The organism is Chryseobacterium sp. BLS98 (assembly GCF_001045445.1).
Classification (GTDB): domain Bacteria; phylum Bacteroidota; class Bacteroidia; order Flavobacteriales; family Weeksellaceae; genus Chryseobacterium.
Window position 1 is genome coordinate 749,731 of record NZ_LFNF01000003.1, and the last position, 57,671, is coordinate 807,401.

58 protein-coding genes (1 of these 58 running past the window's edge) are annotated in these 57,671 nt (G+C 37.9%); 27 read left to right on the plus strand and 31 right to left on the minus strand.

Features of this window, described 5'->3' with window-relative positions; genetic code table 11:
- Positions 1-683 precede the first annotated feature (683 nt).
- Positions 684-1,505: a DUF4197 domain-containing protein gene (locus tag ACM40_RS14560; protein ID WP_048503471.1), complete on the minus strand. Its 822-nt coding sequence runs from the start codon at positions 1,503-1,505 to the stop codon at positions 684-686.
- A 102-nt stretch (positions 1,506-1,607) separates the two neighbouring features.
- Here ACM40_RS14560 and ACM40_RS14565 point away from each other — a divergent pair, with 102 nt between their 5' ends.
- The 9 genes from ACM40_RS14565 to ACM40_RS14605 all read left to right on the plus strand — a co-directional run bounded on the left by ACM40_RS14565 (position 1,608) and on the right by ACM40_RS14605 (position 16,397).
- Positions 1,608-3,875, plus strand: coding sequence for a family 20 glycosylhydrolase (locus ACM40_RS14565; RefSeq protein WP_048503472.1), 2,268 nt, complete (start codon positions 1,608-1,610; stop codon positions 3,873-3,875).
- 121 nt (positions 3,876-3,996) lie between these two features.
- Complete coding sequence (locus ACM40_RS14570; RefSeq protein ID WP_048503473.1) at positions 3,997-4,989, plus strand: isoaspartyl peptidase/L-asparaginase family protein; 993 nt, start codon at positions 3,997-3,999, stop codon at positions 4,987-4,989.
- 83 nt (positions 4,990-5,072) lie between these two features.
- Entirely contained in the window at positions 5,073-5,639 is a 567-nt protein-coding gene (locus tag ACM40_RS14575) for a hypothetical protein (RefSeq protein ID WP_048503474.1), read from the plus strand.
- Positions 5,640-5,661: 22 nt separating this feature from the next.
- Positions 5,662-6,324 carry a copper homeostasis protein CutC gene (locus tag ACM40_RS14580; protein ID WP_048503475.1) on the plus strand — a complete coding sequence of 221 codons (663 nt, stop codon included), beginning with the start codon at positions 5,662-5,664 and terminating at the stop codon, positions 6,322-6,324.
- A 149-nt stretch (positions 6,325-6,473) separates the two neighbouring features.
- Positions 6,474-8,951 carry a beta-mannosidase gene (locus ACM40_RS14585; protein ID WP_048503476.1) on the plus strand — a complete coding sequence of 826 codons (2,478 nt, stop codon included), beginning with the start codon at positions 6,474-6,476 and terminating at the stop codon, positions 8,949-8,951.
- Positions 8,952-9,098: 147 nt separating this feature from the next.
- Positions 9,099-10,007 (plus strand): AEC family transporter, encoded by a 909-nt coding sequence (locus tag ACM40_RS14590; RefSeq protein WP_048503477.1) that lies wholly within the window; start codon positions 9,099-9,101, stop codon positions 10,005-10,007.
- A 300-nt stretch (positions 10,008-10,307) separates the two neighbouring features.
- The gene (priA, locus tag ACM40_RS14595) at positions 10,308-12,755 is read left to right on the plus strand and encodes a primosomal protein N' (protein WP_048503478.1); all 2,448 of its coding nucleotides are present in this window, start codon (positions 10,308-10,310) and stop codon (positions 12,753-12,755) included.
- Positions 12,756-12,915: 160 nt separating this feature from the next.
- Positions 12,916-14,385: a D-alanyl-D-alanine carboxypeptidase/D-alanyl-D-alanine-endopeptidase gene (dacB, locus tag ACM40_RS14600; protein ID WP_048503479.1), complete on the plus strand. Its 1,470-nt coding sequence runs from the start codon at positions 12,916-12,918 to the stop codon at positions 14,383-14,385.
- 86 nt (positions 14,386-14,471) lie between these two features.
- Positions 14,472-16,397 carry a M1 family aminopeptidase gene (locus ACM40_RS14605; RefSeq protein WP_048503480.1) on the plus strand — a complete coding sequence of 642 codons (1,926 nt, stop codon included), beginning with the start codon at positions 14,472-14,474 and terminating at the stop codon, positions 16,395-16,397.
- A 152-nt stretch (positions 16,398-16,549) separates the two neighbouring features.
- Here ACM40_RS14605 and ACM40_RS14610 read toward each other — a convergent pair whose 3' ends face one another.
- A complete protein-coding gene (locus tag ACM40_RS14610; protein ID WP_048503481.1) occupies positions 16,550-17,428 on the minus strand; it encodes a cupin-like domain-containing protein in 879 nt (292 codons plus the stop codon).
- Positions 17,429-17,589: 161 nt separating this feature from the next.
- Here ACM40_RS14610 and kbl point away from each other — a divergent pair, with 161 nt between their 5' ends.
- The 4 genes from kbl to gldG all read left to right on the plus strand — a co-directional run bounded on the left by kbl (position 17,590) and on the right by gldG (position 22,008).
- A complete protein-coding gene (gene kbl / locus ACM40_RS14615; protein WP_048503482.1) occupies positions 17,590-18,786 on the plus strand; it encodes a glycine C-acetyltransferase in 1,197 nt (398 codons plus the stop codon).
- 186 nt (positions 18,787-18,972) lie between these two features.
- Positions 18,973-19,524 (plus strand): CopD family protein, encoded by a 552-nt coding sequence (locus ACM40_RS14620; protein ID WP_048503483.1) that lies wholly within the window; start codon positions 18,973-18,975, stop codon positions 19,522-19,524.
- A gap of 80 nt (positions 19,525-19,604) precedes the next feature.
- The gene (locus ACM40_RS14625; RefSeq protein WP_048503484.1) at positions 19,605-20,333 is read left to right on the plus strand and encodes an ABC transporter permease; all 729 of its coding nucleotides are present in this window, start codon (positions 19,605-19,607) and stop codon (positions 20,331-20,333) included.
- Between the two features lie 4 nt (positions 20,334-20,337).
- A complete protein-coding gene (gene gldG, locus ACM40_RS14630) occupies positions 20,338-22,008 on the plus strand; it encodes a gliding motility-associated ABC transporter substrate-binding protein GldG (RefSeq protein WP_048503485.1) in 1,671 nt (556 codons plus the stop codon).
- 116 nt (positions 22,009-22,124) lie between these two features.
- Here the strand turns inward: gldG and ACM40_RS14635 are convergent, their stop codons facing one another.
- The 7 genes from ACM40_RS14635 to ACM40_RS14665 all read right to left on the minus strand — a co-directional run bounded on the left by ACM40_RS14635 (position 22,125) and on the right by ACM40_RS14665 (position 27,309).
- Entirely contained in the window at positions 22,125-22,862 is a 738-nt protein-coding gene (locus tag ACM40_RS14635) for an SDR family NAD(P)-dependent oxidoreductase (RefSeq protein WP_048503486.1), read from the minus strand.
- Between the two features lie 124 nt (positions 22,863-22,986).
- Positions 22,987-23,562 carry a Crp/Fnr family transcriptional regulator gene (locus ACM40_RS14640; RefSeq protein ID WP_048503782.1) on the minus strand — a complete coding sequence of 192 codons (576 nt, stop codon included), beginning with the start codon at positions 23,560-23,562 and terminating at the stop codon, positions 22,987-22,989.
- Positions 23,563-23,643: 81 nt separating this feature from the next.
- Positions 23,644-24,561 carry a helix-turn-helix domain-containing protein gene (locus tag ACM40_RS14645; RefSeq protein ID WP_048503487.1) on the minus strand — a complete coding sequence of 306 codons (918 nt, stop codon included), beginning with the start codon at positions 24,559-24,561 and terminating at the stop codon, positions 23,644-23,646.
- A 156-nt stretch (positions 24,562-24,717) separates the two neighbouring features.
- Complete coding sequence (locus tag ACM40_RS14650) at positions 24,718-25,557, minus strand: SDR family NAD(P)-dependent oxidoreductase (protein ID WP_048503488.1); 840 nt, start codon at positions 25,555-25,557, stop codon at positions 24,718-24,720.
- Positions 25,558-25,719: 162 nt separating this feature from the next.
- The gene (locus ACM40_RS14655; RefSeq protein ID WP_048503489.1) at positions 25,720-26,376 is read right to left on the minus strand and encodes a hypothetical protein; all 657 of its coding nucleotides are present in this window, start codon (positions 26,374-26,376) and stop codon (positions 25,720-25,722) included.
- 122 nt (positions 26,377-26,498) lie between these two features.
- Positions 26,499-26,741: a hypothetical protein gene (locus ACM40_RS14660; RefSeq protein WP_048503490.1), complete on the minus strand. Its 243-nt coding sequence runs from the start codon at positions 26,739-26,741 to the stop codon at positions 26,499-26,501.
- Positions 26,742-26,880: 139 nt separating this feature from the next.
- On the minus strand, positions 26,881-27,309 hold the full coding sequence (locus ACM40_RS14665) for a DUF4268 domain-containing protein (protein ID WP_048503491.1): 429 nt from the start codon (positions 27,307-27,309) through the stop codon (positions 26,881-26,883).
- A gap of 128 nt (positions 27,310-27,437) precedes the next feature.
- Between ACM40_RS14665 and ACM40_RS14670 the strand changes: the two genes are divergently transcribed.
- The 3 genes from ACM40_RS14670 to ACM40_RS14680 all read left to right on the plus strand — a co-directional run bounded on the left by ACM40_RS14670 (position 27,438) and on the right by ACM40_RS14680 (position 29,266).
- Positions 27,438-27,845 (plus strand): RrF2 family transcriptional regulator, encoded by a 408-nt coding sequence (locus ACM40_RS14670; RefSeq protein ID WP_040996403.1) that lies wholly within the window; start codon positions 27,438-27,440, stop codon positions 27,843-27,845.
- Positions 27,846-27,999: 154 nt separating this feature from the next.
- Positions 28,000-28,887 (plus strand): sulfite exporter TauE/SafE family protein, encoded by an 888-nt coding sequence (locus ACM40_RS14675; RefSeq protein ID WP_048503783.1) that lies wholly within the window; start codon positions 28,000-28,002, stop codon positions 28,885-28,887.
- An 88-nt stretch (positions 28,888-28,975) separates the two neighbouring features.
- Entirely contained in the window at positions 28,976-29,266 is a 291-nt protein-coding gene (locus ACM40_RS14680) for a putative quinol monooxygenase (RefSeq protein WP_048503492.1), read from the plus strand.
- Positions 29,267-29,362: 96 nt separating this feature from the next.
- On the opposite strand, the gene ACM40_RS14685 is transcribed toward ACM40_RS14680, so the two are convergent.
- Together ACM40_RS14685 and ACM40_RS14690 are read right to left on the minus strand one after the other, a co-directional pair.
- Entirely contained in the window at positions 29,363-30,658 is a 1,296-nt protein-coding gene (locus ACM40_RS14685) for a T9SS type A sorting domain-containing protein (protein WP_048503493.1), read from the minus strand.
- 202 nt (positions 30,659-30,860) lie between these two features.
- Positions 30,861-31,679: a T9SS type A sorting domain-containing protein gene (locus ACM40_RS14690; protein ID WP_048503494.1), complete on the minus strand. Its 819-nt coding sequence runs from the start codon at positions 31,677-31,679 to the stop codon at positions 30,861-30,863.
- Positions 31,680-31,772: 93 nt separating this feature from the next.
- On the opposite strand from ACM40_RS14690, the gene ACM40_RS14695 reads away from it, so the two are divergent.
- The 9 genes from ACM40_RS14695 to def all read left to right on the plus strand — a co-directional run bounded on the left by ACM40_RS14695 (position 31,773) and on the right by def (position 41,540).
- The gene (locus ACM40_RS14695) at positions 31,773-33,878 is read left to right on the plus strand and encodes a TonB-dependent receptor plug domain-containing protein (RefSeq protein WP_048503495.1); all 2,106 of its coding nucleotides are present in this window, start codon (positions 31,773-31,775) and stop codon (positions 33,876-33,878) included.
- Between the two features lie 17 nt (positions 33,879-33,895).
- Positions 33,896-35,005 carry an HmuY family protein gene (locus ACM40_RS14700; RefSeq protein WP_048503496.1) on the plus strand — a complete coding sequence of 370 codons (1,110 nt, stop codon included), beginning with the start codon at positions 33,896-33,898 and terminating at the stop codon, positions 35,003-35,005.
- Positions 35,006-35,025: 20 nt separating this feature from the next.
- Positions 35,026-35,904, plus strand: coding sequence for a hemin ABC transporter substrate-binding protein (locus tag ACM40_RS14705; protein ID WP_048503497.1), 879 nt, complete (start codon positions 35,026-35,028; stop codon positions 35,902-35,904).
- Entirely contained in the window at positions 35,888-36,928 is a 1,041-nt protein-coding gene (locus ACM40_RS14710) for a FecCD family ABC transporter permease (protein ID WP_048503498.1), read from the plus strand. The genes ACM40_RS14705 and ACM40_RS14710 overlap by 17 nt, the downstream gene beginning before the upstream one ends.
- Positions 36,928-37,698: a heme ABC transporter ATP-binding protein gene (locus ACM40_RS14715; protein ID WP_048503499.1), complete on the plus strand. Its 771-nt coding sequence runs from the start codon at positions 36,928-36,930 to the stop codon at positions 37,696-37,698. Before ACM40_RS14710 ends, ACM40_RS14715 begins: the two co-directional genes overlap by 1 nt.
- A 2-nt stretch (positions 37,699-37,700) precedes the next feature.
- Positions 37,701-38,351 carry a class I SAM-dependent methyltransferase gene (locus tag ACM40_RS14720; protein WP_048503500.1) on the plus strand — a complete coding sequence of 217 codons (651 nt, stop codon included), beginning with the start codon at positions 37,701-37,703 and terminating at the stop codon, positions 38,349-38,351.
- Between the two features lie 4 nt (positions 38,352-38,355).
- Positions 38,356-39,384, plus strand: coding sequence for a hemin-degrading factor (locus ACM40_RS14725; RefSeq protein WP_048503501.1), 1,029 nt, complete (start codon positions 38,356-38,358; stop codon positions 39,382-39,384).
- Between the two features lie 381 nt (positions 39,385-39,765).
- Complete coding sequence (locus tag ACM40_RS14730; protein WP_048503502.1) at positions 39,766-40,638, plus strand: ChaN family lipoprotein; 873 nt, start codon at positions 39,766-39,768, stop codon at positions 40,636-40,638.
- A gap of 272 nt (positions 40,639-40,910) precedes the next feature.
- Positions 40,911-41,540: a peptide deformylase gene (gene def / locus ACM40_RS14735; RefSeq protein WP_048503503.1), complete on the plus strand. Its 630-nt coding sequence runs from the start codon at positions 40,911-40,913 to the stop codon at positions 41,538-41,540.
- A gap of 64 nt (positions 41,541-41,604) precedes the next feature.
- Here the strand turns inward: def and ACM40_RS14740 are convergent, their stop codons facing one another.
- A complete protein-coding gene (locus ACM40_RS14740) occupies positions 41,605-42,327 on the minus strand; it encodes an NERD domain-containing protein (RefSeq protein ID WP_048503504.1) in 723 nt (240 codons plus the stop codon).
- 38 nt (positions 42,328-42,365) lie between these two features.
- Between ACM40_RS14740 and ACM40_RS20290 the strand changes: the two genes are divergently transcribed.
- Positions 42,366-42,473 (plus strand): peptide deformylase, encoded by a 108-nt coding sequence (locus ACM40_RS20290; RefSeq protein WP_228376194.1) that lies wholly within the window; start codon positions 42,366-42,368, stop codon positions 42,471-42,473.
- A gap of 49 nt (positions 42,474-42,522) precedes the next feature.
- On the opposite strand, the gene ACM40_RS14745 is transcribed toward ACM40_RS20290, so the two are convergent.
- The 5 genes from ACM40_RS14745 to ACM40_RS14765 form a co-directional block, all read right to left on the minus strand.
- Positions 42,523-43,251, minus strand: coding sequence for a hypothetical protein (locus tag ACM40_RS14745; RefSeq protein WP_048503505.1), 729 nt, complete (start codon positions 43,249-43,251; stop codon positions 42,523-42,525).
- Between the two features lie 11 nt (positions 43,252-43,262).
- On the minus strand, positions 43,263-43,958 hold the full coding sequence (locus tag ACM40_RS14750) for a hypothetical protein (protein ID WP_131705371.1): 696 nt from the start codon (positions 43,956-43,958) through the stop codon (positions 43,263-43,265).
- 207 nt (positions 43,959-44,165) lie between these two features.
- A complete protein-coding gene (locus ACM40_RS14755; protein WP_048503507.1) occupies positions 44,166-44,588 on the minus strand; it encodes an organic hydroperoxide resistance protein in 423 nt (140 codons plus the stop codon).
- On the minus strand, positions 44,589-45,023 hold the full coding sequence (locus tag ACM40_RS14760; protein ID WP_048503508.1) for a MarR family winged helix-turn-helix transcriptional regulator: 435 nt from the start codon (positions 45,021-45,023) through the stop codon (positions 44,589-44,591).
- Between the two features lie 32 nt (positions 45,024-45,055).
- Positions 45,056-45,688: an NAD(P)H-dependent oxidoreductase gene (locus ACM40_RS14765; RefSeq protein ID WP_048503509.1), complete on the minus strand. Its 633-nt coding sequence runs from the start codon at positions 45,686-45,688 to the stop codon at positions 45,056-45,058.
- A gap of 212 nt (positions 45,689-45,900) precedes the next feature.
- On the opposite strand from ACM40_RS14765, the gene ACM40_RS14770 reads away from it, so the two are divergent.
- Positions 45,901-46,653 (plus strand): SDR family oxidoreductase, encoded by a 753-nt coding sequence (locus tag ACM40_RS14770; RefSeq protein WP_048503510.1) that lies wholly within the window; start codon positions 45,901-45,903, stop codon positions 46,651-46,653.
- 100 nt (positions 46,654-46,753) lie between these two features.
- Here ACM40_RS14770 and ACM40_RS14775 read toward each other — a convergent pair whose 3' ends face one another.
- From ACM40_RS14775 to ACM40_RS14840, 14 genes are all read right to left on the minus strand, one after another.
- Positions 46,754-47,029: a hypothetical protein gene (locus tag ACM40_RS14775; RefSeq protein ID WP_048503511.1), complete on the minus strand. Its 276-nt coding sequence runs from the start codon at positions 47,027-47,029 to the stop codon at positions 46,754-46,756.
- A gap of 107 nt (positions 47,030-47,136) precedes the next feature.
- On the minus strand, positions 47,137-48,090 hold the full coding sequence (locus tag ACM40_RS14780; protein WP_131705372.1) for a protein-glutamine glutaminase: 954 nt from the start codon (positions 48,088-48,090) through the stop codon (positions 47,137-47,139).
- A 300-nt stretch (positions 48,091-48,390) separates the two neighbouring features.
- Positions 48,391-49,440, minus strand: coding sequence for a serine hydrolase domain-containing protein (locus ACM40_RS14785; RefSeq protein ID WP_048503513.1), 1,050 nt, complete (start codon positions 49,438-49,440; stop codon positions 48,391-48,393).
- Between the two features lie 205 nt (positions 49,441-49,645).
- Complete coding sequence (locus ACM40_RS14790) at positions 49,646-50,248, minus strand: short chain dehydrogenase (RefSeq protein WP_048503514.1); 603 nt, start codon at positions 50,246-50,248, stop codon at positions 49,646-49,648.
- 59 nt (positions 50,249-50,307) lie between these two features.
- Positions 50,308-51,171 (minus strand): helix-turn-helix domain-containing protein, encoded by an 864-nt coding sequence (locus ACM40_RS14795; protein ID WP_048503515.1) that lies wholly within the window; start codon positions 51,169-51,171, stop codon positions 50,308-50,310.
- Positions 51,172-51,201: 30 nt separating this feature from the next.
- A complete protein-coding gene (lipB, locus tag ACM40_RS14800) occupies positions 51,202-51,936 on the minus strand; it encodes a lipoyl(octanoyl) transferase LipB (RefSeq protein ID WP_048503784.1) in 735 nt (244 codons plus the stop codon).
- A gap of 80 nt (positions 51,937-52,016) precedes the next feature.
- On the minus strand, positions 52,017-52,751 hold the full coding sequence (gene trpA, locus ACM40_RS14805; RefSeq protein WP_048503516.1) for a tryptophan synthase subunit alpha: 735 nt from the start codon (positions 52,749-52,751) through the stop codon (positions 52,017-52,019).
- Positions 52,752-52,865: 114 nt separating this feature from the next.
- Complete coding sequence (trpB, locus tag ACM40_RS14810; protein WP_048503517.1) at positions 52,866-54,044, minus strand: tryptophan synthase subunit beta; 1,179 nt, start codon at positions 54,042-54,044, stop codon at positions 52,866-52,868.
- Positions 54,045-54,055: 11 nt separating this feature from the next.
- A complete protein-coding gene (locus ACM40_RS14815; RefSeq protein WP_048503518.1) occupies positions 54,056-54,595 on the minus strand; it encodes a GNAT family N-acetyltransferase in 540 nt (179 codons plus the stop codon).
- On the minus strand, positions 54,579-55,103 hold the full coding sequence (locus ACM40_RS14820) for a hypothetical protein (RefSeq protein ID WP_048503519.1): 525 nt from the start codon (positions 55,101-55,103) through the stop codon (positions 54,579-54,581). The genes ACM40_RS14815 and ACM40_RS14820 overlap by 17 nt, the downstream gene beginning before the upstream one ends.
- A 25-nt stretch (positions 55,104-55,128) precedes the next feature.
- Positions 55,129-55,788 carry a phosphoribosylanthranilate isomerase gene (locus ACM40_RS14825; RefSeq protein ID WP_048503520.1) on the minus strand — a complete coding sequence of 220 codons (660 nt, stop codon included), beginning with the start codon at positions 55,786-55,788 and terminating at the stop codon, positions 55,129-55,131.
- Between the two features lie 18 nt (positions 55,789-55,806).
- Positions 55,807-56,586 (minus strand): indole-3-glycerol phosphate synthase TrpC, encoded by a 780-nt coding sequence (gene trpC / locus ACM40_RS14830; protein ID WP_048503521.1) that lies wholly within the window; start codon positions 56,584-56,586, stop codon positions 55,807-55,809.
- Between the two features lie 30 nt (positions 56,587-56,616).
- On the minus strand, positions 56,617-57,606 hold the full coding sequence (gene trpD / locus ACM40_RS14835) for an anthranilate phosphoribosyltransferase (protein ID WP_048503785.1): 990 nt from the start codon (positions 57,604-57,606) through the stop codon (positions 56,617-56,619).
- A 38-nt stretch (positions 57,607-57,644) separates the two neighbouring features.
- A protein-coding gene (locus ACM40_RS14840; RefSeq protein WP_048503522.1) for an anthranilate synthase component II crosses the window boundary here: on the minus strand, positions 57,645-57,671 show its final stretch. 570 nt of this gene lie beyond the right edge of the window; the window shows 27 of its 597 coding nt (coding positions 571-597); its start codon lies off the right edge, out of view; it ends in the stop codon at positions 57,645-57,647.

Consider the following 57,671-nt stretch of genomic DNA (forward strand, 5'->3'; position numbering starts at 1 on the left):
GATTTTTTTATCGCTTGAAATTTAGATAATCTCAAATATTTTCAAAAGTGTTTATAAAACACTATTTAACCGACATAGGAAAATGGAGCGTTAAAAAAATAAATGCTGTGAACGTTAAGAAAATTCTACTGTTTGAGTGCGGCACAAACATCGAGCCGAAGTAACAATATTGAATCCGCACGAGTTTTAGAATTTTTAGAGAACAGCATTTATTTTTAGCGGAAGTTTTCCTGTCTTGAATTTTTGTTTCTTTTGTTTCAAGACAAAAGAAAAGCTACTAAATTTTCCCTCGCAAAGTGAGCAGATAACACAGATTTTTTTATTGCTTGAAATTTAGATAATTGAAATGTTGTTAAAAGGCCAAAGTACTCTTAAAGCCGACATAGGAAAATGGAGCGTTAAAAAAATAAATGCTGTGAAGGTTAAGAAAATTCTACTGTCTGAGTGCGGCACAAACATCGAGCCGAAGCAACAATATTAAATCCGCACGAGTTTTAGAATTTTTAGAGAACAGCATTTATTTTTAGCGGAAGTTTCCCGGTCTTGAATTTTTGTTTCTTTTGTTTCAAGACAAAAGAAAAGCTACTAAATTTTCCATCCCAGATTAATAATACAATACAAAAGAAAAACTGCTTCAAAAATGAAACAGTTTATATATTTTAAAGCTTTTCAAAAAAATGAAATTATTTCCCATCCTGCGCCCCAAAAACCTTCTGCAAAATAGAAGTTGTTCTCATGGCCGGAGTATTTCTGATGCCACTTTCTTTGTCAGCCACCATTTTGAAAACACCATTAATAGTTTCAGTGGTAACATACTCGTTAAGATCCGTTGTTACAGATTGTCCTGTAAAAGTATTGTATTTTGAAATCAGATTTTTCCATACCGTATCTGCACCTACCTTACCCAATGAAGCCTTTACTTTTGGCTGGAAAGCTGTAAACAACTGACTTTGCGTTTTGGTCTGTAAATAGTTGGTTGCTGCGTTATCACTGCCTAACAAAATATTTTTGGCATCTGTGATCGTCATGGAGGTGATGGCTTTTGTGAAAATAGGGGCAGCTTCTGTTACCGCATCCTCAGCAGCTCTGTTTAATAATTTTACCCCTTCATCGGCAAGGCTACCCATTCCTAGGGAACGTAGTGTGGTGTCAATCTTTCTTAACTTTTCGGGCATTAAAATCTTTACGGCTTCATTCTTTAAAAATCCATCTGTTAAAGCCAGTTTCTTGACACCATCTGTTACTCCCATACTTAAAGCTTCTTTTAATCCTGATGAAATCTGTGTTGAAGTAAGGCTTCCAAGATTGATAGGAGAAGTGTTCGCTGAAGTAGTGGAGGTAGAGGTTGTAGTAGGGATAGTTGTTGTAGTGTTTTTTGTTTTTGTCGGAGTATTGAGATCGACACCGGTTTTGTCTTTAACGGCAGATTTGATAATATCTAAAAGTTGTGCCTGTGAAGAAATTGAAAATAATAATCCGGCTGCTAATAAAATGTTTTTTCTCATTGTATTTTTTTTGCAAATTTAGATGATTTATTATTTAATAAGTTAAATGCCCAAAGAGTTTTGGAAAATAATTATCTTAGCTAAAACCTTAATCATACTTAAATGCAACGTTTCCTTTTTATGTGTTCCGTTATTTTTTCCACCGTTTTTCATGCTCAGAAGAAGCCGGATTTAATTCCTTATCCCCAAAGTGTAACCATGCAGGAAGGAAAGTTCATTATTCCTGAAACACTGATACTGAATGATCAACTACCAAAAGATGAAACAGAGTATTTCAAAAAACGTTTGGGTTCCGGGATTAAATTTCGGAACAGCAGTAAAACAGAAGGAATTCATTTGATGTACATGCCGTTTCCGCAGCCAAAAATTCCAATTCATCCCGAAGAAGATAAAGAAAAATATACGATTGACATTTCTCCCAAAAAGATTTTCATTACTTCCAATACCAGGCAGGGGTATTTTCTTGCTCTTCAAACCCTGGCCCAGCTTTTTGAAGAACATAAGGAAGATAGAGAAATTCCTGCTTTAAGAATTGAAGATCAGCCTAAATTTGCATGGCGCGGAATGCACCTGGATGTCTGCCGTCATTTTTTTAATGTGGATGAGGTTAAACAGTATATTGATTATTTAGCTATGTATAAGCTGAATACCTTTCACTGGCACCTTACAGACGATCAGGGCTGGAGAATTGAAATTAAAAAATATCCGAAACTCACCCAGATCGGTTCAAAACGTAAGGAATCGATGATCGGGGCTTACGTTGACAATACTTTTGACGGAAAACCTTACGGACCTTATTTCTATACCCAGGAACAGATTAAGGACGTCATTAAATATGCGCAGCAAAGACACATCACTATTGTTCCGGAAATTGAAATGCCCGGTCATGCTTTAGCTGCTTTGTCAGCTTATCCTGAGCTGGCCTGTACAAAAGGGCCGTTTGAACCTGCTACAAAATGGGGCGTTTTCGATGATGTTTTCTGTCCGAAAGAAGAAACGTTCACTTTCCTTGAAAATGTTCTTGATGAGGTTATTGCATTGTTTCCATCACAATATATCCACATCGGTGGTGACGAATGCCCGAAAACGAGATGGAAAGAATGTGCCCATTGCCAGGAACTGATTAAAAAGAATAATCTGAAGGATGAGCATGGCTTGCAAAGCTATTTTATTCAGAGAATTGAAAAATATGTCAACAGCAAAGGAAGGAAGATCATCGGCTGGGACGAAATCCTTGAAGGTGGTCTAGCTCCCAATGCTGCTGTGATGAGCTGGACAGGCGTAAATGGAGGAATCGAAGCTGCGAAATCCTCTCACTTTGCGGTAATGACCCCGGGAGCTTATTGCTATTTCGATCACTATCAGGGTGATCCGCAATCAGAGCCGAATGCTTTTGGAGGTTTTACCCCTTTAGATAAAGTTTATTCTTACAATCCTATTCCTACAGAACTGAATGCGGATCAGGCAAAATATATCATGGGGGTACAGGCCAATTTGTGGACGGAATATATTACAGATTTTAAACAGGTGCAATACATGATATTCCCTAGGCTGATGGCACTTTCCGAAGTAGGATGGGGAACAGCAGATCCCAAAAACTATAAAGAATTTGAAGGAAGGGTGATCAGCCAGTTCAAAGTTCTGGATCAAATGAAAGTCAATTATGCAAAAAGCATTTACAACATTTCAGGTAAAGTAATTCCTGCCAATAACGGTGTTTCTTATGAACTGACTGTATCACAAGATCCAAAAGGAATCCGGTATACAACGGACGGGACAGAACCTTCTATAAATTCACAGGTTTATCATGGGCCCATTGCCATTTCAAAATCCGTAACCGTTAAATCTGCCTATTTTGAAGATGGGAAACTGAAAAGTGCTGTTTCTTCACAGGAATTCACCATTTCAAAAACAACAGGAAAAAAGATTACATTGGAACAGCAGCCAAGTGAAAATTATTCTTTTGGCGGAGCTTTTACCTTAGTGGACGGAATTATTGGAAACACAAGACAGTTAGGAAAAACATGGTTAGGATTCCAGGGAAAAGATGTGGTTGCAACCATTGATCTAGGAAAGAAAACAACATTTTCAGAAGTTTATTTTAATACCCTGGAAAATAAAGGAAGCTGGATTCATTTGGCTAAATCTGCACAGGTATTTGTTTCTGATGATGGTAAAAATTTCAAAATGATCAAAGAAATTGGGAAAGACGAAATCCAGAATTCAAAAGGAAAAATAAAACTGAATGTAGGAAACCAGAATTCAGCCTATGTCAAACTTAAAATAGAAAATGCAGGCATCATTCCTGCCGGAAATCCCGGAGCAGATTCAAAAGCGTGGTTGTTCGTTGATGAAATCGGCATCAATTAGAAATCAGTATAAGAAGTAAACCACCTTTCATAAAAAGTAAAAGACCACAGTTACACTCTGTGGTCTTTTTCCTTTTCTCCTAGCGGGAAAATTGCTAATTTGGAGCCAAATATATCTGAATATGCAAAGTAGACGAAATTTCATCAAAAAAACCGCTGCAGCTTCTCTGGCACTTGCTGTAAACCCAATGGATCTTATGGCGAAAGACCTGCCGGAAAACTATAAAATAACAGGTAAACCTATCGTTATTTCCACCTGGAATTTCGGTCTGAAAGCCAATGAAGAAGCCTGGACCATTTTAGGAAAAGGCGGAAAAGCTCTGGATGCAGTGGAAAAAGGAGTTCGTCTTGTAGAATTAGATCCCACTGAACGGAGCGTAGGCTATGGCGGACGTCCGGACAGAGACGGAAGAGTAACTCTGGATGCCTGTATTATGGACGAAAACTATAATATAGGTTCAGTTGCCTGCCTGGAAAATATTAAAAATCCTATCTCTGTAGCAAGAGCGGTTATGGAAAAAACACCTCACGTCATGCTGGTAGGAGACGGAGCATTGCAGTTTGCTCTTTCACAGGGATTTAAAAAAGAAAACCTTCTTACTCCCGATTCAGAAAAAGAATGGAAAGAATGGCTCAAAACCAGCGAGTATAAGCCGGTTGCCAATATTGAAAACCATGATACCATCGGAATGATCGCCCTTGATGCACAGGGGAACCTTTCCGGGGCATGTACCACCAGCGGGATGGCCTTTAAAATGCATGGCAGGGTAGGAGATTCACCGATCATCGGCGCAGGATTATTTGTAGACAATGAAGTCGGAGCAGCTACGGCTACCGGTCATGGCGAAGAAGTGATCCGTACAGTGGGAACCCATCTGGTGGTCGAACTGATGAGACAGGGCAGAAATCCTCAACAGGCCTGCAAAGAAGCGGTAGAAAGAATTGTGAAAATTGCTCAAAGAAGAAATAAAAACCTGAAAGATATCCAGGTTGGATTCATTGCCTTAAATAAAAAAGGAGAATATGGTTCTTACTGTATTCAGGACGGATTTAATTTTGCCGTGTACGATCAAAAAGGCAATCGTCTGGAAAAACCGGAATTTGCCTTAAAATAATTGTGCTTGTTAAATTCAATAGGAGCGGGCTTTAGCCCGCTTACAAAAAATAAAAAAATATCTGGCTTTAGCCAAAATTTAATATGAAAAGAATGATCATTGCATCTTTATTTCTGGTAACAGCATGCAAAGAAGAAAAGAAAGAAACTCAAATACAGGTACAGCATGAATCTTTCCCCAAAGAAATTAAGACATCAGAAAATAAGCCGAATGAAGCCGAAGAAGCCGAGAAATGGCTGAAAGAAAGTATTGAAAATTACTTTAAAGCAGATCTCAATATGGATCGGGAAATGCAGAAAATCACAACCAAAGACTATTACGATTATAAAACCGATGCGATGAATGTCGATATGGATGTTGACGGAAGTCTTACTTTAAAGGAATTTCAAGACAAATGGAAAAATAAATTTGATGTCAGGAAAGCAGGGGTAAACAGTGGGTTTTTAATAACCGGTCAGGATTGGGAAGAAATTAAGGTCTCAAAGTGTGAACAAGTGCTAAAATCTGTTCCTCTTTTAAAATCGGAGCCGGTTGTATTCATATTTGATGTAATTCTTTCCGACAAAAAGCTGAAAGCAGAATACCCGGTTGAAATAGAAGTGGTAAAAGAAAACAATTCTTTTCTGATTGCGAATGTATCTCAGGAATAATTCCAAAATATAAATAAGTAAAATGTCAAAAATAGAAATAGCGTGCTTTAACCCGGAATCAGCAATGATCGCCTTTGAAAAAGGAGCCGACAGAATAGAATTATGTGACGGATTAAGCGAAGGCGGAACAACCCCTGATTTTGAAACAGTAAAAGAACTCAGAGAAAAAATAAGCATCCCGATTTTTGTAATGATCAGGCCAAGAGGCGGAGATTTTACCTATTCGGAAGCTGAATTTGAACAAATGCAAAAAGACTTGCTGCAGCTGAAATCGCTGAAAGCAGACGGTTTTGTGTTTGGGATTCTTGATGAGAATAATCAGGTAAATGTAGAACATAACAAGATTTTGGTTGAGATGGCTTATCCTCTTCCCTGTACCTTTCACCGTGCTTTTGACAGGGCAGAAGGGCTTGAAGACTCCCTGGAAAAAGTCATTGACTGTAGTTTTAAAACAATCCTCACTTCAGGCCAGAAACCGAATGTTTCAGAAGGTAAGGAAAATCTTAAAAAACTGGTTGAGCTTTCCGGTGGAAGAATTGAAATCCTTGTCGGAGGTGGACTTCGTTCAACCAATATTAAAGAGATAAGAGAATTCACAAATGCCGGGTACTTTCACTCTTCAGCCATTACAGACGGTGGAACTTTTGCCAATCCGGATGAGGTTGCTGCTTTGAAGAATAGCTAAATTTCAGATCTGATATAAATGCTGTTTGTCATTCTGAACGGAACGGAGTGAAGTGAAAGAATCTCAATTATAATATAAGACTCCTTCATTCCTCGGAACGACAAATGCAGTTTAAAATCCAAATTATAATATATTTAATCGATCTTTTAATGAGTAAATCTATCCTTTTTGCTTTCCTTTTTATTCAGGGGTTTATGAATGCACAGCTTACGGAGCGAAGCCTGTCTTCGGAAAAATGGCAGTTCAGAAATACGCAGGAAAAGAAATGGCTTCCTGCAAAAATTCCAGGCACTGTACATCTTGATCTGATGGACAACAAGATGATTCCTGATCCTTTCAAAGATGAAAATGAAAAAAAAGTACAGTGGGTAGAAAACGAAGACTGGGAATATCAAACCAATTTTAAGATATCATCAAAAGAGCTGCAAAATGACCATGTAGACCTTATTTTTAACGGTCTTGACACTTTTTCAGAAATTTATCTGAATGGAAAGCTTCTGAAGAAAACCGACAATATGTTTAGGAAATGGGAAATTCCCGTGAAAGACTTTCTGAAAGAAGGAGATAACGATCTGAAGGTTAAATTTATATCAGCAGTAAAAGAAGGAAAAGAACGGGCGAAAAAAGTTCCGTTTACGATGCCGGAATCGCCGAGAAGCTTTGTAAGAAAAGCCCAGTATCAGTTTGGGTGGGACTGGGGTCCGAGGCTGGTGACCGCCGGAATATGGAAAGATATACAGTTGAAATGCTGGAATTTTGCTGAAATCCAAAACATTAAATATGACCAGCACTTTTCAGGGAATATTTTTAATTTAAAATTTGAAGTAGAAATTAATGCAGAGAATTCCGGAGACTATGTATTGAATATTAACAAGCAAACCAAAACAGTTCCCCTGAAAAAAGGGCTCAATAAAATAAGTATTCCATACAAAACAGATGGAATGAAAATGTGGCAGCCCAATGGCTGGGGAGAGGCTAATCTTTATGATTTTAAGATTGAACTTTTTAAAGATAAAAGATCTTTGGACAGTGAAAATATAAAAGTAGGTCTCAGAACTGTAGAGCTTGTTCAGGAAAAAGATGCGGCAGGAAAATCTTTCTATTTTAAAGTTAATGGAAAGCCACTCTATGCAAAAGGAACAAACTGGATTCCGGGTGACAGCTTTTCACCGAGAATGACCAAAGAAAAGTACCGGAAGCTCATCAAAGATGCCAAAGAAGCCAACATGAATATGATCCGTGTCTGGGGTGGCGGGATCTATGAAGATGATGAATTCTATAAAGCCTGTGACGAAAACGGTATTTTAGTCTGGCAGGATTTCATGTTTGCCGGAAGCTTTTATCCGGCTGATGAAGATTTTTTAAACAATGTAAAAGAAGAAGTAAAAGATCAGATCAACAGGCTTCAAAACCATCCGTCGATTGCTTTATGGTGCGGAAATAACGAAATTGATGAAGCTATTGTGAACTGGGGTTATCAGAAGCAATTTAAATATTCAAAAGAAGATTCCCTTCAGGTTTGGAAGGATTATAAAAAACTCTTCCACGAACTTATTCCGAATACTTTAAGGGAAAATCTTACTCCCGGTAAAAATATCTATTGGCCCAGCTCACCATCCATCGGTTGGGGGCACAAAGAAAGCCTCACGGAAGGAGATTCCCATTATTGGGGAGTCTGGTGGGGTGAACAGCCGTTTGAAATGTATAATGAAAAAGTAGGCCGTTTCATGTCAGAATACGGTTTCCAGGGAATGCCGGGTCTGGAAGCTGTAAAATCTATGTTTTCCGGAATACCTGACCTCAATCTTCAGAATCCCGTGATCAAAGCCCATGAAAAGAATACAAGAGGATGGGAGATCATCAGTAAATACATGAAAAGAGATTACAAAGTTCCAACGGACTTTATACAATACAATTATATTTCCCAGCTGCTTCAGGCCCGTGGGATGAAAATCGCTGTTGAAGCCCACCGCCGTTCAAAACCCTATAATATGGGAACACTTTATTGGCAGTTAAATGACTGCTGGCCCGTAGTTTCCTGGTCATCCATTGATTACCTGGGGAACTGGAAAGCTTTGCAATACCAGATGAAAAGAAGTTTTGAGCAGCAGGTAATTTTAACTGAAGAAAAAGAAGGTGTTTTAAATTTTTATGCTGTTAATGACGGATTGGAACGATTCAATAATGTTAATTTAGAAGTAAAAGCAGTACGTTTTGATGGCAAAGTTCTAAAAGAATTCAAAACTGTTTCAAAAGAGAAAATGCTGGAAAGTATTATCCAATTTGATCCTGTTCAAATATCAGCCCTGATTTCTGATGCTGATAAAAATAAAACCTTCCTGCAGCTTACCTTAAAAGATAAGGATGGAAAAATCGTGGCCACCAATCTTCATTTCTTTGCTAAACCCAAAGATCTGCAGCTGACGAAACCTGCTATTAAAATTAAAAAAATCTCAGCAGATGAGATTGAAATTTCCACTGATATTCTGGCAAAAGACGTTTATCTTATGGGAGACACCCATTTCAGTGATAATTTCTTTGACCTGCTTCCCAACACCTCAAAAAAGATCAGGCTTTCAAAACCGTTGGAAAATGTCAAAGTGATGAGCCTTTGGGATACATTTTAAAATTAAAAGGAAAGAAGATCTGCTCAATGTGTAAAATCTACGACAGATAAAAAATATATTATATGAATACTTTTTTTAAGTAAAAATTATTTTTTAAACCTGTAACTAAAAAATCAACCGTAACTTTACATTCAATTTTTAAATAGTATGGTAAATTTTGTTCTGATTGCGGTTTGCATTATTGCAGGAATGGTATTCAAAGCAACAAAATCTATCCATCCCGATGCTCATAAAGGCATCAATACCTGGATTCTTTACCTTGCCTTGCCCGCAGTTTCTTTCAAATATCTGCCCAAAGTGAAGTGGACCACAGAAATGCTGTTCCCGATTGCCGCTACCTTTCTGATTTCCGTTTTTTGCTTTTTCTTTATGATGTTGTACAGCAAAAGTAAAGGCTATTCCAGACGCTCCAGAAGTACATTGGAGCTTACAAGCGGTTACAGCAATACTTCCTTTATTGGCTTTCCTCTGATCAGTGCATTTTATGGTGAAAGCCTTTTAAGTATAGCCATTATTTGCGATCAAACCATGTTTTTTGCCCTTTCCACATTGGGAATTATAGCGGCTGTGAAGGGAGGAAGCAGATCAGGAAAAGTAAGTGCCAAATTTATTTTTAAAAGACTGATTACTTTCCCTCCGTTAATAGGATGTATTGCAGCATTGGTACTATCGCAGTTTATTGATCTTACGGCTGCGGAACCTTTTTTTGATAAACTTGCGGCAACAGTAAGCCCGCTTGCTTTATTTTCCGTGGGTTTACAATTGAAATTCAACGGCTGGAAAAAGCTTCTACCTCAAATGTCAGCTTCTATGCTGTATAAACTCATCTTAGCCCCGGCTATCGTTCTTGGACTGGCTTTACTGTTCAATATCAAAGGAGATGTGGCAAAAATCACTGTATTTGAAGCCGCAATGCCAACCGTTGTTACCTCAAGTATTATTGCAGAGCAGTTCAGGCTGAATACAAAGCTTACCAATCTCACCATCGGTTTCAGTATTATTGTCGGGTTTCTTACCTCTGCAGTTTGGTATCATATCACGGAATTCCTTTTCTAAATTGTCATACCGATTTTGTAAACAAAACGAAACAGCTGAATGTTTTTAAATATTCTCACAAAGATTTTGCAGATTGCGCAGATGTTTATGAATATTTTGATTTATAAATCATGGATAAAAGTATAGTTATCACACATACATCTGCGCAATCTGCGGGAACAAAAATACACTCACACATAAAAAATAAAAGGAACTATTATTTTAACAGAAAAACAGCATAAAACTGCTTTACCTTCTGATCTCAATAAAAAATTGCAGTTCTCTGAAGAAACATTTAATTTTACACTTTAAAAATTTCCCTTGCAGTACGCCCAAATAGTTTTACCGCTTAATTTAAAAGGATCTTTCACCTACAAAGTTCCTGAAGAGCTAATGCCCATAATTCAAACGGGTATGCGGGTTCTCGTGCCGTTTGGAGGAAAGAAAATTTATACCGGAATTGTCTTTGAACTTCATGATAACGCACCGGAAAGCTTTGTGGCGAAAGAGGTCATCAGTATTTTGGATGAAAAGCCTATACTTCCCAATGAGCAGATCAGCTTCTGGAACTGGCTTTCAGAATATTATCTGTGCGGGCTGGGAGAGATCTACCGTTTTGCGTTTCCTTCATCTTTAAAACTCGAAAGTGAGACCTATTTAAAATTAAAACCCAATATAAAGGTTGATTTCGAAAATCTGGACGTTAATGAAATGTACCTTATCCAGGCGCTGGAAGTACGTCAGCTGATCAATCTTACCGATATTGAAGCTTTTATTCCTAAAAAAGAGATTATCAAAACGATCAATTCTTTGATTGATCTGCAGTACATTGAAATTGACGAAAAAATAGCTGAAAAATACAAAGCTAAAGAAGTAGCCTTTGTCCGAATCAGCGATGAGGTTTTAAGTAACCAAAATCTGACGGATATCCTTTTAAAACTAAACAAAGCTCCGAAGCAAAAAGATCTTTTCCTGGCAATTTTAGAAAAACAGACCGAACATCCGGATGTGCCGGTTAAAAAATCTGAATTATTTGAGGACGGATATTTTGGAAGCTCACATTTTAAGGCGCTCGCAGATAAAAATCTTGTTGAGGAATATCATATGCAGAAAGACAGGATCGAAAGTTATGAAGGCGAAATTGAAGAGCTGGAAGAGCTTTCCGAACTGCAGAAAGAAGCTAAAACAGAAATTGACGAAGCCTTTGAAGAAGGAAAAAATGTACTGCTACATGGCGTCACTTCCTCAGGTAAAACCCACATTTATTTAGAGAAAATTGAAGAATGTATCCAGGAAGGCAAAAACGTTCTGTTCCTGCTTCCTGAAATTTCCCTGACCAAGCAAATCACTCAACGGTTGGAGAAAAAATATGGCAGACAGCTTGGTTTTTATCATCAGAAACTCACCGATTTTGAGCGAGTAGAAGTTTGGCGGAGAATCAGGCAGAACGATATTAAAATTCTTATAGGAACCCGGAATGCCCTGTTCCTGCCTTTCCAGGATCTTGGGCTCGTGATTGTAGATGAAGAACATGATTCTGCGTACAGGCCCAGAGAAGCTTCTCCCTATTTCAATGCAAAGGATGCAGCAATGGTTTTAGGGAACTTTTATGGTGCCGGAGTGATTCTGGGATCGGCAACCCCTTCTGTAGAGAGCTATTATAACGCCAGAAAAGATAAAATAAAATATATTTTCCTGAATGAAAGATTCGGGAATGTGAATTTACCTGAATATGAGCTCATCAACTTTAAAGAAGCTCAGGAATCCAAAAAAGTGTCCGGGAACTTTTCTTTACACTTAATTGATGAGATCAAAAAAACACTGGACGATAAAAATCAGGCTATAGTACTTCACAACCGCCGTGGTTATGCCAATGTTATAGAATGTGAAACCTGCGGTTATGTCAATTACTGCTCGAACTGTGATGTGGTAATGACCTACCACAAGGCGGCTAACGAAATGAAATGTCATTACTGCGGACAGAGAGCCTCAAAGCCGAGAACCTGCCCGAAATGCCATTCCGAAAACCTCAACGAAAGAGGGGTGGGAGTAGAACAGATTCATGAAGAAGTATCCAAAATGTTTCCTGACCATGAAGTGGACAGGATGGATGTAGATTCCATGCGTAAAAAGTTTGCCTACGAAAAGCTGTATGAAAAAATAGAGGAAGGCGAAACAGATATTATTGTAGGAACGCAGATGATATCAAAAGGTCTGGATTTCGATCATATCGAGCTTGTAGCCATCCCAAAAGCAGATTCGCTGCTGTATGTACAGGATTTCAGGGCAGAAGAAAGAGCTTACCAGTTGATCACGCAGGTTTCAGGAAGAGCCGGAAGAGTTTCCGGGAAAGGAAAAATTTTAATCCAGACTTATAATCCGGAACATTCTGTCTTTCAGTTGATCAAGATGAATAATCCTGCAAAAATTTATAAATATATCCTTACTGAACGTCAGAAATTTCATTATCCGCCCTTCACCAAGCTGATAATGATCGAACTGAAACACAGAAAAGAAGATAAGGTGAACAGGGCTTCCCAGTTTCTGGGCTCCATTTTAAGAAAATACCTTCCGGAAGAATGTGTTTTGGGCCCCGAAAGAGCACAGATTGCAAGGCTTAATAATTTATACCAGTTCCAGATTATGCTTAAACTTCCCCGCGGGAAAAAGTATGATGAATTTAAGAAAATGGTTTTGTTAAGTTTGAATGAATTCGATGAAATTACTGCTTATCAAAGTATTAAAAAAGATATATTTGTGGATTTTTAACAATTTTTAACAAACTTTAGGCTCTTTTATAAGACCTCTGTAATCCTTTATAAAACAATAATTTCTACTTTTGGACGTTGATTAAGTGTTTGACTCTTTAACTTTATGATTTAACTTATCATTTTTTACACTGTCAAACTATAGAAACAAAAAAAGATAGATGGTAAATTACAGAAAATATATTTCAGGTGTAGCGGTATTGGCTTCTGGGTTTTTCCTTGCTCAATCTACCGTTTCTACAGTTCTTTACTCACAGGCTTACGAAAATCAAAAAAATACTTTGAACCTCCCTTCTCCCGTTACCTCAGTGGCGGAAAGAACGGTTTTGTCGGCCAAAGAGCTCGTAGATATAAATGTAAACACAATGATGGCGGATCCTGTGCTGAAAAATGCAGACTGGGGATTCGTAGTGTACGACCCGAAAACGAAGAAGGTGATCTCTTCGTACAACGAAAATACTCCTTTAGTTCCGGCTTCTACGACCAAATTGCTTACCACGGAAACAGCTTTAAACCTTTTAGGTGAAAACTACCGATGGATGACTCAGCTGGAATATTCAGGAACTATTGATGAAAACGGAACTTTAAACGGAAATCTTTATCTGATAGGCAGCGGCGATCCTTCTTTAGGAACCAATAAAGCCGGTGCGTGGTCATACAGAGACATTATTTCAGACTTCATGGGCGGACTTTCCCGCGAAGGGATCCGAAAGGTAAACGGTGATATTATCATTCAGACAGCGCTTTTCAAAGGCAATATTACAAGGCTTCCGGAAAATGTTGTATGGCTTGAAAACAATAATTATTATCTGCCTGTAGGAACTACCCGTGAGATCAATCCAGCCAACGAAAAACTGATCATGAAAAAATCAGGACTGGCTTCTGAAAAAAAATATTTCTATATGTCGCCTTATGCCAACCAGATGGTATATGCGGACAAGTATGAAGGAGACGGTTTTTTAACAACGAAACTTCCCGATGCTCCGGCTTATCTTGCCAATACTTTAAGAACAACACTGGTAAAAAGCGGAATCGGAGTAACAGGAAAAGTAACTCCGAGAATGACGGATGTCAGTCCGGAAAGCAGAAAGCTGGTTTCAGCATATAAGTCTCCTACATTAGGCGATATTATATTCTATACCAACCAGCATAGTGATAATTCCCTGGCGGAAGCTTTACTGAAAACAGTTGGATTCCAGAAACTGGGTGATCAGACTTCGGAATCCGGAAGAATCGTAGTTACCAGCCATCTTAAAGATGAAAACTTCGACATGATGGGCTTAAATTATATAGACGGAAGCGGACTTTCCAGAAGTAATAATGTAACACCTATTGCTCAGGCAAAGTTTTTAACCTCTTTAATGGATGAGAAATATTACAAAGCCTATTTCACTTCACTACCGGTAGGCGGACAGTCGGGAACTTTGAAAAGAATGTTCATCGGAACCGGGAACGGACAGGTTTTTGCTAAAACAGGAACTTTAAATAAAGTAAAAACATTGGCAGGCTACCTGAAGACCAATTCAGGAAAAACCCTGGTGTTTTCTTTAATGGTAAACAACTACTCAGGATCTGTAGATATGGTCAAGAAAAGAATGGAAAAAATTCTTGAGCCGGCTCTGGATCTGTAAAAGATATTATTTTAATATTCTAAAAACCTTTTAATCAATGATTAGAAGGTTTTTTTTATCTTTGGTTACAATCTAATATTCTGAGTATGAGAAAATTTTACCTTCTGATCCTGGGTTTTTTGCTTTCCCAGCCATCCTATGGGCAGATCCAGGACCAAAATATTGAAATGAAAGGGCTCATTGCAAAAGAAATGAATTCTTTTACCCAAAAAATGACTGCCTACAACGTTAATCCCAATACTTTAAACTACGATCTCCAGTATCAAAGGATGAATGTTACTTTAGATCCTGCGGTATACAACATTGCAGGGTCCGTTACCTCTCATTTCAAACCCAATCTGAATATGAGCAGCATTTATTTCGATCTTACGGATAATATGGTGGTTTCCCAGGTGCAGTATCACGGAAGCAATCTTACTTTCCAGCAGCTGCCTACAAAAGAAGTAAAAATAGATTTCCCGGCTTCTATTCCTGCCAATACACTGGATTCACTGACGATTCATTATTCAGGCGCCCCGACTACCGGAAATGCTTTTTCAACTACTTTGCAAAGCGGAACACCTATTTTATGTACCCTGAGCGAACCTTATGGAGCACAGGACTGGTTTCCGACAAAACAAAGCATGAATGACAAAATTGAAAGGTTTGATTTTAAAATTACAACTCCTTCACAATATAATGTAGCAGCCAATGGAAAACTAATGTCCGAAACAACGCTTCCCGGAAACCAGAAACTTACTTTCTGGAGAACAGCTTATCCTACAGCAGCCTATCTGATTGCACTTTCCATTACCAATTTCGTTAAGCTTAATGATACGATGGGAAACCCGCCGTTTCCATTTGTTAATTACGTGTACCCGTCCACCAATGCTGATCCTGTAAGTATGGCTAATATTGAATGGACCAAACAGGTGATGAGTACTTTCGAAACTTATTTCGGACCTTATCCTTTCCGTAATGAAAAGTATGGACATATGCAGTTTAAGTTCGGAGGAGGAATGGAGCATCAGACCATGTCGTCTATGGGAAGTTGGAGCAAAGGACTTATTGCCCATGAGCTGGCCCATCAGTGGTTCGGAGATAAAGTAACCTGCGGTGCCTGGAATGATATCTGGCTGAATGAAGGTTTCGCCACTTTCGGGGCTGTTCTGGCCAACGAAAAACTATTGATGACCAGTATTGAATTCAAAAATTTCCTGCTGGGAGAAATCAATAATATTACCTCTGCTCCCAATGGCTCTACCTATGTCCCGGATGCAGACCTTTCCAATGTGAGCAGGATATTCAATAACAGGCTGACGTATGCAAAAGGAGCTTATATTTTAAGAATGATCAAATGGATTCTGGGGGATGATGTCTTTTATCAGGCGCTTAAAGATTACCATGCAAGACCGAATTTAGCTTATAGTTATGCAAAAACTCCGGATTTTAATGCTTCGCTGCTCCAGTCGACAGGAAAAGATTTTACAGCGTTTTTTAATGACTGGCTGTATGGCGAAGGCTATCCCAGCTATACTATAAAATGGAAGCAAACGGGAAATCAGATCCTGTTTAAAGCGTCTCAGATACAGAGCAATCCTACCGTAAGCTTTTTTGAAATCCCGTTACCGATCAAAGTGAACGGAACCGGCGGGCAGACTGCTTATTTTGCACTGAATAATACCACTAACAATCAAGGGTTTCTGGAAACGGTTGCTTTCCCTGTGGCCAGTGTGGAATTCAATTATGAATACCAGATTCTGGAGAAAAATTCTACCGTAATCCAGGATAATACATTAAGCATTTCATCTGTGGAGAAGGAAGATTTTGCTTTATATCCAAATCCGGCAAAGAATGAACTGTTTATAAAAGGGATTCATAAGCCTGTGGACTATTCAATCTATAGTATTGACGGAAAATTAATCAGAAAGTCTGTTTACCAGCCAGGAAAAGCGGTCGGAATTTCAGAATTGGTTCCGGGATCTTACATCTTCTCGATTGATGAGAAAAATATAAAGTTTTTAAAACAGTAAAATAATTCTTAGATATACTAAAACCTTCAGAGATGAAGGTTTTTCATTTAAAAAAGAGGATAAAAAGTGTAGAGCGGACGCTCTGCGGATAATAAGGCATATATAAATTCCATTGTTAAATTATTTAAGGGTTAAACTATAAATGAGAGCCTTCAGATGAGAAAGGTTCTTTGTTTCCTGGATGCTTTTGCAGCTCTTTTTCTGGCAGTTTTTACTTTATACCGGAACCATTTTTCTTTGAAAAGCTTGCGCATTATATTGTCAAAATTTCTAGTTACAATCATATTTTTAAATCCTCTCCATTTTTCCAGGATACTTGACGGAAGTGCTCTTATAGAAACAGAATATCCTTCGGTTTCATACTGGATATAATGCCACCATCCGGATGGAATATAAAGCGTTTCGCCAGGTTGCAATACAGCTTCGTAACCGTCTAAATAGAGCAGGGCAGGGTATTCTCTGTAATTCGGATCTTTAATATTGGGTAAGCTGTGAAAATTATAAGGCAGTTTATACATAAGATCCGACTGTTCCCAGGGAAAAAGCCAGATTCTCTTGATCCCGTGAAACTGGGTAATAAAAACATGGGACATATCAATATCAATATGATTTCTGGTAACGGAACCTTCCCCCCCGAAAAACATAAAAGGAAGCCATTTTAATATTTTTCCGTCCGTAACGTCGTTGTAATGGAGATCATCTTTAAGTTCCGGCCTGATCGTAAGCAGGTTGAATAAGAAAAGCCTGTGTTCCGTGGGAGTTGTACTTATCAGATCAAGGTATTCCGCAAATGTGGTCTGGCCGATCGGGCTGCTTGCCACTTTATCCAGAGACTCAAGCTCACTTCCGTAAATATTGACTTTGTGATCTCCGGCTATTTCCTTGAAATACTCGTAATTCCATTTTTTGAATGCAGGACTTTCAGGATCGATGAAATCCTCCATAATAACCGGTAAACGTGGCTTCATATGGTTGTTTTTAAAGCTTTCAGAATCTATTTTCTTTACTTTTTGTATGGGAATCAATCTCATATTCCTGAATTTTAAAGAACAAATATAACTATTATCCCACTAAATTAGTAGACTAATAGTGTTAAAAATGAAATTGACCCTTGTTTTTAGAATTAAACTTATAAAAGCTGATTCTTTAAAGGCTTTTTATTAAATTAGCACATCTAAAAAATTACTAAAAAATGATCTCTGAAAAATATCTTCAACATTTACAGAACGAACTGCAAAACATTGACAATGATGGTCTTTACAAAAGAGAAAGAATCATCACTTCCCAGCAGAGTGCGGAAATTGAAGCCAATGGAAAGAAGCTTTTAAACTTTTGTGCCAATAATTACCTGGGTCTGTCCAATAATCCGGAAGTCATGAAAGCTTCCCAGGACATGATAGAATCTCACGGTTACGGAATGTCTTCTGTACGTTTTATCTGCGGAACACAGGATATTCATAAGCAATTGGAGAAGAAGATTGCAGATTTCCTGGGTCTTGAAGATACTATTCTTTATGCTGCCTGCTTTGATGCGAACGGAGGGGTTTTTGAACCATTGTTTACGGAAGAGGATGCTATTATTTCAGATGAATTGAACCATGCTTCCATCATTGATGGTGTACGTCTATGTAAAGCAGCAAGATACCGTTATAAAAATAATAATATGGCAGATCTGGAAGCCCAGTTAATTGCTGCTTCCGAAAAAGATCATCGTTTCAAAATTATTGTTACGGACGGTGTTTTCTCCATGGACGGTATTGTAGCCGATCTTAAAGGAGTATGTGACCTTGCAGATAAATATAACGCCCTGGTAATGGTTGATGATTCGCACGCAACAGGATTTATTGGAAAAACAGGCCGTGGGACTCACGAAGCCAATGAGGTGATGGGAAGAGTGGATATTATCACTTCTACCTTAGGAAAAGCTTTGGGGGGAGCTCTTGGAGGATTTACTTCCGGTAAAAAAGAGATTATTGATATGCTGAGACAGCGTTCACGTCCTTATTTATTTTCAAATTCACTGGCGCCGGGAATCGTTGGAGCAGCCCTGAAAGTTCTGGATATGATCTCGGAAGATACTTCACTTCGTGACAAAGTAATGGAAAACGCAGCCTATTTCAGAACCCAGATGGTTGCCAAAGGATTTGATATTCCTGATGGTGATGCTGCTATTGTTCCGGTCATGCTATATGATGCCCCTCTTGCCCAGAAAATGGCTGAAAAGCTTATGGATGAAGGAATTTACGTGATCGGATTCTTCTATCCTGTGGTACCGAAAGGGAAAGCAAGGATCAGAGTACAGCTTTCTGCTGCCCATACAAAAGAGCATCTGGATAAGGCCATTGCCGGTTTTGAGAAAGTAGGAAAAGAATTGGGAGTTATTTCTTAATTAAAAATTAACGATATCAATGCTTCGGCTTTGCTCGGCATGACCTATTGATGATTGCGTTTGTTTTTGATAAAATTAAAGCAGTTGTGTAAATAATATCATGACGAACAGAGCCGAAGTGTTTTTTTATATTATTTCTACCAAATATTTTTGTTATTAACATTATATTTGCCATTATTTTAAAAAATGCTTTATACTATAATCAAAGCACTGCATATTATCTTCATGGTAAGCTATTTTGCGGGAATTTTTTATCTCGTAAGAATTTTTGTTTACTACAAGGATACGGATGAATTTGCTGACGAAAAAAAGAAAATCCTCAGAGAACAGTATACTTTCATGGCCAGAAGACTGTGGAATATCATTACGGTTCCTGCAGGCATCATTATGGCTGTCTGTGGAATTATTATGATTTTCCTGAATACCGGGCTGATGAAAATGCCGTGGTTTCATTTAAAGCTTACATTCCTGATCGGCCTCGCCGTCTACCATTACTGGTGCTGGAAAAAAGTGCTGAAACTGAAAGAATTAAACGGAGGGGCCATCGAAACGCCCAATATCAAATTGCGGCAGGCTAATGAAATCGCTACGTTTATTCTCTTCCTGGTCGTTTTTACAGTGATCCTGAAATCTTCGGTTATTGAATACTGGTGGCAATTAATCGCAGGATTTTTCGTTCTTGTATTTCTGATCATGATGACCGTTAAACTCGTTAATAAGAATAAAAAAAACAAATAATTGTTTAAGCCGGATGTATACATGAATACGTTAATACACGAATACATAGATACATCTCCTTTTACATTGTACAAAAAACTATGATTGCAATTTTAAAAAAGGAACTCTGGAGTTACTTTGGAAACTGGAGCGCATGGGTAATCATTGCCGCATTCAGTCTCATAACGGCTCTTTTCCTGTTTTTTTTCGAGAATGATTCCAATATTTTCGATATCGGGATGGCCTCCTTACAAAGCTATTTCGTCCTCGTGCCATGGCTGCTGATGTTTATCATTCCCGCACTTTCCATGAAAACCTTTGCGGAAGAGCAGCAGACAGGAACACTGAACTGGCTGTTCTCTCAGCCTTTAAAAGTTTCGGATCTGGTAACAGGGAAATTCCTTTCAGTATGGATCGTTGGTGTTCTTTGCCTTATTCCTTCAGTGATTTATCTTTATACAGTTCATGTCCTGGGAGTTCCTGCAGGAAATATTGACCTTGGAATGACCTTTGGCAGTTATATCGGGTTAATTATTTTAATTGCTGCTTTTGCAGGAGTTGGGATATTGGCTTCATCGCTTTCCCAGAATCAGATCATGGCGTACCTTTTAGGCGTTTTTATGTGTTTTATCATGTATTTCGGGATAGAGCAGCTTGCCAGCTACAAGCTGTTGGGCGGTGCAGATTTTATTCTTCAGAATGTAGGGTTTTACCAGCATTTTTTAGGATTCACCAGAGGTCTTATTGACCTTAAAGATGTTGCCTATTTTATTCTGATCATCGGTGCTACGTTATTATTGTCCAACCATTTTATCTCTAAAAAGAAGTAGCATTATGAAGAAGTTCGATATTAAATCTCCATTAGGAATTTTCTTAATTGCAGTAGTGCCTTTGGTTATCCTGCTTACGTATTCCGGAATCAGATTAGACTTAACCAAAGAAAAAAGATATACCCTTTCGGATAATACGGTAAAAGTATTAGAATCCGTGAAAAAGCCGCTTACGGTAGATGTTTACCTTGAAGGAGATTTTCCGGCAAGCTTTAAACAGCTTCAGAGTGAGACGAAATTTATGCTGGAAGAGTTCAGAAAGATCAACCCGAAAATTGATTTTAAATTTGTTGATCCTATCAAAACAAAAATGTCTCAGGATACCCTGATGGCAATGGGGATGCAGCCTTCTGTTCTTCCGGATGTTAAAGACGGGAAAATTTCTCAGATTACGCTTTTTCCTTATGCCGTTATCAAATATGACAAAAGAGGAGTTTCCATCCCGCTGGTAGTACAGCAGGCAGGAATAGATGCAGATCAGCAGCTGACAAGATCAATAGAAGGCCTTGAATACAGCCTTGTTTCCAATATCAAGAATATTGCAGCAAATAAAAGAAAGAAAGTCGGGATCCTGGTGAATCAGGATGAGCTTGGTCCTGAAGAGTTCCATAGTTTTATGCAATTGGCGCTGGAAAACTATGATGCAGGTCCTATAGTCCCTAAAAATCAGACAGAACTTACTCTTGAAGATCTTCCCCTACTGAAACAGATGAGTGCCCTGGTGATAGCAAAACCAAGAAAAGCATTCACAGATAATGAAAAAGTGATCCTTGACCAGTTCATTATGAACGGTGGAAAGACGCTTTGGATGATTGATGCCGTTAATGCTGAAATGGATACGCTGACAAGGTCTCAAAAGGTAATGCCTTTCCCTGTAGATATCAATATGACCGATTTCTTCTTCAATTACGGAATCAGGATCAATCCTGCTTTGGTAAAGGATGTAAAGAAATTTGCACTGCTGAAGCTGGTTACGGGTGAAGTAGGAGGGAATCCTCAGTATACAAGTCTTCCATGGCCTTATTTTCCATTGGGAATTGCTGAAAATGATAATCCGATCACGAAAAATATCAACCCGGTAAAATTTGAGTTTCCAACTTCCATTGATACTTTAGGAGGAAGAAAAAATATTAAAACAAAAGTTCTTTTCGAATCCAGTGAAAGAACGCTCCTGAAACAGGTTCCGAATTACGTAGATCTGAAGGAAATTGCAAGTGTTGACAGTCTTGGGCAAATGGAAAAGCCAAGCACACCAAAGATCTTTGCCGTTGCCCTGGAAGGAAAATTTAATTCTGCCTATGCTTCAAGAATTGAAAGAAAAGGTTATCCCGGTTTCAAAAGCCAGAGCCCTGAAAACAAAATGATCGTCATTGCAGACGGAGACGTAGGAAGAAATAAAATGCATAAAGGCGAGCCGCTTCCAATGGGAATTGACCGTCTTACAAACCAGGAGTTCGGTAACGAGCAGTTCCTGAGAAATGCCCTGGATTATCTTCTGGACGACAGTAACCTGATGGCACTCAGAAACAGGAATATTGAAGAAAGACTTCTGGACAGAAACCGCATCACGGAAGAAAAAACAAACTGGCAGTGGCTGAACTTATTATTGCCTTTGGTAGTAATCGGCCTGCTAGGAGGATTGTTCTTCTGGATGAGGAAGAGGAAGTTTGGATAAAAATATAAAGGAGAAACCACTGCTGAAAGCGGTGGTTTTTTAGTTATAAATGGTGATTAAATAATCAAAAAAAGAGAGACAAAAGCCTCTCCTTAAAATTATATTCTGCAATATAATTACCACGGACTGATCCCGGTTTCATCTTCTATATCATTGCTGTAGAACTGCCCTGTAGGTGCATTCTCATCGGTGAGCGTATGCTTTATGATAAAAGATGCTGCACTTTCTACAGAACCCGGCCCGCTGTGATGATTGAAATCTGTAGCAGTATAGCCCGGATCTATTGCGTTGACTTTAAAAGGAGAGTCTTTCAGTTCGTAGGCCAAAACAGTAGTATAAGCATTTAAAGCTGATTTGGACGGGCCATATGCCGCTCCTTTTACATGGTAATACTTCCAGCTCGGGTCGTTGTGTAAAGTTAATGATCCAAGCCCCGAAGTAATATTGCTGATTCTCGGGCTTTCCGATTTTTTAAGCAGTTCTAAAAATGCCTGCGTTACACTGATTACTCCAAAAAAGTTGGTATCAAATACTTGCTGAATGTCTTTTACGGATGTTTCCACTGCCGTTTGAGGATTTACTCCCAGAATACCTGCATTATTGATCAGGATATCCAGTTTTCCTTGCTCTTTCCCGATCAGATCCTTAGCGGCTGAGATGGAATCGGGTTGGGTTACATCAATCTCAATGGCTTTTATATTTTGAAAACCCTTTTCATTCAGCTCTTTTACAATAGCTTCACCTTTTTGAAGATCACGGCTTCCCAAATAGACCAATAATCCTTTTTCTGAAAGCTGTTTTGCGGTTTCCAGGCCAATACTTCTGTTGGCTCCTGTTATTAATACTGATTTCATTTTTTCTTTGTTTTAATTGATGATGTAAAATTCCATCATTTCAATGTAATCTGGTTTGCCAAATGACAAAAAGTGAAAAGAAAATGATTTAAAATTTTACAGTAAGAAAACAGAAGATCAGGATCTAATGCCTGGCAATGTTTTTCCTGATTCTGCTGAGCGAAGACTGGGTAATCCCAAGGTAGGACGCAATATAAGAAAGCGGAATCTTATTGGCCACAGTAGGATAGATCTCCAGAAATTTCAGATAGCGGGTGGTTGCATCTTCCGAAACCAGCGGACTCCTTCTTTCTACTTTCTGGATCAGTGCCCTTGAAATAATTTTATGCACAATAGCTTCCCATCCCACAATAGTCTGCAAAAGCTCAAGCCAGTCTTTTCTTTGAAAAACAATAAGTTTACAGTCGGTAACGGCCTGAACATAAGTACTGGAACAGATCTCATTATCAAAACTTTCCAGGTCTACAACGAGATTGTTTTCTTCAATAAAGTATTTGGTAATTTCCTCGCCTTTGTTATCGTAATAGCAAACCCTCAGAATTCCACTCACGACAAATCCCACCTGGCGTGCGATTTTTCCGGCTTCTGAAAAATATTCATCTTTCGGAAGGTCTGTTTCTTTTGCCTTACTGGTTATAAAGTCCATCTGCTGTTGGTTCAGATTTCCGAATCTTAAAATAAAATCAAACAGTTCTTTCATGAATGCAAGGTAATTAAAGTTATTTTTTCCGGGTTTGCCATTTGACAAAAAAGCGCTGGAAAAATAAACCGGACTGTTTTTTTAATTAAATAACCTCCTGAATTCCAGCGGAGACAGATTGGTCTTTTGCTTAAACAGCTTACTGAAAGACTGCGGATGTTCAAAACCCAATTCATAAGCAATTTCACTTACCGAAAGGTGAGTGGTGCTGAGGTGTTCCTTAGCAAGGTCGATGAGTTTATTCTGGATATGCTGCTGGGTATTTTGCTGGGTGTGAATCCGCAGTAAAGATCCTAAATAATTAGACGAAATATTCATTTCAGCGGCTATGGTTTTTACAGAGGGAATTCCGTTTTCTATGAGATTTCCGCTGTCAATATACCGGGAAAGTACCTCTTCAAATCTCTCCAGAAGCTCATGGCTGGATTTTTTCCGGGTGAAAAACTGCCGTTCATAAAAGCGTTCAGAATAAATAAGAAGCAGCTCAATCTGGGCAGCAATTACTTCTTGGGAAAATTTATCCATATTGGACTGATATTCCCGCTCTATATTTTTCAGAATGTCAACCACAACTTTTTCTTCCCTGTTTGAAAGGAAAAGGGCTTCATTAACATTATATTTAAAAAAGTCATAAGATTTTATCTTTTTTGCGAGCGGGGTATTCCAGAGGAAATCCGGGTGAATGATCAGCAGCCAGCCAGTGGGTTCTACCACCACATCAGGTTTCATTTCCAGTTTCAGAAACTGAAGCGGGGAAACAAAACATAAAACTCCCGAATCAAAGTCATATTCCTGCTGGCCGTAGTTGAACTTCGCATTCACATTGCGCTTCAGACCGATGGAGTAAAAATCCTGGATCCATTTCAGCTCACTGTCGTCTGTAGGATAGTTCACCTTGCTGTAATCAATCAGGCTGATCATAGGATGCTCAGGGCCGGGAAGATTACAGAAGGCATGAAATTCAGAAATTGTATTAAAGCGGAATGGAGGTTTTATCATGCTAATTTAGTAAATTGTATAACGTCAAAGTATTAATCATAGTTGATGCAGTGTCATGCTCATTCTTTTCTATACAATGCTTCGGCTACGCTCAGCATGACATTGCTTAAAACTTCTATGCCAGGAACGAAGCCGAAGAATTGTGAGAAAAGGCATTTATATCACCGTAGATACTGTGAGCGCTTCCCATTGTCTGGCATCATCGGTAATGATCTTGATTTTTGCATCCAGGAATTCGGAAGTACCGCTTCCCAAAAGGAAATGAACCGGCGGATTTTTTACTTCACTAAGTGCAATCAGAGCTTCTGCGCCTTTTTCAGGATCGTTAGGCTGGTTTCCGTTGATCTCGTTAAGATGGGCCTGCTCGGAACTTCTGGCGGTTTCATAGGCCTGGATTGGATGGGCAGGTGTTTTTACAGAATCTTTACTTAAGAAATCCGTCCGGAAATAACCGGGATACACCACCGTTGCGTGAGCCCCGAATTCTTTAATTTCTTCAGCCAGAGATTCAGTCAATCCTGCTACGGCAAACTTTGTTGCACAGTAAATTCCCCAGCCTGGAAAATTCCCGGAATACCCTCCAATAGAAGAAATATTGAACAGATGTCCTGATTTTTGCTTTCTCAGATAAGGAACTGTATTCCTGATCACATTCAGGGTACCAAATACATTGACGTCAAAATTGGCTCTTGCTTCTTCATCTGTCAGTTCTTCCAGGGTACCGATCTGTCCGTATCCGGCATTGTTGACCACCACATCAATCTGTCCGAAATGATCAATTGTTTTTAAAACCACTGACTGTACATCTTCATTATCGGTTAAATTCAGTTCAAGAGGCAGAAATGCTTCAGATTTTTCTCCGATTTCTGAGATTAAAGATTGTGTGTTTCTTGTGGCTGCGGCTACACGGTAGTTTTTTGCCAATAATTTTTTCACTAAGGCCAGTCCCAGACCTTTTGAGGCTCCTGTAACGAACCATACTTTTTTTGTTTCCATTTTTGTTCGGTTTAAATAATGGTACAAAGATCAGAGAAGCAGAAACAGGAAACGTAGCCCAATCAATGAATCATGTAATCAGATCGTGGATCGTTATAAAAATGGAAAAACTGAAATGCCGGGTTTAAAGATTTTCTGGAGTGCTTTTCAAACCCGGCATTTTTAATTTTGATTAATTGAACATTCCTGATTTACGGTCTCAGGAAGCAGAACTGCTGTTTTGTAATAGCTTATATCGTCTGCCATCGTGCTTTGAAGATCTTTAAAGTTTGAATACTCATAATACTGCCACTCCAGTTCATTTTCAGGGTCGGGCGTCTTGTCTATAGCGAGTTCCAGCTTTCCGTCATCCTGATAGCTGAATTCTATGGCTGCGTATTTTTTACCTTTTTCATCCAGAGTATACCAGCATTTTGTGGTTCTTTCCAGAATGGGTTTCAGCGTTTCGTTGTCCAGGACCTGAGAACAGATAAAATTATCAGGGTCATCATGATGGAAGACGGTTTTTGAGATCAGAGGCTTGTCATCCACAGCCAGGGAATACATTTTGTTGGTGGCAATGATGAAATCTCCTGCATTTTCCCTTTTTTCAATATCGAAAAGATCAGATTTTTCTTTCAGATAATTGACGACCTGCTCTTCATCTTCATCAGGGCTCATAAAATAATTGATGCTGTATATTTCATCTTCGGTGAGAAATTCTATCTCTTTGAGCTCTTCAGAATCTTTTTCATAATAGTATAAATGATAGTCGTCCAGTTTCTCAGCTTTCGCCTTCGAAATTACTTCTCCAAAAATGTTTTTATATACTTTTTTCATGTTTAGTAGTTTAATAGGTTTGTTATTAGGATATCGGCCTTAGTGAATTTCTATGTATACAGCATATTTAAGACCATATTTTTATATTTTATAATCTTGCTTATAATTCTGGCATAAATTCATTATTTAAATACCAGGCATGCATTTTTGGCAGAGTTTTCATCCGCTGCATAAGCTTTTCTGTTCCGGTTTGTTGTCTCAGGATTTAAATAATAATGGACGGCAAAGAGAGTATCAGAATGATACTGTTCTTTTATTTTGAGCTTTCTGTGAGATAAAAAATGTTTGTACCATCTGGATTTTTTCTCCCAGGCATGCAGACTGCTTATGAGTTTAAAATCCTCATCCCTGTATTCAATTTTCATGGTTTAGTTTTATGCCCCCAAATATATTTAAAATCAAAGAATTAAGGAATTATATCTGAATTTTTATAATAAGTTTTTTTGTTGAGAAGACATTTTAAGATCTGGAGGGATTTTTTATTTAAAAGACCGTTTAAAAGGATTAAACATCCTTGATAAAATCCTCATATTCATAGTAAAACCTTTCAAAACCATCCATTTTATCACGGAAAAACTCGAAAACTTCCTGCCAGGTATTTTTGTTGAATATAGAAACTCCGTGTTTTTCAACCCAGATTTTGCTGATCACTTTGCCATTGTCAAGCGTAAAATATTCCTCTTTTTGAAAGTCTCCGATAAAGTCTTTCAAAATATCTTCCAGAGACCAAATCTTCTCATAATAAGCGTTCCGAAATATTTCATCCTTCATTTCGATATCTAATGAAACCTCCGCCTTTTTATTATCAGCATGAAATTTAAATGACATATCCTTGACCTTCGTATCATAAAGGAGCCATTTTCTGGGAAAAGACTTTCCAAAAGCCGTCCAAAATTCCTTTTTTAGCTGCTGAGCTTCTTGTTTACTGAACATATACAAACTTAAGAATTTAATAGGAAAAGCACAAAGTTTTGGAGATTAATGTGTCATTTTGAGAAATTAAATTTGGCGTCATTATTCTCCATTTATCTAATTCAAACTATTTTCTTATTTTTGCTGTAATGCTTTCAAAAAAATCCCAATATGCTTTTAAAGCGCTGTCATACCTGGTAGAGAAAAGGAATGATGGCCCGGTTCTTATTTCCGAAATTGCGGAACATAAAAAGATCCCTTTGAAGTTTTTAGAAAATATTCTGCTGGAATTGAAAAAGGCGGACATCCTCGACAGCAAGAAAGGAAAAGGAGGAGGATACTTTTTAAAAGGAAATCCTGAAACCGTGAAACTGGCAAAAATCATCCGCCTGGTGAATGGTCCTATTGCCATGCTTCCCTGCGTCAGTTTAAATTTCTATGAAAAATGTGAAGACTGCAATGAAGACCATTGCGGGCTGCATGATGTACTCATAGAAGTCCGGGATGCTTCCCTGAATATTCTGGAGAGTAAAACTTTAATGGATCTGGTCGACTGACCTGATCCTTTTTTTTGAATAATCAGTCTACTTATTTGGTAGGATAATATTTTTAATTGATATTTGCAGTAGCTCAAATGCTTCAACCATACTGAAGCAGCCTTGTTTCGGTTTTTATATCAAGCCTCGGCCGGGAGCTGTAATGATATTATATATGATAATTTCAAGAAAAATACAGATAAGACTCAATGTATTCCTGATTACAGCTGCAGTAGTGCTGATCACCGTTTTGTCCATGTACGAAATGGGATATACAGATGAGCTTCTGGAGGTTTTAGCAAAGGATAACTATATTTTTTACTGGATGCTTCTGGTAGGTGTATTTGCAGAAATTGTAGCCGGATCCATGGGCATGGGCTATGGAGTAATCTGTACAACAACGCTTATGTTCCTGAATATCCCACCCCATATTGTGAGCGCCAGTATACATTCTGCAGAAAGCTTTACCACAGCAGCAGGAAGTCTAAGTCATATCAAACTTAAAAATGTAAGCGGAAATCTCGTGAAAAGACTTGCAATTCCGGCATTAATAGGCGCTATTATAGGTGCTGTGAGCCTGACCTATCTGGGTGAATACTATGCCAAGATTACGAAAACGCTTATTGCTTTCTACACCCTCTACCTGGGAATTCAGATCCTGTCCAATGCCTTTAAAGATAAGCAGAATAAGGCGATGAAGAGAAAAACCAACCTAACAAGACTTGGTGTGATAGGAGGTTTTATAGATTCCTTTGCAGGAGGAGGCTGGGGACCGCTGGTAACCGGAACTCTTATTAAAAATGCCTTTACTCCCAGGTTTGCAGTGGGAAGCTCTACCGTTGCTAAATTTATATTAACGATTACTGCTGCCATTACTTTTTTCCTGACTCTCGGGGTTCAGCACTGGAATATTATCCTTGGCCTTCTGATCGGAGGAATTATTACTGCCCCGTTTTCTGCTATGCTTACGGCTAAACTTCCTGTTAAGAAGATGTTTCTGGTGATTGGTATCCTTGTCATAGTGATGAGTTCCATAACTATTTATAAATCAGTTTTCAAATAAAATTTATGGGTTCCGGAGAAAAATAAATGCCCGAAAAACATTTTTGGCTTTGAAAATATTCTACTTTTACACCACTAAATAATAGAACATGAATTTGCATATCGTAGCGCTTTTTAAGTTTAATGAAAACTATTTAATGGACGCTGTAGAACTGTTTCAGAAACTTGTAAAAGAGACCAGAAAAGAAGAAGGCTGCCTTCAGTACGACCTTATTGAAGATAAAGATAACAAAGGAACTTTTTTCCTGATCGAGCTTTGGGAAACCGTTGACCACCACAACAGGCACAACGGCCAGGACCATCTTCTTGACTTCCGGAAAGATGCCTCCAGGATTATGGAAAGCTCTGCAGAAGTATATAAAGGGTTTAAAATTTATTGATTTTAATCGATTAATTAAATAAAAAAAAGTAAAAGGCGGCTTCAGATGTGAAACCGCCTTTTGATTAGAAAAAATAGAAAGTATTAAAATTCAAGTTTATTTTACGATAAGTTTTTTCGTTTCCGTACTGCCCCCGAAGCTGATTTTTACAAGGTAATTTCCGGCAGTAAGGTGAGCTAAATTCAGATCCTGTCTGTAGAATCCTGTCTGATTTGTGAGTTCAGCAGTATATACTTTTTTCCCGGTAAGGTCATACACTTCGATGTTTCCTTTATTGTTTGCTTTTTCCTTCACATCGAAAAGTACAGTTATTGTTTTATCTGCTGTTGTAGGGTTGGGATAGATCCCGAAAGAAGCTTTTTTACTTACTTCGGTAATTCCTAAAGTGGCCGTAATTTTTTTGTATTTGAAATACATATCTCCTGTAGAGGCTCCGCCATTGGTTGTGAAATACATTCTGTAGTAATCGTTTCCTTTTTTGACATAATAGACTACATTATTATTAACAGTCCCGATCCCTTTCCATGAATGTCCTATAGTGGTAATATTGGAAGAGAAATTACTGTCTGCAGGTGTAGTGAATGCAGCTGTTTCCTGGGTTTCAGGCTGTACTTTTGCCACTTTTACACTGGGTCCCTGGATCGCTCCGGTAAGAGGATACATCATCATGTTGTTGTAGAAAGTGTAATACTTGGTAAACATAAAGTCCCATGCACTTCTGGAAGGCTCCATATTGGGTACTTTTGTTCCTGTGGTGAACGAAAAATAGTTGAAATAGGCATCATCTGATCCATTGGCCAGAGTTCTGGTTTCAGTAGCTCCCCACGAAGTTCCGTTCCATTTGGAATATTTAAACGTATACCCTCCAAATGCATCTTCAATTGCAAATTTAATGTAGGAATCAGAGCCTGTGTACTTAAGGACAAAAACTGCTTTTCCTTCAATGTGGTGTGTCAGGGAATTATATGTTCCCCAACCTGTTGACGGAATATTGGGATTAGATGAGGTAATAGGTCCCTGTTCAAAGGCTCCCTGGCTAATGTCAGTGGTCTGGTCCGGATTGTAAAGCGGTTCTCCCCAACTTGCGATATTGCTGATATTGATATTGTCCCAGTCTGCTAAATTTGTAGAAGCTGTATACACTTCAATATTCAAAGCGTCATTAATTCTTGTTCCGAATGCAAAATTGGAGTTTCTGTAAAAAGCCACATCCCAGGTATTGGCCGGTTGCGAAACCATATTGCCATTGGCAAGATTGAAAAACACACGATTTTGGTAAGAAGGTCCCATCGTCATATTTACCTGCGTATACCCCAGTGCATCAGTTTGTGCCAATACAGTCTGCTGTACAGAAAGCGCCAATGCCGAAGCCAATAATAGTTTTGTTTTCATAATTTATTTTTGAAATTATTATTTAGAATGATTCTACAAAAATAGATATTTATTTTTAATGATTCTAAATAAAAATATGATTTTTATCTTGTTTTTGCAGTTATTACTCTGTGAAAGTAGGGGTATTTTACTAAAAGAGCCGGCCGGAAATGCTTTCCGGCCGGCCTCAAAGGCATAATACTAGTCTAATAATAATAAAACCTTATTTCTTGATGAATTTGGATTTCACTACGGAGCCATCTGCAGTTTCTACCAGCATATAGTAAACACCGGTCTGAAGTCCGCTGATATCAAATTTTTGTCCTTTCAGTTTTCCTTCTGCTACTTTCTGTCCTCCGGCAGAATAGATTTCAATGTTCTTAGGCTCTGCTTTGTAAATAAATTCTAAAGCGGTATGGTCTGTACTGACAGCAAACTTAAAGTTTTCCTTTACTTTATTGGCATCGTCAACTCCCAATGAAGTAGAAGTATTGTAGACTACATTATCAATCTGAACCGCTACGTGAGCAGCGGAAGGGGTAACTTTGAAGACAATATAAGAACCCGTAGTCGAAGGAATATTAACACTTATGTTCTGAATTACTCCAACGGTAGTTACATTGATAGGATTTCCTACACCCACAAAAGTCGACATATCGGTAGGACTTGTTGCTAATCCGATCTGGATGGTTCCAGGTCCCGGAGACGGGGATACCAGTGTAGTGGTAAATGTTAAAGATTTATTTCCTGTTACATTATCAATCAGAGGAGTAATAAGATAAGAAGGTGCAGTTGCATTGTTACCTGCATAAGACTGAATAAATCTCTGGCTGTTGTCCGTATCAAGAGCTGCTACAATCATTCTTGGCGGAGCAGGGGGGAATGCACCCGTTATAGGAGCAACTACTGCAGACCAGCCATTTTGAGGAAAAGTGGTTGTACCAATAGTAAAGTTGTTGAAATTTTCATTAAGCGTCGCTACTTGTGCATGCGCTGTAATAGCCGTAAACATTAATGTTCCTAGAAGTAGTTTTAATTTCATAACGTTATTTTTATTTAGAATTGTTATACAAAAATAAGTATTTATTTTTAACTATTCTAAATAAAGTATTATATTTGCGGAAATTTTTACTCTATGAAGAAGAAAGTGCTTTCCGTTCTGTCATTATCCATTGCCTTTTGGATGAACGCACAAGAAAAAGATTCTCTTAATAAAAATAAAATAGAGGAAGTTGTTATTACAGGACAGTACATGCAGCAGTCTATCAATAAATCAATATATAAAGTTGAGGTTATAGATGCCCAGCAGATCAAAAATATGGCGGCAACCAATGTTGCCGATGTTCTCAACCAAAGTCTTAATATCCAGATCACGCCGGACACCCGCTCGGGAAATTCTACAGCCAATATGATGGGGTTAGACGGCAATTACGTGAAAGTACTTATCGATAATATTCCTGTAGTGGGTGATACAGGATTGGGAAGTAATATAGATCTTACCAAACTGTCCCTGAACAACGTAGAAAGAATAGAGGTTGTAAAGGGAAGCATGGGAGTAGAATACGGTAACGGGGCAGTAGCCGGAGTGATCAATATTATCACCAAAAAAAGCAATACAAGGAAAGTAAGCGTAAGAGCTTCTCTGCAGGAAGAAACCGTAAGGGATAATTACGATCTGAAGAAAAAAGGAAACGGGAGGCATATTCAGAACCTTAATGTAGACTATAATATTGATAATAACTGGTTTGCCAACATCAGCTTTAACCATAACCAGTTTATGGGCTATGAAGGAGAAAGCAAGGGCTATAAATATTTTGAAAGAGATAATAAAAGAGGTTTCGAATGGAATCCGAAAGATCAGTATGATGCTTCAGCATTGATCCGATATTCAAAAAACAAAACTTCTTTCTATTATAAGCTGTCTTATTTGTATGAAAAATTCAATTTTTACAATCCTGAGGTTAACAGGATTCCGTTGAATGATGGAATGGGAGGAGCATTGTATGAGAGTATAGACCGTGAATATAATACCAAACGTTGGGCACATCAGTTTAATATTCAGACCAATATTGGGAATATCCGGTATATGGGAGACTTTTCTTACCAGAACCAGGACAGGAAATACCATGACTATAACTATGATATTCCGAACAGGTCTGTCAGAATCAATCGAGAAGACAGGTCGTACTACAAAACAGATGTGATCTATTCAAGAGGAATGTTCAGTAATTTTCTCAATAATAAAACGTTTGATTTCCAGCTTGGCTACGAATTGGATTATACCAATGGATATGCAGCGCTTATTGCTGGAGATTTCTTCGGTGAAGCGGTGAAAAGAAAGATCTTTACCTATTCCAATTTCCTCTCCGGAGAATGGAATATTTCAGACAGGCTTTCCGTAAGACCAGGCGCAAGGCTTTCCGTAAGCGAAAATTTTGACAATCAGTTCAATTATTCCCTTTCCGCAAGATATAAAACTTCTGAAAATTCCAACATAAGGGCTGTAGCAGGGACTGCAAACCGTTTTCCTACCTACGATGAGCTCTATACCTACTTCGTTAATATCAATCACGATGTACAGGGAAACCCTGACCTGAATCCTGAAAAAGGTTTTTCAGCAGGTGCTTTCTGGGATCAGAATTTTACAGCAAATGACTGGAAAATTGCATACAGCGTTAACGCATTATATCTGGATGTACGGGACAGAATTGAAATGGTACTGGTAAAAGATCCCTCTACTTATAAATATATGAATATGGATAAGTACAGGAATATGCTGTTCTCTGCCAATGTCGACTTTAAAAAAGACCAGCTGGCCTTATCTTTAAGAGGGTCTGTAAGCGGAACCTCAGTGGCTGTGAACGGGCTTTATCATACATCACCTACAGACTACCAATATCTTGTTCAGACAGGAGCATCGGCAAACTATAAACTGAAAAATACCCAAACAGCTTTCGCCTTATACTATAAATATACAGGTCCGGGAAGAAATTATGTGCTGGAAAGTGAAGCCACCGGTTTCAGACTCGGAAAAACAGATGATTTTCATATGATGGATTTCATTGTAAGCCAGCCATTCTGGAAAGACCACTTGGAACTTTCTGTAGGAGTGAAAAATATATTCGATGTCACCAGTATCAATACGACTGCTACTGCTGGAACTGCCCATACAGGCGCAGCGGACCGCCTCAATCTGTACTACGGAAGAAGCTATTTTGCAAGATTAATTTATCAATTCTAAACCAAAAGCTACCCCTTATGAACTATTTAAAAATATTTGCTCTTTTTTCAGCTATAGCTTTACAATCCTGTGTTTCAGCTGATGAAGATCCTGTTCCTGCACCTCCGATCACCGGATCTGTAGTAGAAGTAAAATCAGGAGGAGCTACAGAACCGAACCAGGTCTGGATAGATTTAAGTGATTATGAAAAACCCTCTGTCAATAGAAGGACAGACTGGGATCTTGGCTTCTACAGCGGTGATGGTTTCCATGTTGTAATTAATGGTTCACTTGCTATGACAGTGGCAAAAATTCCTAATAAAACGGATATGAAAGCAGTAACGGAAGCAGATGTCTCAGTACTTAAAGGAAGTGCAACAGTAGGTACGTTTGATCCTGCCAATATGCAGTTTATCGATCAACCTGACGGGAATTTCCTCACCCAGACTTCAGGAATTGAACCCATTAAGGAAAACGATGCGGAAAACCCTATTTACCTTTTAAATCTGGGAAGAGATATTCCGTCTCCTGATAATATCGGACCAGGTTCCGTCAGTTTGTCTGGAGCTGCAAGAGGCTGGAAAAAGATCCAGATTCTCAGAGCATTGAACGGATACAAAATACGTTATGCAGATATAGCCAATACAACAAGCTATACTGAATATTTTATCCCGAAAGATACAGATTACAATTTTACTTATTTCAGTTTTAATACAGGGACAACGGTAAAAATCCAGCCTAAGAAAAAAGATTGGGATTTAGGCTTTACCACATTTACCAATGAAGTGTTTACAGCACCCGGAGTCAGTGCCGGAAGTTATTTTTTTGCTGACTTTATTGTTACAAACACCCTTAACGGAGTGGGCATATACCAGGTCACTCCGGCAGGAAATCTTGATCAGGCTTACAACTCCTTTAAGCTAGGTGATGTAGACAAATCAAAATTTATATTTAACGATCAGAGAGCTCTTGGTGATAAGTGGAGAACCACCACGGGAACTACAGACAATCCGCAGGCCCACGTATATGCTGACCGTTTTTTTGTTCTGAAAGATGCTGAAGGATTTTACTTTAAGCTGAGGTTCAATACCATGAAAAGCGAAGACGGCCACCGCGGTACCACCAATTTTGAATTCGACCCTTTATAATAATCAAATAATAGTATATCATGAAAAAATTAATCCTTGCAGCTTCCATTCTGATGGCAGTATACTCATGCAAAAAAGCAGAAGGAGCTAAAACAGAAAATACAACAGAAACCTCTTCTGAAGCCCCTAAATCCAATAACAAAATCGTTACCCTGAGCGGAGGCATTACAGAAATTGTAAGCGCATTGGGCCACGAAAAAGAGATTGTAGGAACAGACGTTACCAGCACCTATCCTGCAACATTAAAAGCTACAGCTAAAGACCTTGGACATGTAAGATCCATGACCATCGAGCCTATCATGGCGGTGAGCCCTACTTTGATTTTAGCTTCCGAAAAAGATATCAACCCTGAATTAATGGCTAAAATCAAGTCTTCAGGTATCCAGGCTGAGATTTTCAAACAGGAATACACGGTAGAAGGAACCAAAAAACTGATTGCTGACGTTGCAAAAGCTGTTGAAAATACAGAGTATCAGAAATTAAACGATAAAATCGATGCCGATCTGAAACAAATTCAGCCGATCGCTAAAAAGCCAAAAGTACTGTTCATCTACGCAAGAGGGAATATGCTGATGGTTTCAGGTAAAAATACACCTATGGCCTCTTTAATAGGTCTTGCCGGCGGAGAGAACGCAGTAAATGATTTCGAAGATTTCAAACCACTGACACCGGAAGCCGTTGTAAAAGCCAATCCGGATATTTTATTCTTCTTCGAAACAGGCCTTCAGGGTGCCGGCGGAAATGAAGAAGCTCTTAAAATGCCGGGCGTAGCCCAAACCAATGCCGGGAAAAATAAAAAGATCATCGCCATGGACGGAGGATTGGTTTCGGGTTTCGGACCGAGACTGGGAGAGGCTGCAGTTGAACTAAACAAACTTTTAATTGAAAACACAAAGTAAGCTTTACTTTTATCTTATTGTAAGTGTCCTGCTGCTCGTAATTCTTGCAGTTGTGGCACTTTATATCGGTGTTTACGATTTTAATGGGACATCGCCGTTCAGTGTTTTAGGACAGCTGATTAAAGGAGATCCCGGTTTGGCCTTAAACGATAAATATGTGATCTGGGACGTAAGAGCTGCGAGAATTATTATGGCCATACTCATAGGAAGTATGCTGGCAGTTTCCGGGACAAGCTTACAGGGTTTATTTAAAAATCCCCTAGCAACGGGTGAGGCGATAGGTTTAACTTCAGGAGCAACGTTACTGGCAGCTATTGCCATTGTTTTGGGAAGCCATTTTAAGCAGTATCTTCCTGAAGTAGTTCAGTTTTCAATAGTCGGAATATCAGCATTTTTAGGTGCTTTGCTGGCTATGATGCTGGTTTACAGGATTTCTACCAGTGCAGGGAAAACCAATGTTGTCATGATGCTGTTAAGCGGTGTTGCCATTACATCCATAGGTTTTTCCATTACCGGATTTCTCATCTACATTTCAAAAGATGAACAGTTAAGAGACCTTACGTTCTGGAATATGGGAAGCCTTGCTGCTGCTACCTGGACGAAAAATATTGTTTTAACGCTTGTTTTGATCATTTCATATGCTGTTCTGCTTCCAAAGGGAAAGGCTCTGAATGCCATGATGCTGGGAGAAAAAGATGCGGAGCATTTAGGAATCAATGTTGAAAAACTGAAAAAGCAGATCGTGATCATTACCTCACTGATGGTAGGGACCTGCGTTGCATTTTCAGGAACGATTGGCTTTATAGGGCTTATTGTTCCTTACATTTTAAGGCTTTTATTCAAGTCCAATTATGTTTTCATTCTGCCGTTGTCAGCAGTTTTGGGAAGTATTTTACTTTTGACTGCCGATACCATCAGCAGAAGCATTGTAGCCCCTTCAGAACTGCCGATCGGTATTTTGACCTCCCTGATCGGAGGGCCGGTTTTTATTGCTATTTTAATTAAATTTAAAAAATCACTCTAATGATAAAAGCACATCAGATCAACTATCTCCACAGGAATTTCCATATTCTTGACGGTGTGGATGTCTCTTTGGATTATGGAGAATTTTTGGCGATTGTAGGACCAAACGGAGCAGGAAAATCAAGCCTTCTCAGTGTTTTGGCCAATGAAGTCAGGGGAAAACAGAAAATTTTATTTAAAGACAAACCCATTACCGATTGGGAAGTAAGGGAATTGTCCAGGCATAAATCCAAATTTTCCCAGCATAATTCCAATGAAATTCCTCTGCAGGTAAAAGATGTTGTTATGATGGGGCGTTATCCGTACTTTGATTCGCAGCCACGTCAGGAAGATTTTGAAGCAATGAATAAAATGATGTATGAAACAGATGTTTATCACCTGAAAGACAGAGAATACAACACACTCTCCGGAGGAGAAAAACAGCGTGTCCATCTTTCAAGAGTAATGGCACAGCTGCAAAATGAAATTGCCCACAAGCTGGTTTTTCTGGATGAGCCTTTGAATAATTTAGACATAAAACATCAATATAAGGCTCTTGAAATTATTAAAAATTTTACAGCAAAAGCCAACAGTGCAATTGTAGTAATGCATGATTTGAACCTTGCAGCCCAGTTTGCAGACAAAATTTTGTTAATGAAATCAGGAAAGGTTTCCGCCTACGGAACGCCGGAAGAAGTTTTTACAGCCCAGAATATCAGCCAGGCATACAACTTTCCGTGTACCATCTGCGGACACCCCATTACCAATAACCCAATGATCATTTTTGGATAACCATGGAAAAAGATGAATTAAAAATCCTCGCTCAGAATCTGGCCAATCCGCAGGGAGAAAAAGGAATAGAGATTGGCGAGATGATGAATGCCACCAACATCAGCATGACATTGGAAAGCATTAAAACACTTTTAATAGAAGATGATGAAGACATTCTTGAAATAGGGCACGGAAATGCCGGACACGTGAAAAATATTTTAAACAGGGCCAAAAATCTCAAATATACAGGAGTTGATATTTCCGAAACCATGCATAACGAAGCCAAAAAGCTGAACAAAGACTTTGAAAATCAGGCAAAATTTGTATTGTATGAAGGTAAAAAGCTGCCTTTTGATGACAAAACCTTTGATAAAATATTGAGTGTCAATACCGTCTATTTCTGGGAAGAACCCGTTGAGTTTCTCAATGAGATCTACAGGGTTTTAAAAAAAGACGGGACTTTCGTTCTGACTTTCGGACAGAGAAAATTCATGGAAACACTCCCGTTCACGGAATATGATTTTACCCTGTACAGCAACCGCGAAATGGAACAGCTTGTTTCCCAAAGCCATTTCAAGAGAATGAAAATTTCTGAAAAAGAAGAAGATATACCAAGCAAATCGGGAAACGAGACTATACACAGAATTTATACAGTTTTAACCATAAAAAAATAAAATAATGAGCACATTAGTTAATGATTTAAAGGAAAAATGGGAAGCTCTGAAAGCAGAAAATCCACATATAAGAATAAGAAATGCTGCAGCTCAGCTGGGAGTAAGTGAAGCTGAATTATTGGCAACAAGTATTGGAGAAGGTGTAACTGTCCTTACCCCTGAATTTCCGGCTATCCTTACCGAAGCAGAAAAATTAGGCAAAGTAATGGCTCTTACCCGTAATGATGAATGCGTTCACGAAAGAAAAGGAACTTACCAGAATGGTGATTTCAGCAGTCCTCACGCACAGCTTTTCGTGGGTGAAGATATTGATCTTAGGATTTTCCTTAACCACTGGAAATCTGCATTTGCAGTAGTGGAAGGGGATAAAAAAAGTCTTCAGTTCTTTGGAAAAGACGGCCTTGCCCTTCATAAAATCTACCTGACAAAAGACAGCGTTGAAGCTGCTTTCGATGCTATTGTGGAAAAATTCAAAGCTGAAGAGCAAAATCAGGCTTTATCCATTGAAGCTGTAGCCCCGAAAGCTCCTGAAAAGGAAGATTCTGAGATTGATGCCGAAGGATTCAAAAAAGCTTGGACAGAATTAAAAGATACCCACGATTTCTTCATGATGACCAGAAAATTCGGGGTAAGCAGAACCCAGGCATTGAGACTGGCTCCTGAAGGATTTGCCAAGAAAATTGATAATTCCAAAGTGGTGAATGTTCTGGAAGATGCTTCAGAAAAGAATATCCCGATCATGGTATTCGTAGGAAACAGGGGAATTATCCAGATCCACACCGGGAATGTGAAGAAAACCCTTTGGCACCAGCAGTGGTTCAATGTAATGGACCCGGATTTCAACTTACACCTGGATGTTACGAAGATTGCTGAAGCATGGATCGTTAAAAAACCTACTGAAGACGGGGAAGTAACAGCTATTGAAGTATTCAACAAAGAAGGAGACTTTATCGTTCAGTTCTTCGGAAAAAGAAAACCCGGAATTCCTGAGCTGCAGGAGTGGAAAGATCTTGTGGCAGAATTAGAGAAATAAATAGTTAGATGATTTTAAGCGGACCGTTTTGTTTTTTAAATTCAAGGCGGTCTTTTGTTTATATAGCAGATTGCTGGATTTGCCTGAGAAAAGGTAAATTTGATTTGCAAGCTTTTTAAACCACAAAAGTCACAAAAGTTTTTAATTGATTTAAACACTTTAGTTTTAAAAAGTTTTAATATTTTGAAAACAATAAGAACACATAAGCAGAAAATCAAAGATTTTAACAGAACTTAAGTGTACTTCATATACGCGATGTATTAAACTTAAAATAACTAAGGTGTTTGATAAGCTTTTGTGACTTTTGTGGTTTAAATAAGCATAAAAATCTGTGATATTTGTGAAAAAATAATTGTACAATTTGTATTTAAATAAATAAGAATGAAAAATATTTTCATAGCCATTCTCCTGGCTGGCTTCTGTTCATTAAGCGGGCAGGATTTTAAAGCTTACCAGTTTTATGACAAAAAAGGAAAAGAAATAAAAACTGATAAACTGATTAAAGAACTGGCTGAGTATGACGTGGTTTTCTTTGGCGAAAATCATAACAGCTCTATCAATCACTGGCTTCAGCTGAAGGTGACTGAAGGTTTGTTTGAAAAAAAGAACGGGCAGATCATTCTGGGAGCGGAAATGTTTGAAAGAGATAATCAGGATCAGCTAAACAAGTATCTGAGTGGAATTTTTGATGCTAAAACACTGAAAGATTCAGCCCGTTTATGGAACAATTATGCCACAGACTACAAACCTTTGGTTGATTTTGCCAAAAGCAAAAAACTGAACTTCATCGCGACCAATATTCCAAGAAGATATGCTTCTCAAACCGCAAAAGAAGGCTTGGAATCTCTGAATAAATTAAGTGAGAAAGAGAAAACCTACATTGCACAGCTTCCGATCAAGGTAACACTGGATACGCCAGGCTATCAGGAAATGAAAGCGATGATGGGAGATCATGCAGAAGGAACCAAAGTGATGAACTTTATTTCGGCCCAGGCCACAAAAGATGCCACCATGGCTGAATCTATATTGAAAAGTATGCAGGCCGGAAAAACTTTTATCCATTACAACGGAAACTATCACAGTAAGGAATTCGGTGGAATTTACTGGTATATCAAGCAGAAAAATCCGAACCTTAAAATGGCGGTGATCTCTGTTTTTGAATCCGAGGATCCGGAGCTTAAAGTTCCTGCAAAAGATTATATTCCGACGGATTTTAACCTGATTATTCCAGCGGATATGACGAAAACATTTTAAAATGCCGGAGGTCTTTTTAAATTGAAAAGTTTGTAATGATAAAAAGGCTTCGACTCCGCTCAGCCTGACAGTGGATAAATATTTACGGATAGTATTAACGTTGTCAGGCTGAGCGGAGTCGAAGCCTTATATTTATTAAAATATGCATAGTATATTAAAATTCAATAGGAACGGGCTTTAACCCGTTTTACAAAATAATAATCTAATAAGGGCTTTAGTCCAAAGGTCTCATTTAAGACGTAATATCTATCTTTGCACTACAAATCATCCTCATGAAAAAAATATCTTTCCTGCTTATACTTTTTATTGGCCTTATCAATGCTCAGAAACTCACATCCAATGAAATTTCTATTATCAATAAAGGAGATGTCAATACAGCGATGCCTATTTATCAGACCACCGATGCCAATCAGCATAAAATTTTATTAAGCCTTTCTACAGAAATTGATCCCATTGACCTGAATACGGCAACTTTAGTAAAAAGAATGAAAGAATCCCTTCTTTCAACGGATGGGGGAGTAGGAATTGCTGCACCACAGGTTGGGATCAACAGGAAAGTAATTTGGGTTCAACGTTTTGATAAAGAAGGAAATCCTTTGGAATATTTTATTAATCCTGTGATTGTTTGGAAATCAGAGTTACAGAGTCTTGGTCCGGAGGGTGATTTATCTATTCCGGAATTCAGGGATCAGTTCTACAGAAGCAAAGTGATTCAGCTGGAATATGTAGATTTGAAAGGGCAGAAGTATTCTGAAATTGTAGAGGGCTTTACCGCGGTCATCTTTCAGCATGAAATTGACCATCTTTTCGGAATCCTTATTTCAGATAAAAAGGAGAAAGAAAAGAATGATTCTTATAAAAAGGTGGATGCTTTTAAAAAGAGTGATTCAACAACGAGATAATGTCTTGTTTCTATGTGAATTAAATCTTTTCTTGCATTTTAGATATTATTTTCTGATAGAAATTTTACTTTATATTTCTTGTATATTCACATTTCGGAAAATTGTTACAACCCCAGAAAAAACCATATTTGCCATTTCTTTTAATAAGGTTTCCTCCACAATTTGGGCACGAAATATTTCGGTTGGTGTTAGAATTGGCTATTATTCTTTTATCTTCAGTACGATTGTTTATTCTCGCATTGAGAATTGTTGCGATAATTTCGTTCTTGGTTCGTTCGTTTATATAAGCTGAATCATATTTTTTAATAGTTTTGACCAACTTATGGGTATAAACAACATCAGTATATGTTTTGGTCTTAAGGGTTGCTCTTTTTGTAAATGCAATTATTGAATAATATCTCAGAAATGGATAATTTTTCAGTATATGTTTTAAAGCATAGATATGACCCTGGTTTTGCAGAACAGGATTGTAAAATTTACGCCTGTACTTATAAATAGCCTGAGTCCAGTATCTGTCTTTTTCATAGCCTAAAATCCAGCCTTTATAGTTTTTGGTTTCAATAACGAATATCCCGTAATCTGAAACAATGATATGATCTATTTGTGAAGTAGAACCTTTAATCTTTAGCTCAATATTATTCAGGACAATATATTCTTTATTATTTAATCTTTTAAGAGTTTCAGAAACCCTGCGCTCGCCAATATATCCCTTTATTTTTGGAGTATAATATTTAATGACCAGGAATAGGATGCCCAGAATAAAAACAATTAAAAAGCTAATGTCCATGCTGTTTATATATATTTATTTGCTCCCATAAGAAACAGATTTCTGAAATTGCGAAAGGCTTTACAGCTGTTATTTTCCAGCATGAGATTGACCATTTTTTCGGGGTCTTGATTTTAGATAAAAAGGAAAAGAAGAAAACAATTTAAAAAGAAGTGAATGTTTTTAAAGAGCGATATTTTGTGATGCGATAAGGATTTAAATGTTTAATGGGTAAGAAAAACAGTCTATTCTGTAGGTCTTAATTTTAAATTTTAGCTGGCTTCTTTTTTTAGAATTATTTATAAATTCGTAAACTCGTCCGTTTTCGGAATCTAAAAAGAACTCATTGTATCGACTTGTTTTTTTTGATTCCTTCAGAATATAATTGAAAATGTTCTTAGTTCTATTGATACAGGAATCTGATTCTTCCATTTTGTATTTATTGACCCTATAGGTTAAATAAACATAATTCTCAAAAATTTTTGGTTTTAAATAGAGATTAGTTTCAGTATTTAAAACATTGTTCATCAACGCTTTCGTTAGTATTTGAAATTCTTTTGGATTTAATCTTAATTCTTTAACTAAAATATTCATCTGTTTCTCAAAAGTTGTATTGGTTTTTGGATGAAGCTGAGGAGTGTTTGTATTTGTAAAATTCCAATAATCAAAATACATATTTGAAAAGAATGGAATTGAGTAGAATCTTTTATTCTTTTCAAAAACTAAGATCTCATCATAATCTTCTTTTTCAGGATTTTCATAAAGGGTTATTGATAAAGAATCCAAATCAATTTTTTTTATTTTTTCTAAGTTTTTATTGATCATTGGGAAATTTTCCAATAACGAATTTATACTTGCTTCTGAAGTTTCAAATCCAGATGTATTTTCTTTATTACAGGAAATTGAAATAGAAAATAAAATAAGAATTAAAGAGATCCGTTTCATTAATATACTTTTTAATAGCCTATTTTAAGTTTCAAATTGCAGCCATTATTTTTATCAAACTCATATTTTTTTCCATTCTTCCCCTCCTCAACTAACTTCAGGCTTTTTGAAGATAGGGTAACAATTACATCAAAATTTCCATATGCATTTTTGTAAAGGTTATATTCTTCAATTTTAAATCTTGGTGTTATTCTCAATTCATATTCATTATAACTCTTTTCATTTTTTTTATAAAAGTTTATTGTAGTTGAATTTAATCCGTTGTCAAAACTTACAATATATTTCCCGTTTTCTAAAATTTGGGGGAAATTATCTGTAAATCGTGAAATTTTAGTTTTCTCATTAAATAATAAAAATCCTGATATTTCAAATCCTGACATTTTAAAAATATAGAAATCAGATTTTTTATCAACAAGATAAAATTTTACGTTACAGGATTTTATTTTTCTTAGTTTATTGTCTTCATAAAAAGGAAATGTTGCACATGAATCTTGAAAGATTTTGGGGAACTTTCTTTTAAATTCAGCTAATAAATTTGGATTTTCTGAGTTGAAGATCAAATTTAACTCAACTTTTTTTGCTTTCAAATAATTGTAGTTCTCATTATCGAGAAATTCAATTTTTATAGCTTCATTTCCTTTAATTGTATACGAAAAGTATTGACACTTTTCATCATCAAAAGGCTGAAGAATTTGGGATTTTGCCATTTGAGAAATCAAACTAAAAATAAGAAATAAATATTTTACCATTGTGGTTAACAGCTCAAATAATTGCTTCATTCTAAATTATAATCCCATAAAATTAATAATTTTAGCTTGAAAACAATTTTTAATTCTAAGCTATTGAAGATAATCTATTAAATAAAAAAATCTGCCTCGAAAGAAACAGATTTTTTTATAAAAAAGAAACTCATCTTAATTATTCGTCACCGAAAGTTTCACTTCAATATTACCTCTCGTCGCATTAGAATACGGACAAATCTGATGTGCTTTTTCAGTCAGCTCCTGTGCTTCTTCAATAGAAACCCCCGGAATATTCACATCCAGTTCTGCTGCTAACCCAAAACCTCCGTTTTCGAATTGCCCAATGCTGATCTTTGCCGTAACGGTTGTTTCTCCGGTTTTTACTTTAGATAAACTGATTACTCTGTTAAGTGCACTGTCAAAACACGCTGAATATCCGGCTGCAAAAAGCATTTCAGGATTCGTGAAGTCATCGTTACCGCCGCCTAAAGCTTTAGGCATTCTTACATCAAGGTCCAGAACTCCGTTTTCACTTTTTACATGGCCGTTTCTTCCTCCCTGTGCGGTTACTTGTGTTGTATATAATGTTTTCATTTATTTTTCTATTTTGTTTAATATTTTTAAGATCGTTTCTTTGAGGTGAAGCAGGTCTTCTGTTTCTACCCCAATTTTAGCCTGTATTTTTCCGGGAATTTCACAGGCTTTCTGCTGCAGCTGTTTTCCGGCTTCAGTTAGAAATACTTCAACCACTCTTTCATCTTCTTTTTTTCTCTTTCTGGAAATAATTCCTTTAGTTTCAAGTCTTTTCAGGAGAGGCGTTAAAGTTCCACTGTCCAGAAACAGTTTTTCACCGATATGGTTCACCGGAAGACCATCATTTTCCCATAATACCATCATTACAAGATACTGCGGATAGGTAATGCCAATCTCATCAAGAAACGGACGGTAAAGGCCTGTGATCTCTTTTGCGATCACATAAAGCGGAAAGCAAATCTGATTCTGTAGCTGCAATGATTTTGAATTTTCCATAAGGCTGAATCTGAAAGTGTTGGGATAATATATTACTTCTTGATGATGAATTCCTCCATAGGAATCCTTACTTTTTTCATCGTGGAAAGCCAGTCATTTTTTTCATCTCTGTATCCAAGATACAAAAGGCTTACGCTTTTCAATCCCAGGTCTTTTAATCCCAGAATCTCATCCACAACCTCATTGCTGAATCCTTCTGCAGGAGTGCTGTCGATCTTTAATTCTGCAGCCTGGGCCATGGCTAAACCTAGCGCAATATAAGTCTGGCGGGCTGTATGGGCAAAATGCTCTTCAGGAGTCTGAGCTCCGTATATTTCTTTGATTTTATCTGTATAACTGCTGAAACGTCCTCTTGGTAAGTCCCTTACATCGGTATGATAATCGTATACCTTATCAATTTTTTCATTGGAATAACTGTCCCAGGCTGCGAATACCAGAACATGGGAAGAATCTCTCATCACTTCAGGATTCAAAGCTCCAGCCATCATTTTTTCTTTTAATTCCTGGTTTTCCACAACAACGATGCGGAAAGGCTGAAGACCCGAAGAAGTAGGAGCCAGTCTTGCTGCTTCTAAAATGGTATTAAGATTTTCCTCTGTTACTTTTTTTGAAGGATCGTATGCTTTTACGGCATGTCTCCATTGTAAGTTTTCTATTAATGACATTTTTCTAATTTTTAAATTACGTTTTTAATTATTCTATTGTTTAAAATAACTATGCAAATATAAAACCAATTATATTGTGTGCAATTTAATTTTGATAGATTTAATTGATGTCCATTTTAGAAAAAGCTGATAAAGAAATAAACTCCACAAGAATCAGATTTTTTATGAAACACTTTATCTGAAACTTTACAGAAGAATTTAAAACAAAAATAATGCAGAGATTTAAAAACAAAACAGCCCTGATTACCGGGGGAACGAACGGAATGGGATTTGCAACGGCACAACAGTTCATCCTGGAAGGTGGTAAAGCAATCATCACCGGCAGGAGTGAAGAAACCGTGCATCATGCGTTGGAAAAATTAGGTGAAAAAGCTTCCGGGATTGTATCTGATGCAGGAACCATGAAGGATCTGATGAACCTGCAGCAGCAGGTAAGAAGACATACGGAACATATTGATATGGTATTTCCCAATGCCGGGTTCGGAAAGTTTTTCCCCATTGAAAATGTGGATGAAAATCATTTTGACGAGCTCTTCAATACCCTGGTAAAAGGGCCGTTCTTTACAGTTCAGCAGGTACTGCCTTTAATGAGGAAAGGAAGCTCGGTTATTTTCAATACGTCTGTAGCGACCGAGATAGCAATGCCCAACTTTTCAGTTTATTCTGCTGCAAAATCAGCAGTGCAGTCTTTTATCAAAACCTTCGCTGTAGAGCTTACGGAAAGAGGAATACGGGTAAACGGAATCAGTCCCGGACATATTAAAACCAATATATTTAACAATACAGGTTTGAATCCGGAACAGATTGAAAGCGCAATTGACGGTATTATTCCCACTATTCCTTTTAAAAGGCAAGGTGATCCATCTGAAATTGCTCATACCGTTCTGTTCCTGGCTTCCGAAGAGGCTTCTTATATTCATGGAGCGGAAATCAGGGTGGACGCAGGAATTTCCGTTATAAGATAATAAAATCCCCATCTTATCAGTGGTGGGGATTATAAAGGAACTTAAATTTCTTATTCAGTCTGTTTTTAAGTGCTAATACGAATAAAAAGAGAAAGCCAGGTCAGGGAATTTCATTGATCTGTTTTATAATATTGGTGTTGTTTTCAATACCTATATTATATGCTTTTCCTTTTTTATGGCTTTGTCCTGCTTTTTCAAGAAGCGATTTATAATTTGTTTCTTTTTTGGACAGATAAAAAATCTGCGGACTTATTCCGATGGATATCCGGGTAAACTCTTCCGGTTTTTCAGGGTCTTCGGATACATTAGTGATAACCGAGTTATTATACCAGGTCAGGCTTTGTGAACCTGAGCTTCCGGAACAGGATGTAATCATAAATAGTATTAGGAGTATATAAGTCCAGATTTTCATAAAAATATATTTGGTAAAAACAGCTTCTGCAATTAAGTTATGAAAAAAGCGGCAGAAGCTGTTTAAATTAATTAAAATCCACAGCTTGCCACACTTGGAGCCGGTGAAGGAGAGCATCCTGAAAGTGAAGAGAAAATATTCAGTACGCAATTGGTGTTCACCAAATTATCGTCATAAAGATAAGATGCACCAGGGCTTCTGTAGTAAACATTCCCTGCTGTATTGGCATACGATGATACAGAGGCAGATCCGCAGCTTGTATTAACGCAGGCATTTCTCCAGGCTGTATCTGTAACAGGTCCGCTTGGGAACAGGGAAGGATCAATAATTCTTTTTTCAGTAACGCCTGAAGCGTTTTTATAGCTTACCAGGATGGCAACATGATAGCTCCATGCTACACAGCAGGTACCGGTAGATGCCTTTAGATTTCCGTATACGAACTGTTTCTCACAGTCGTAGCCGTTATTAATCAGGATTTGTCTCATTTTGTGGGCTCTTGCATAGCATCCGTCAACAGGATATCTGAAGGTAATGCAGGGTGAAGATGCTGTAGAAGTACCACAAGCCTGGTTTTTGATCAGGGCAAACATACTGTTTAATGTGGCCACATTGGGAAGAACGCTTGTTAATTTGCTGGTCTCGCTTTTAACCTCTTTGGTATAAGCAGATTTGAAGAAACGGATATCTTCTTCGTTCCCTTTTTCCACTTTGGCAATTTCATGAGTGTTAGGTTTGATGAAAACCTGGATAGGAGACTCGTTCTTTACTGCTTCTCTGATCAGATTGATGTATTTTTCATTGTCTTTCGTAGGGGTTATGGTGTAGAACTGAGCGGTAACAATGAAAGATACTTTCAAAGTACCGTTTTCGTCTTCTATCCCTACCGGAACGGTTTTCCCCAGATCCGTTAAAGTTTTGTTGGCTGTTTCGTTCTGACTCATCTGATGCTCTGCATTGGAGTCTGTACAGGAATTAAATGACAGGGCTGCCACAAATACCATCATTGATAACAGTAATTTTCTCATAATTCTCATAATTTGGTGATTAGTAATAAATATATTGCTCTAAGTTGTTGGTATGTCGTTTTTATGTAAACCTTGTAATGAAAATAGTTCACTTTATTGTGATATTAAAAGTAAATAAAAATAAAATACCGACAAATTATTTTTTTATAAAAATTCAATTATTTTAGTAATTTTTCATTAAAACCTTTGTTTTAAATGGATGCAAAGGTGTTTTGGTGCTGTATCAATAAAATTATGTAATTGCGGAACATAAAAAAGCCCGCTCATCAGGATGGCGGGTATTTATATTCTGAAAAATAATTATCGTTTGCCTTTCATCAGGCTGCTTTCTAAGACAATATCTCTGATGAGTGCTTCATGGTAATAATATAAATTACTATCTTCATTCATTTGGTTTTCCAGAACAATAATGCTTACATCGGAACCCGGAACATAAGCATTCAGAGATGCAAAACCATCACCCAAACCGGTGTGACCCAAATAAGGAATACCATTATATTTCACGATACGCATATTATAGCCGTAACCCGATTTCTCCTTTCCAAATACATCGTGCTGTGACAATGTGGATGATGTAGTCATGAGCTTATAACTTCTAGAGCTCAGAATTTTCCCTTTATGAAGGAGTGAATTCCAACGTGCCATATCTTCTGCCGTAGTAATCATACCATCAGCAGGCATATTTTCATTGGTAATAAATGAGTTTTCAACAGGTGTAAAATTATTGTTTTTATTCATATGTCCATATACCAGGTTTCTGCGGTTATCTTTAGAATAGCAGAATGTGTTTTTCAGATGAAGTTCTTTAAACAGATCAGTAGCTTGTTGAATATATGATGTCCCGGAAGTTTTTTCAACGATTTTTCCTAAAAGGATATTCGAGAGATTTCCATACTTGAATTCTGTACCCGGTTTAAACAGTAAGGGCTTCTCTGTATCAACAATTCCGTGGGTGTGATTTAAAAGCTGATGGACAGTAACTGAATCTGCCCAGGGCTGAGTCAGGGAAGGAAGGTTTTTTTTAATTGGAGCCTGCAGGTCTAATCTTCCTTTTTCAAATTGTTTTAATATTAATACAGAAGTAATCTGTTTGGTGTTGGACATAATCTCGAACTGATTCTCCATTTTCAAAGGAGATTTAGTTCGGCTGTCCTGAAAACCATATGCTTTCGAATACTTTATTTTTCCGTTTTGGGTGATCAGGATAATTCCGTTAAAAGGTCTAGGAGATCTTGGAGAATGTATTAAGCTGTCTATCCTGGTGATATAATCTTTCTTATTTTGAGCGTATGATTGAGATGCAGTAAAAAGCAATCCCGCAGTGCAGAGGATTGTTATAAATGGTTTCATATGTTTTTTTAACTTAAAAATTAGATGTGATTTGAAATTTACAGGGAACCCAAAAATAGGTTTTAAAATAATATGTTAAGCAGGAAAATTTAAAAATTTAAACTTTAGAGGATGCATTCTGCGCCTATTTATCTGAAAAAGGATATGGAAATGCCGGATGTTTGTATTGAGGAAAACCCGTACATTTTTGTAAAACGATTTTTATTTATGAATATACTTTTAAAATTTTTCCGTTTATGCTGCCTTCTGTACTTAAAATATAAGCATTGACCACCTTGTTCATCGGGGCAAGATTATATCCCGGAAACAAACCTTTATACCTTTCAAAACTGTCCTCAACCAGTCCGGGGCTTACTGCGTTGATTCTCAAATCATTTTTAAGTTCCTGTGAGGATGCAAGGACGAAACTGTTAATGGCACCGTTTATCATAGCTACAGCTGTTCCGTTTTTGGCAGGGTGTTCTGCGGCAATGCCCGACGTAAGGGTAAATGAGCCTTCCCTGGACAGGAAGTCCTTACCGATGAGGACAAGATTCATCTGGCCCATTAATTTCCCTTTTATTCCGGGAAGCATATCTTCTTCAGTCATTGAATAATAATCACCATAAAAACCGGTTCCTGCTGTACAGATGCAGGCATCAACAGTTTTCAGCTGTTCAAACATTTTCCGGATGGAGATTTTATCTGAAATGTCCACGCTGATATCACCGCTGTTCCTTCCGGCTGTAATGATTTCGTGAGTGTCCTGTAATGATTCTTTTACTTTTTTTCCGATGGTTCCGTTGCCACCTACAATTAATATTTTCATATGATTTTTTATTCAAAATTAATGATAGGAGCAGGAAACGGGTTAGTACAAAAAGTTCATTATGTATAACAATTCGTCCGGAACTCAGAAGGAGTAAGCCCGTATATTTTCTTAAATGATCTGGTGAAATAGGAAGAATTATCAAATCCACACTGGTCTGATATCTGGGAAATGGTATCTTTTGAATTATTCAGGAGAAGCTTTGCATGTTCCAAACGTTTCTGGTTGATCCATTTCTTGGGAGGGGAGCCATATACGGCATTGAACTCTCTTTTAAAGGTGGAGACGCTTCTGTTGGTAAGCCTGGCAAGGTCTTCCACGGATAATTTTCGGAAGAGGTATTTCTCTACAGTATACATCATACTTTCCTTTGAGGTTGAGACTACGGAACTCCAGAAAGCCATGGTCTGCGGGAGCGGGATTGTTTTAAGAATATAAAACAGAATTTCTTTCTGCTTAAGAAGTAAAATGCCCTTGTCTTTTAAACTGTTGTTGGCAAAATATTCCTGAAGCTGTTCTTTATATATTTCAATAACTTTATTAGTGGATAGTTTTAAAAACTGAACATCAGGAACGGCATGATTAATATTGAGCCCATACTCTGAGATCACTTCCTGTACAATCTGAGGATTCAGAAACAATAAGATCGCTTCAAAATTGAGGCCTTCCTCAAAATATTCCGCCATCGCATAAATTCCTTTCCTTAAGAAAATGATCTCACTGGAGCTGACTGTTATAGTTTCATTGTCTATATGCAGATGCTTATTTCCTTTCAAGATGAATACCAATGTATCCTGTGTAAGAAACACGGTTTTAGTCGTTGTCTTATTCTCCCGTTTAAATTTTGCAAAAAAAGTATTTTCAACGACCAGGAAAGTAGGGTCATTAGCATCAGCTTTTTTAGGGGGAAAGTGAAAAAACATCGTTGATGAAAATTGTATAGCCTGCTGTTATTACACTACTTTAGTGACAAGATCGGCTTCAAAAACATCTGCAAAGTGTTTTCTGATCTTTGCCTTCAGATCTTCCATTTCTTCAGGAGAAAGTTCTCTTTCAAGCTCCCTTTTTAAAGAAGTTACCTGCTTGTCTTTGATTCCGCACGGAATAATGTATTCGAAATAGCGCATATCCGTATTCACATTCAAAGCAAAACCATGAAGGGTTACCCATCGGGAAGCTTTTACGCCCATTGCGCAGATTTTTCTGGCATAAGGTTTCCCCACATCCAGCCAGACTCCGGTTTCTCCTTCGGAACGTTCTCCTTTAAGGCCGTATTCACCAATGGTCCTGATGATGACTTCTTCCAGATTCCGCATATACTTATGAATATCTGTAAAGAAATTTTCAAGATCAAGTACGGGATATCCTACAACCTGTCCGTATCCGTGATAAGTAATATCTCCACCGCGGTTAACTTTGACGAAAGTGGCATCTATTTCCTTCAGCTTGTCGATACCGGCAAGCATATTTTCTTCATGACCGCTTTTCCCCAAAGTATACACATGAGGATGCTCCACCAGCAAAAAATGATTCGGAGTGATCATATGCTGTTCTGCAGGTAAATCACGGTTTTTTATTTTGGTATCAATAATATTCTTCATCAGGCTTTCCTGATAATCCCAGGCTGGCTGGTATTCTTTTATACCCAGATCTTCAAATTCTACTGATTTATTTTGACGTGTATTCATATGCTGATGTCTGTTTCTTATGATGGCCTTACCGGATTGCGATTCCATGCCATTTTTCTGACATACAAATTTAGTGAATTTTACCCTTTTACAGCATGGATAAAATCTATGGCAGCATTCTTCCAGTCTTTATGGTTCAGAAGGGTATTGACAAATGCTGTTCCTATAATTCCACCGGCTGCTTTTTCCGTTACATTCTCAAAATCTTCCTTAGATTTGATGCCGAAACCGATCATCACAGGATTTTTAATGGGAAGAGCTGCCAGTCTTGACAGGTAGTTTTCATTTTTAAGAACGGCATTATCATTTCCTGTGGTAGAAGAGGAGCTTACTGCGTACAGAAATCCTGAGCTCAAAGAATCCAAATATAAAATTCTTTCATCGGAAGTTTCAGGAGTTACCAGAAACGTAAAATTAAGGTTATACTTTCTTAAGATCTGCTGATAATTATTTTCAAATTCAATAGGTGGGAGATCAGGAATAATCAATCCTGAAACACTGCTTTCCGAACATTCACGGCAGAATTTCTCAAATCCGAAACTTAAAACAGGGTTGATATATCCCATTAGGATAATGGGAATATGAATATCATTTTTCACGGTTTTCAGCTGGGAGAAAAGTTTTTCAATGGTCATTCCGTTTTTTAAGGCCAGTTCGTGGGCCTGCTGAATTACCGGGCCGTCTGCTACGGGATCAGAATAGGGCATTCCGATTTCCATCATATCAGCACCGGAATCCTGAATGAGTTTTATAATATCAGCAGTATCTTCCAAGTGCGGAATTCCTGCTGTAAAGTATATATTTAGTTTTTTCATTTTTTATTGTATTGATGTAGTAATGTAAAATGTATTTATGATCTTATTTTAAAGTGTATAAGTTTTCATGCATTAAAAATCATTTTACATGAATACTTTTTACATTATACAGAATTATAGATTTTTCAAATATGTCTCCATATCTTTATCCCCGCGGCCACTCAGACAGATCACGACAATATCGTCTTTACCGAATTTCTTTTTATCAAGAACAGCAAGTGCATGGGAACTTTCCAATGCGGGAATGATTCCTTCCAGTTTTGTTAATTCAAAAGCAGATTGTAAAGCTTCCTCATCATTGATGCTGAAGAATTCAGCTCGTTTTTCTTTAAAAAGATGGGCATGGAATGGCCCGATTCCAGGATAATCCAGACCCGCAGAAATGGAGTGGGGCTCGATCACCTGGCCGTCTTCAGTCTGCATGACAAGACTTTTACTTCCATGAAGAACACCTAAAGTGCCAAGAAAAGTAGTCGCTGCTGATTTTCCTGAATCAACACCTAATCCGCCGGCTTCTGCCGCAATAATTTTCACCTCCTTTTCTTCTACAAAATGGTAAAAAGTTCCTGCTGCATTACTTCCTCCGCCTACGCAGGCAATGACGTAGTCAGGATTTTCTCTTCCGATTTTCTCTTTCAGCTGTTCTCTGATTTCTTTTGAAATAATACTTTGAAATCTGGCTACCAGATCCGGAAAAGGATGAGGGCCAACCACGCTTCCGATGACATAATGAGTGGTCACAGGATTGTTGATCCAGTCTCTGAGGGCTTCATTGACAGCATCTTTCAGGGTTTTGGAGCCTGAAGTTGCCGGAATAACTTCTGCACCCAGCATTTTCATTCTTGCCACATTCGGGGCCTGCCGCTGGATGTCGATTTCACCCATATAAACGATGCATTCCAGTCCAAGCAGGGCGCATGCCGTTGCTGTTGCCACACCGTGCTGCCCGGCTCCGGTTTCAGCAATAATTCTTGTTTTTCCGAGACGTTTTGCAAGAAGAACCTGTCCCAAAGCATTGTTAATTTTATGGGCTCCGGTATGGTTCAGATCTTCTCTTTTCAAATAAATCTGAGTATTGTATTTCTGGCTTAAATTTTTAGCAAAATAAAGTGGAGTGGACCTTCCTACATAATTGGTAAGCAGGTCCTGGTACTCATTCTGAAATTCTTCAGATTCAATGATTTCAAGATAGTTTTTCTGCAGTTCTTCCACATTAGGGTATAGCATTTCAGGGATGAAAGCGCCTCCGAATTCACCATAATATCCGTGTTCATCAGGGTTTTTATAATTCATTGTATTATTCTTTAGTCAATTAAATAAGCATTTTTTTCCGGTCCAAGCTGCTTAAGAAGTTCTTTAGTTTCTTCTGAAGCCTTAAAAATCAAGATATCATCGTCTTCAGAGCTGATCCACCTGTTTTTGTCCTTTTCCAGAATAGCTTTGGCCTTGTTTTCCAGGATCTCAATATGGCAACGCTGATAAAAGGGTCGCAGATCAGTTGCACAAAACCCAATGCTTTCAATGTTCCTTTGGGTCAGATTGTCTTTAAATAACTGAACCAGTTTCGAACCGTATCCTTTTTTCTCCTGGGCAGAAACCAGTCCGACTGCTTCTGCAAAAGAGTATCTTTTTCCGGCTATTTCCAGGTTAAAATCAAGGTTAAGCCGTATTACCGCCAATATCTCATTTCCAGAATCTGATAGCATATGAAATTCCGAATCTTTAAAAAAATTACGGAAATAAGCAGGTGTCATCTCATTCCATTCAGGAACTTCCCAAAGGCTTAGAATGTGCCTTATTTGATGATCCGCTAGTTCAGTCGATTTTTTAATTTGATAATTCATCGGTTAAGCTATTGATAAATTGAATGTTATGGTTTCGCTGCTGTCTTGTGATCAGTTTTTTATGATGAAGCAGTTCAATTTTACTGGCCAGATCAATTAAGGTGGCCATATCTATTTTTGAATCGTACATGGTAACGGCAATTTCCAGGTTGTCGATCAAAAAATAAGGATCCGAGTCTTCATAAAGCAGAAAAATTTTAGCATAAATCTTTCCCAGATCATATTTAATATTTGCCTTCACATGGCTGTCTAAAAATTTATCAGAAATAATCACAAGATAATAGCTGTTCCAGAGTGCAATTCTTTCAAAGAAATACTGGATATCGGCTTCATCAAAGATTTTGATAATTTCGATAAATTCCTGTAACTGCCCGTCTATGGTCCAGTATTCCGCATCGCTGTCATTCTGAGAAACAAAATTGTACAGAGCCTGAATTTTTGTATTTCCAAACTTGGGTGGAAACAGGGTTTTATAAAATGTTTTTTTTAGCAGATGGATGTTCATCATCTTGTGTATTTTTTTTGCGGTCTTTTCAAAACGCTTTCGAAATGAATTTTCTTATTTTTTCTAAATTTTTAATTCCCGGTTCCAGTTCAAATTTTGAATTGATATCAATTACAAAAGGCTTCCTGAGCAGTGAGCTGATGTTTTCAATATTTTCCTCCGAAATACCACCACTCAGGAAATAGGGAAGCGGAATCTCAAATTCGTTCAGTATGGTCCAGTCAAACTGTTTTCCTGTTCCTCCGAAAGCTTTACTGTCCGTATCAAAGAGGAGATAATCTACGGTTGAAACATGGGAATTTATCGTTTTTTCTATTGTTTTCTTCGTTTCCGGATCATTATTTCCAATCCTGATGGCTTTTATAATTTTAATCTCCGGTTTCAGGCTTTGCTTTAATTGGTTAACAAAATCTTTACTTTCATCACCGTGAAGCTGGATCAGATTCAATCCTGCTTTTTCTGTGATTTCTGTAATTTTATCTATTTCTTCATTCACAAAAACCCCTGTCTTTCCCGGATGGCTGATTTTCAAAATATCTTCCGGATCCAAATGATCCAGGACATATCTCGGCGATTTTTCATAGAAAATAAAGCCAAGAAAATCTGTTTTCATGGAAATCAGTTCATGAATCTGATCCAATTGGGTCATTCCGCATACTTTCAGTTTAGATGGCTGGTCTTTATTCATTGTTAAATTGATCAACTGTTATATTGTTACATTAGAAATAAACTCAGCGAATTTGTTTGCCGGATCTTCGTTTTTCATAAAATATTCTCCCATCAGGAAACCGTCGAATCCTTTTTCCTTTAAATATTTAAAATCTTCCGTACTGTAAATACCGCTTTCTGCGACGGACAATACCTCTTTCGGAAGCTGGTCTTTTAAAAGCACGGAATGCTGAAGGTCAACTTTAAAATCTTTTAAATTCCTATTATTGATGCCAACGAGATCAATTTCAGTGTTGAAATGATTCAGTTCATCTTCTGTGTGGATTTCCAGCAGAACTTCCAATCCGAGCTGATGTGCCAGGTCTGTAAATTCCTGAACCTGGTTGGGAGACAGGCAGGCCGCAATCAGTAAAACAGCATCGGCACCGATACTTTTGGCTTCGTAAAACTGGTATTCATCCACCATGAAATCTTTTCTGAGGACCGGAATGCTGATATGGCTTCTCACCTTTAAAATATCATCAAAACTTCCTCCAAAAAAATCCCTGTCCGTCAGAATTGAAATTCCCGAGGCTCCAAAATTTTCATAGGCAGAAACCACTTCCAAGGGTTGAACTTTATCGTTTATGATTCCTTTTGAAGGAGATTTTCTCTTAAATTCAGCAATAATCCCACTTTTGTTTTTCACGGATTCTTTGAGCGAAAAACTTTGTCTTCCGAAAAATTCAGAATTCTTCAGGCTGTCAATTGAGATTTTCGCCTTTGAAACTGCAATTTCTTCTTTTTTTCTTTCAATAATTTTATCCAGTATCGTCATGTTCTTTTTTTCTAATTGCTGGCAATTTTGTTAACCATTAATCAATAATTCAAGGCTTCTCAGGGCCTTTCCACTTTCCAGGCTTTCTTTTGCCAGAGCAACACAATCTTCATAGGTCCCGAATTTCTGAGTGTGGGAAAGGGCAGTTGCTGCATTGGCAAGTACCACGGAATTCTGCTGTATGGTACCTTTTCCCTCCAGAATATTCCTGAAAAATTTTGCAGATGCCTGAGGCGTTTCTCCTCCTCTGATGCTTTCCGGACTTACGGAACCAAATCCGAGGTCTTCAGCAGAATAAATTTCTTCACCACTTTTTGTAATAATCTTGCTGTCCTGGGTAAGGCTTATTTCATCATATCCATCCAGGCCGTGAACGAGAATAAACTCCCGCTCTTCTTTTTGTAGAAGATATTGATAAATCCTTGCGATTTCAAGATTATAAACCCCGATTACCGAATATTTTGGCATCGCGGGATTGACCAACGGACCGAGAAGATTAAAAAATGTTCTCAACCCCAGAGATTTCCTTAAAGCTCCGACAGACTGAAGAGCCGGATGAAAATAAGGGGCATGAAGAAAACAGATATTGGATTTTTCAAGATCTTCATTCAGCTGGTCTGAATTGCTTTTGAATTGATAGCCAAGCTCTTCCATTACATTGGATGATCCGGTAGTGGCAGAGGCTCCGTAATTTCCATGTTTTGCTACTTTCTGGCCTGCACCGGCAACTACAAAACTGGCAAGAGTTGATATATTGATCGTATTTTTTCCGTCACCTCCGGTTCCTACAATATCCAGGGTATCTGCAGTATCAAGGAGTACAGGAACTGCCATTTTCAGCAATGCTTCCCTGAAACCTTCCAGTTCTTTCAGGGTAATATTCCGCATCAGAAAAACACTGATAAATGCAGTGACTTCAGCATCATTAAATTTATTCTGAGCGATCTCAATCATCGTTGCCTTTGCCTCAGATTTGGACAAAGTGTTATGATTGAACAGGTATTGGAGGATCTCTTTCATCTGAGGTGTTTTTACTTTTATAGGTATTTCTGTAGTTTTCAATTTAAAAGAAAGTTTCTGATTAT

Coding starts and splice junctions, on each gene's coding strand:
- ACM40_RS14560 (WP_048503471.1), bottom strand. CDS start 1,505: ATGAGAAAAAACATTTTATTAGCAGCCGGATTATTATTTTCAATTTCT.
- ACM40_RS14565 (WP_048503472.1), top strand. CDS start 1,608: ATGCAACGTTTCCTTTTTATGTGTTCCGTTATTTTTTCCACCGTTTTT.
- ACM40_RS14570 (WP_048503473.1), top strand. CDS start 3,997: ATGCAAAGTAGACGAAATTTCATCAAAAAAACCGCTGCAGCTTCTCTG.
- ACM40_RS14575 (WP_048503474.1), top strand. CDS start 5,073: ATGAAAAGAATGATCATTGCATCTTTATTTCTGGTAACAGCATGCAAA.
- ACM40_RS14580 (WP_048503475.1), top strand. CDS start 5,662: ATGTCAAAAATAGAAATAGCGTGCTTTAACCCGGAATCAGCAATGATC.
- ACM40_RS14585 (WP_048503476.1), top strand. CDS start 6,474: ATGAGTAAATCTATCCTTTTTGCTTTCCTTTTTATTCAGGGGTTTATG.
- ACM40_RS14590 (WP_048503477.1), top strand. CDS start 9,099: ATGGTAAATTTTGTTCTGATTGCGGTTTGCATTATTGCAGGAATGGTA.
- dacB (WP_048503479.1), top strand. CDS start 12,916: ATGGTAAATTACAGAAAATATATTTCAGGTGTAGCGGTATTGGCTTCT.
- ACM40_RS14605 (WP_048503480.1), top strand. CDS start 14,472: ATGAGAAAATTTTACCTTCTGATCCTGGGTTTTTTGCTTTCCCAGCCA.
- ACM40_RS14610 (WP_048503481.1), bottom strand. CDS start 17,428: ATGAGATTGATTCCCATACAAAAAGTAAAGAAAATAGATTCTGAAAGC.
- kbl (WP_048503482.1), top strand. CDS start 17,590: ATGATCTCTGAAAAATATCTTCAACATTTACAGAACGAACTGCAAAAC.
- ACM40_RS14620 (WP_048503483.1), top strand. CDS start 18,973: ATGCTTTATACTATAATCAAAGCACTGCATATTATCTTCATGGTAAGC.
- ACM40_RS14625 (WP_048503484.1), top strand. CDS start 19,605: ATGATTGCAATTTTAAAAAAGGAACTCTGGAGTTACTTTGGAAACTGG.
- gldG (WP_048503485.1), top strand. CDS start 20,338: ATGAAGAAGTTCGATATTAAATCTCCATTAGGAATTTTCTTAATTGCA.
- ACM40_RS14635 (WP_048503486.1), bottom strand. CDS start 22,862: ATGAAATCAGTATTAATAACAGGAGCCAACAGAAGTATTGGCCTGGAA.
- ACM40_RS14640 (WP_048503782.1), bottom strand. CDS start 23,562: ATGAAAGAACTGTTTGATTTTATTTTAAGATTCGGAAATCTGAACCAA.
- ACM40_RS14645 (WP_048503487.1), bottom strand. CDS start 24,561: ATGATAAAACCTCCATTCCGCTTTAATACAATTTCTGAATTTCATGCC.
- ACM40_RS14650 (WP_048503488.1), bottom strand. CDS start 25,557: ATGGAAACAAAAAAAGTATGGTTCGTTACAGGAGCCTCAAAAGGTCTG.
- ACM40_RS14655 (WP_048503489.1), bottom strand. CDS start 26,376: ATGAAAAAAGTATATAAAAACATTTTTGGAGAAGTAATTTCGAAGGCG.
- ACM40_RS14660 (WP_048503490.1), bottom strand. CDS start 26,741: ATGAAAATTGAATACAGGGATGAGGATTTTAAACTCATAAGCAGTCTG.
- ACM40_RS14665 (WP_048503491.1), bottom strand. CDS start 27,309: ATGTTCAGTAAACAAGAAGCTCAGCAGCTAAAAAAGGAATTTTGGACG.
- ACM40_RS14670 (WP_040996403.1), top strand. CDS start 27,438: ATGCTTTCAAAAAAATCCCAATATGCTTTTAAAGCGCTGTCATACCTG.
- ACM40_RS14675 (WP_048503783.1), top strand. CDS start 28,000: ATGATAATTTCAAGAAAAATACAGATAAGACTCAATGTATTCCTGATT.
- ACM40_RS14680 (WP_048503492.1), top strand. CDS start 28,976: ATGAATTTGCATATCGTAGCGCTTTTTAAGTTTAATGAAAACTATTTA.
- ACM40_RS14685 (WP_048503493.1), bottom strand. CDS start 30,658: ATGAAAACAAAACTATTATTGGCTTCGGCATTGGCGCTTTCTGTACAG.
- ACM40_RS14690 (WP_048503494.1), bottom strand. CDS start 31,679: ATGAAATTAAAACTACTTCTAGGAACATTAATGTTTACGGCTATTACA.
- ACM40_RS14695 (WP_048503495.1), top strand. CDS start 31,773: ATGAAGAAGAAAGTGCTTTCCGTTCTGTCATTATCCATTGCCTTTTGG.
- ACM40_RS14700 (WP_048503496.1), top strand. CDS start 33,896: ATGAACTATTTAAAAATATTTGCTCTTTTTTCAGCTATAGCTTTACAA.
- ACM40_RS14705 (WP_048503497.1), top strand. CDS start 35,026: ATGAAAAAATTAATCCTTGCAGCTTCCATTCTGATGGCAGTATACTCA.
- ACM40_RS14715 (WP_048503499.1), top strand. CDS start 36,928: ATGATAAAAGCACATCAGATCAACTATCTCCACAGGAATTTCCATATT.
- ACM40_RS14720 (WP_048503500.1), top strand. CDS start 37,701: ATGGAAAAAGATGAATTAAAAATCCTCGCTCAGAATCTGGCCAATCCG.
- ACM40_RS14725 (WP_048503501.1), top strand. CDS start 38,356: ATGAGCACATTAGTTAATGATTTAAAGGAAAAATGGGAAGCTCTGAAA.
- ACM40_RS14730 (WP_048503502.1), top strand. CDS start 39,766: ATGAAAAATATTTTCATAGCCATTCTCCTGGCTGGCTTCTGTTCATTA.
- def (WP_048503503.1), top strand. CDS start 40,911: ATGAAAAAAATATCTTTCCTGCTTATACTTTTTATTGGCCTTATCAAT.
- ACM40_RS14740 (WP_048503504.1), bottom strand. CDS start 42,327: ATGGACATTAGCTTTTTAATTGTTTTTATTCTGGGCATCCTATTCCTG.
- ACM40_RS14745 (WP_048503505.1), bottom strand. CDS start 43,251: ATGAAACGGATCTCTTTAATTCTTATTTTATTTTCTATTTCAATTTCC.
- ACM40_RS14750 (WP_131705371.1), bottom strand. CDS start 43,958: ATGGCAAAATCCCAAATTCTTCAGCCTTTTGATGATGAAAAGTGTCAA.
- ACM40_RS14755 (WP_048503507.1), bottom strand. CDS start 44,588: ATGAAAACATTATATACAACACAAGTAACCGCACAGGGAGGAAGAAAC.
- ACM40_RS14760 (WP_048503508.1), bottom strand. CDS start 45,023: ATGGAAAATTCAAAATCATTGCAGCTACAGAATCAGATTTGCTTTCCG.
- ACM40_RS14765 (WP_048503509.1), bottom strand. CDS start 45,688: ATGTCATTAATAGAAAACTTACAATGGAGACATGCCGTAAAAGCATAC.
- ACM40_RS14770 (WP_048503510.1), top strand. CDS start 45,901: ATGCAGAGATTTAAAAACAAAACAGCCCTGATTACCGGGGGAACGAAC.
- ACM40_RS14775 (WP_048503511.1), bottom strand. CDS start 47,029: ATGATTACATCCTGTTCCGGAAGCTCAGGTTCACAAAGCCTGACCTGG.
- ACM40_RS14780 (WP_131705372.1), bottom strand. CDS start 48,090: ATGAGAAAATTACTGTTATCAATGATGGTATTTGTGGCAGCCCTGTCA.
- ACM40_RS14785 (WP_048503513.1), bottom strand. CDS start 49,440: ATGAAACCATTTATAACAATCCTCTGCACTGCGGGATTGCTTTTTACT.
- ACM40_RS14790 (WP_048503514.1), bottom strand. CDS start 50,248: ATGAAAATATTAATTGTAGGTGGCAACGGAACCATCGGAAAAAAAGTA.
- ACM40_RS14795 (WP_048503515.1), bottom strand. CDS start 51,171: ATGTTTTTTCACTTTCCCCCTAAAAAAGCTGATGCTAATGACCCTACT.
- lipB (WP_048503784.1), bottom strand. CDS start 51,936: ATGAATACACGTCAAAATAAATCAGTAGAATTTGAAGATCTGGGTATA.
- trpA (WP_048503516.1), bottom strand. CDS start 52,751: ATGAAAAAACTAAATATATACTTTACAGCAGGAATTCCGCACTTGGAA.
- trpB (WP_048503517.1), bottom strand. CDS start 54,044: ATGAATTATAAAAACCCTGATGAACACGGATATTATGGTGAATTCGGA.
- ACM40_RS14815 (WP_048503518.1), bottom strand. CDS start 54,595: ATGAATTATCAAATTAAAAAATCGACTGAACTAGCGGATCATCAAATA.
- ACM40_RS14820 (WP_048503519.1), bottom strand. CDS start 55,103: ATGATGAACATCCATCTGCTAAAAAAAACATTTTATAAAACCCTGTTT.
- ACM40_RS14825 (WP_048503520.1), bottom strand. CDS start 55,788: ATGAATAAAGACCAGCCATCTAAACTGAAAGTATGCGGAATGACCCAA.
- trpC (WP_048503521.1), bottom strand. CDS start 56,586: ATGACGATACTGGATAAAATTATTGAAAGAAAAAAAGAAGAAATTGCA.
- trpD (WP_048503785.1), bottom strand. CDS start 57,606: ATGAAAGAGATCCTCCAATACCTGTTCAATCATAACACTTTGTCCAAA.